Below are 56,607 nucleotides of genomic sequence, written 5' to 3'. Positions count from 1 at the left end.
ATGCGCGTGGTCAATCATAATGCCCCGGCCAATTTTGGCCCCGGGATGAATATCAACGCCAAAGATTTCGGAGATCCGCATCTGGAAAAAGAAGGCGAGGTCAAAATCGCCCTGCCGCCACAACCAGTTGGCCACGCGATAAGCTTGCACTGCCTGATAGCCCTTGAAGTACAGGATCGGCTGCAACAGCCGGTGGCAGGCGGGATCGCGGTCATAAACCGCCATCAGATCGGCACGGGCAGCGGCAATCAGGTCAGGGTCGGACGCATAGGCGGTATCGACGATTTCACGCAGGATCACCATCGACATCTCATTCGAGCAGAGCTTTGCGGCGATCCGGTACGACAGCGCCTTCTCCAGTGTTGGGTGGTGCAGGATACAGGCGTGGATCAATCCACCCATAAGCGGCTGTTTGGCAACGGCCTCCTGAGCCTCGATGGTGATTTGTTCCCAGACCGGGTCCAGGGGCGAAACGGCTGTGCGCGTCTTGATCATGGCATGGCGTCCTCTTCTTGCCCTTAGGTTTGCATTTAGGGGAGAAAAACCCAAGCGCAAACCCTTGATGGAGAAGATTTCTAAATAGAATGAGTCAGGTCTCTGCCCCAGGCCTATTGCCCCAGGCCCTCACCAGAGGATCTAACTGGTCTGAGTTTTGCCGCCGGATCGCTCCCGGTTTTTTGCGCCTCATTCACCGGGCCAGGCGGTGCTCCAGTTCCGCAAGAGCTATGCGCAAGCATCTGATATAGTTCAGATCATCCCAAAATGGCTCAGCGCCAAGCGGGCCGCAACACTGGCGCACCGCCGCATCCAACGTGCCATTTCCCCACTGGGGATGCAGCTGACCTGTGCGCGCCACATGGCCTGCTGCCTGCTCTGCCAGATCAAACAGGTGCTGACATAAATTTGATCGCTGCGGATCAGGCTCCGCCAGCAAAGCCCGTGCAAGACTGCTCAGATCTTGCGGCAAAACTGGCCGGAGGCGACCAGGAGGCCTGCCACTATTTGCGGCCAAGCGGTCGCGCGGCGCTGTCACGCAATTGGCATCCTGGCTGCAAAGCCTGCTCCGTAGCGGTCTGACAGCTGGGCCACCTCGATAATATCCCCCGACAGGGCCGCATCTGTGCTTTGCTCGCCCAAGGAATAGGTCCAGACCGGGGCGCTCACCTCCTGTTCGCGCAGCAGGGTGGTGCCCCGCAGGATGCGAATTCTGTAGGCTTCCCGCGCCTCACCTAGGGGGATCTCGGCAAGGTCCCAACTGTCGCCTTCTACTCGGCTGCGGCGGATCCAGCGGACAGAAATGTCACTGCCAAGCCCGCCACTGAGCCGCAGATGCACCGGAGCATAGGGGCGTAACCCATTGCCATCAAAAGCTTCAACCTGGTGGATATAGCTCGGATCGTCATAGCCCCGCCGTGCCGGCCCAATCCGGTAATGGCGCGCCATGCGGCGTTGAGCCAAAGACAGCTCCAGCTGTGAGAAACTGCCGTCCAGCAGCACCACGTTTGATCCCTCGGGCCAGAGCATCGGCATCAAGCCGTCGCTGCCCAATTGCCCCCGCAATCGGCCACGCAGCATATAGGTATTGTCGCCAACCAATTCGGCCTCGCGGAACTGGAAGATCTCCCAGTTGCCATTGCTGCCATCGCCGATGGCCACCGCATTGGCCCCATTCAGCACCGCAAGCGCCGAGCGGCTTTGCAAGGCGCCGGAAATCAGTTTCACCTGCAGATCAGCACCAAGATCCCAGCGCCCCGGCGCTGCCGCCGCCAGGTCCGTCTGCGTTACGCCAATGGTGCTGCGCGCCGCAATGATCTGCTCCAATGCATAATCGGAATCGCTCCCCGAACTATACACCGCGACGGTTCCGGGCCAGGGCACCGCTGTCACCGCCAGATGTGGCGCATGAGGTGTTTCCTCGCCTGTCAGCAGGGGCAGATCCAAAAACAGGGGCAAGACCGGCAGGGGCGGCTCAAATTCCTGACCGGTGGGCAGCGTTTCCGGAATATCCGTCGGCAGATAAACCTCCGGGTCGATCCGCACCGCATCGACGCTCTGTGCCGTGCCCAGCTCCATCCGGTCAAGACGATAGCGCGGCACCGGCTCTGTGTCCGTCTCCGGTTCTGTTGGGATCGCCAGGGCTGCGTTGTCTGGCAGTGCAATGACATCGCCCACCCCAAGGTGCAGCAAGGAGGGCGGCAGGACAAAGCGGGCAGTGTCACGGGACACCCGCGCCTCGGCCAGCCAGCGTTCCACCACCTGACGTGCCTCGCTTTGCGTCAGGACCAGGGCCAGCTCGCTGGTGTTCACCGCATGGGTTTCCTCATCCGGCAGGCTGGCCTCTACGGCGGCAATATCATAGCCCGCCCCCCATTCGATAAACCGCAGACGCACCCGCCCCGCCAGTTCGGCCTCAGCCTCGCGGGTGAGCTCTATTGTGCCGTCCAGATCTTCATCATCAACCAGGCTTTGCGCGGGCAGCAGAAAGGCGCTGTCGCCCTGACGCAGGCGGAACTGCAGCACCCCGTTGCGTTCAATCGTATCAAACCCATAGCGCAGGCTCAGCGGTTGCAGCGCGGCGCGCGCCTCGGCCACCTGGCTCACCCCGTAGCCGTGCACGATCCCGTGCAGCTGGCTGACGTCAATCTGCCTTTGCCCCGCCGCCCAGCAGATCTCGCGCACCACCGAGGCCAGGCTGCGCTGCCCTGCCCGCCCGTTGAGCCAATGGCCGCGTAGGTAATTCGCACCATCACTCCAGACCCTATCGAGGTTTGGAAAAGCAGGAAAGGGACGCGCATCCCAGGCCCAGACATAGGCGTTGCTCATATCCAGCATCCGCCCCTCATATTCGCTGGATTCCGGGTTGTTGGCCTCCTCGCCCCAATAGCCCAGCACAGCCCGCAGGTATTGCAGTTGCATCAGATCATCGCGCTGGCCGTTGGAATAGTTCGGCAGCTGCGATTCCGAGCTTTTGGGATCGAGGAATTTATTGGGCTGATTGGTCCCCTTGTCGATGGCAGCACAGCCCAGTTCAGTGAACCAGATCGGCTTTTTCTGCGGTTGCCAGGCGGTGGGCAATGCTTGGCGGATCCCGTCTATGCGCTCATAATGCTGGTTGCTCCACCAGTTTTTCAGATCTTTGTAACGCCAGATCCAAGGCTCATCATGGGCCCCATCGGTAATCGGCGTGCGGATCTGCGCCGCGGCCGCCTCGGGTGAGTGGTAATACCAGTCATAGCCCTCTCCGCCGGCAACATTGGCGCGCAGATAGTCCAGATCATAGATGCTGGGCGCCCCTGCTACGCGGTCCAGATGATCCACGCCGTCGCGCCAGTCTGACAGCGGCATATAGTTGTCGATGCCGATAAAATCTATATTGGCATCAGCCCAAAGCGGGTCCAGGTGAAAGTACCTGTTGCCCTCGGGGCTTTGGTAGCCCCAATATTCGGACCAATCCGCCGCATAGCTGATTTTGGCCCCGGGCAGCAACAGGCGCACCTCGGCTGCCAGATCCCGCAGCGCGGCAACCGCAGGAAAGCCGGACAGCCCGCGGATCTGGGTCAGCCCGCGCATCTCGGAGCCGATACAAAAGGCCGCGACCCCGCCCGCAGCCGCACACAGCGCCGCATTGTGCAAAATGAACCGTCGCAGTCCCCAATCCGCCGCACCGGTATAGCTCACCTGACCGCCGGCAACGGTGAAATCCGCTGCCGTGGCCGCCCCCATAAAGGCGGCGACCTCGGCTTCTGCTGCCAGGGTTTGATCCGGCGTTCCCGGCAGGCCCGGCGCCTTTGACAGGGTGATGCGTCCCCGCCAGGGCAGTGGCGGCTGAGTCGTGGCATCGCTCCAGGGATCGGGAAGACTGTTGCCTGCCACCTGATCCATCAGCACGAAGGGGTAAAACATCACCCGCTTGCCAGACAGTTGCAGGGCCTGGATCGCCTCGATCACCGCAGCGTCACTGGGGGTGCCGCCATAGACGCCGCGCCCCTCACCATCCACTGGCACCAGATCGGCACTGGTCCGAGTCTCCCCGCTGACCCGCCAGGCCATAGGGATCCCTTCAGCCTGCTTTTGCTCCACCTTGGGTTTGATCTGACACTGCCCACAGCGCAGATCATCACCAAACCACGACACAATCAGCGAGGTGGCTTGGCAGCTTGGCAGCTCGGAGCACAGCCCCGCCAGCGAGGTTGAAAAGTCGCTTTGCCCCGAGGCCGTGTGGCTGTTGGCCCCCGTGGCCTGGCCCGGACCAATACCGTAGTGAACCGCCGTGGTGGCCAAGGCATATTCGCCAGAGCCCGGCAACAAAGCCACCCCCTGAACCAATTGCCCAAGGTCTTGCGAATACTCCGGGCTACCGGGTTGCTCGGGGCGCACCACCTCAAAGGAAAACTGCGGCACCCGGTTGCCAAAGGACTCCAGCGCCAGATCTTCAAACACCACATAGGCGGTGCCACGATAGGCGGGCACCTCGCCGGTGCCCTCAATCGCCTCCATCAGCGGATCCGGCAGCTGATCCTGGGTGCCACGATAAAGCGTCATGTTCAGGTCCCTGGCAGAGACCTCTTCGCCGTCCGCCCAGATCCGCGGAACTGCGGCGATCTCCCCCTGACAGAGCGCAATCGCCAGTGAGACCGAATAGCTGTAGCTGGTTGTGCGGGGCTGGCTTGGCGCCCCTTTGCCGCCGCCGGATACGGTGGTGGTTTCGGCAAACTGGCTGGCCCAGATCACCTGGCCGCCAATGCGGGTGCGCCCATAGATCTGCGGGATTGGCGCGCCCTGTCCGGCTTCTGTCAGGCGGAACCGGTCCACCCGGCCCGTCTCGATCGCGTCAGAGCCCGCCCCCAGCAGCCGGTCATCAATGGCCCGCCCCAGAGTGGCGCCAACTGCACGACCAATGGCGACGCTGGACAGGCCAGCCACCGCGCCACCAATCGAGCCACCAATGGCGGCGCCCGCTGCAGAAAGAACAATAGTTGCCATCAGATGTGCTCCTCAGGAAAGCAAAACCGCGCCACCAAGCGGCGCTGCCAGGGGGCCGTCAGGGCACTTTCCACCACCCCGTGACCGTAATAGGCGTGAATAAACCCCGGCCCAAAACTGGCGCCAGAAGGAGAGCCAGTATTGGCGCGGGCCAGACCCGGCGGGTTCAGCCGGGACTGTACGCCGAGATGTTTTGCCACCGCCCCTGCCCGCATGCGAAACAGCAGCACATCCCCCAGCGCCGCCTGCGCCAGAGGTTTTGCCACAAGATGGGCCAGCGCCGCTTGCCACAGCCGCTCCTCGCCCTGCGGTTCCGACCAATCCATCGAATAGGGCGGCGGTGTTTCCGGCTCGGCGGCAAAAAGTCCGCGCCAAATCCCCCGGATCAACCCCAGACAGTCGCAGCCGGACCCACGGCAGCTGGCCTGGTGCAAATAGGGCGTTCCCATCCAGCGCCGGGCCTCTGCCACTGCTTGCAGGTTATCCCCTGCATCAGAGCTTCCTTGTCCCGTCATCTGCGGCTGCCCCCGGTTGTTCTACCTGTGGATTTTGGCACCGCCATCACCCAGTCTTCGCCGGGGATATCCGGGAAGCCCTGATAGTTGATCAGATTGTTGAACTTCAAACGACAGCTCTGCATGGATTTGTCACATCCCGGCACCAGCCGCAGCTGATCCCCAGCCCGCAGCCCGCCGCGCAGGACCTCCCAAAGTGTAATCCGCCGCATGCCTTCCAGCTGTTGATCCCGTTTGATACTACCCCAAAGCCCCGTGGCTGCGCCGCTGAGCACCGTCAAGCGCCCACCTGCAAACCAGCCTGGCTCAAAGCCATCCAGGCCAAGCCATTCAAAACTGCCGTCTTCGTTTAGCGTCTCAACCTGGCCCTCATAGGCATAGCCCGGTGTCGCGAGATTAAAGCGGCAGTGACTATCGCCCAAAACCGCCGTGCAGGGGTGCTGAAAGATCCGCCCCAATGGCTGGTTCAGCGCCTCGGTGAGGCCGCGCAGTTCCGCCTCAAAAGCGCCGCCCGCCCGGTGCAGCTCGCCGATGGAGCCGCTAAATTGCAGCCAGTGATCTGCGGTGTTTTGCCAGTTGACCAGCCAACACTTCAGGTCGGCTCCGTCAAAGCGCCCAGCCATAATATCGGCTTCCCGCAGAGCCACGTCACTCAGCGCCCCCTGGGCGGAGGAATTGTCAATCGACAGGCCGGTGCTCTGCACCAAAGCGCGCGCACTGAGCCCGGTTCCAGCGGTGAAATGCCAATCCTCAAACGCCAGATCCAGGTCGTGATCGGTAAAACCAAACCGGGTTCCGTCCTTGCGGGTCAGCCCCCAGCACCGTGCCAGAGTGGTGATGCCGCTCTGGGCATGGGCCCATACACCTTCCGCTGCTGTCGCCATCAGACCCGCACCTCCACCACTGGCACATTGGGCACATCCCCCGCCTGAAAGGAGGCAACACTGGTCAGGATCCTATCGGTGTCAAAACGCACCGGCACGTCAAATTCACAGCCCGCAACGATTTCAACCCCCTGTTCCGGGGGATAGCTCAGACGGATCAGGCCGGTGGTGGAATCCAGCGTGAAATCAACGTCTTCCTTCAGCTCTTCCTGCCCCAGCCCCAGGCGCACGGTGCCCGCAACAGGTTTGGCGATGGGGCGCTGGTAGATGCTGTCGCCAGAGCGGTAATTCTTGATCAATTGAAAATCGCTGCGGGCGCCATCCCCGAGCCCAATAACCTGATCGCGAAAATCCACCTCCGCCGAGGCACGGGCCGATTTGTAATCGGACCAGTCTTTCCAGCGAAAGCCGTAAATCTCCCCCTGGCGGGCTTCAAAAAATGCAATCAGCGCTTCGATATCATCCAGTGAGCGCAGCCCCAGCCCGGCATCATAGCGCCGTCGGGAATGGGCCCAGGGGGTGTTGCGCTCCTCAAACCCATTGGCCAGCGTCACCACATCACTGCGCCGCTCCGGCCCACCAACCGAGCCAAAGCTCAATGAGGCGGGAAATCTGATTTCGTGAAAACTCATGGGGTGCCCTCCTAACGGTTGCGATTGCCACGGCTCAGAGCGCGCGACAGCTGGGCGGCGATCTGGCCGCGACTGCGCGCAAAGCCCTGCACATCGGGGGTGCTGACATTCATCACCACGGTGGTGCCGCCGCCCTGTGAGCGCACGCCGAGGCTGCCATCGGTGCCGCGGCTCAGCGGCAGGATGGCTTCGGGGCCGGCCTCTCCCATCAGCCCGGTGCCGCCGCGCATGGGAAAACTGGTGGGAGCGCTGACGATGCCGCCGCGCGCAAAGGGCACCACCCGGCCCTGTGAAAATGCCGCGCCATCGGCAAAGGGCAAGAGCCCGCCAATGAGATCGCCAACCCCGGTGGAAATCAGCCCGCCAACGTGATCGGTGATCGGCCGCAGGGCGGCATTATAGGTGGTTTTGACCAGCGTGCGCGCCAGACCATCCAGGGCCGAGGACAGGCTGTCTCCATCAAAAACCACCTGTTCAAAGGACCGCCGCAGCCCGCGCGACAACCCGCGTTCCAGGGTTTCGACATCCTTTCCAGTGGCTTCAAAAGCATCACGCACCCGGCGCAGCTCTGCTTCAAAGCTGGCGGCCATCCCGGCAGCATCGCCCAGCGTATCGCCAAGTGCTCCGCTTTGGAGGTCCAACGCGGCAATGTCACGACTGTCAGCCATGGTGCGATCCTTTGTACTATCCGCCGTCAGCGTCTCACGACGCCAAAGCGGGGAAATTGAAACTTACTCAGAGTGTTCACTCTGCTGGGGAGGAAGGTCCGGCTGATCAGGAAAACGCTGCATCAGCGCCTGCAGCCCACTTCGGGTCAGGCTTGGGGCCTGCACCGCAGGGCCCAGCAACAGCTGCAATTCCAGCGGGGTGAGTTCCCAGAACTCTGCCGGCCGCAGCCGCAGCCCGCCCAGACCAGCCCGCATCAGGCCAGGCCAATCCAACCCCGGCCCATCCAAACCGGTCATAACGCGGCCTCCTGGCCCTGTGCCTCCGTCGGGAGTGAAAAGCTGCGGGCCAAAAGTTGCGCCGCCACCCTTGCCGCTTCTACAGCGCCGCCGGCGATCTCGGCCCCGGCCAAATCCAAACTGTCCAGATCATGGCCGCCGCCCTCCAGACCGGCCGTCAGCAGCGCCAGAATATCAGCTGCCGAAAATCGTCCCGTTTCAAAGCGCTGTACCAGCGCCACAAGCGATCCCTCCTGCAGCTGCTGCTCCAGCCGCGCCAATGCGCCGAGGGTGAGACGCAGCACATGGGGGCTGTCATTGATGACCAGCGTCACCTCACCGCGCCAGGGATTTTCAGGCTGTTGTTGCATGGCTCACGCCGCCGTAAAGCTGAGCGCGCCAGCGCTGGCCAGGGAGAGCTCATAGGTGGCTTCGCCATTATGGCTGCCCACATAGTCCAGTGCCGTCACCTGAAACGGCCCCTCAACGGTGCCAAAGTCCGGCACCACCACTTGGCAATCCGGCGTCACCCCGTCAAAGAACAGCTGGCGTGCCCGCTCATCCGTCGTTTCATCGCGAAACACCCCCGACCCCGAGATTGAGGCAGAGCGCACCCCAGCCCCCGCCAGCAGCTCGCGCCAGCCACCCTGGCTTTCGAGACTGGTGACATCGACAGTTTCAGCATTAAAGCTGATCCGCGTGGCCCGCAGCCCCGCCAGTGTTTCAAACTGACCATCACCGGTCATATCCACCTTGATCAACAGATCCTTGCCATTTTGGGTAGCCATGACAGCGCCCCCTTTCTAACTGAGTAAGTGTGTATGGATTGGTGTTTGTATGCAAAAACTGAAGCTTAGACCTCAGTCATCTTCCACCCGCGCGGCAAAAAGCAGGGTAATGCTGCGACCGCCGTCTTTCAGGCGCTGGGCGCTGGCGCGTTCGAACCAGATCCCCACCAGACGCCCCCGGCTGAGGGTTAGCGGCGCATCGACCAGCGCATCACAGATTGCGGCGGCGGCCTCTTTGGCAACGATAAAGCCCGCGCTGCTGGTGAAAACACTGATGGTAAAACGATGCCGGGCGCCCGGACCGCTGGCGTCTGATCGGTCCAGCACCTCTTCAGAGCCCAGAACCGCGTAGATCTGCGGCAGGCTGCCCGTTGGCATGGCGTCAAACAGATCAGAGCCCAGGGCCGCCGTCACCCCGGCATCTGCCGTCAGGTGCTTAAACACCGACTGCTGCAAAGCACTGGCCAGCGCATAGGTCATGGCGCCACCTCCTCGATACACTGACACTCCAAGTAACGCCCGCCCGGGTCTGCCTCGCTGACCGCCTCGATACGGAACAGGCGCTGGCCCTGGCGAAACCGCTGCCCAGGGCGCGGACGCGACAGGCTGCCCTGAGGTGTGGCGCGCAGGGTGATCTTGTAGCGCTGCAGCGACAGGCTGCCGCCCTCTTGCCCGGCGGTACGCCCTGTTTGAGCGCTCAGCCCGGCCCAGACCACACCCAGCGGCGCCCAGCTTTCGCTATAGCCCCCGGCCCCATCGCTGAGCCGCTGTGGGTCTTCTAATACCAGCCGTCGGCGCAGCTGCGGTGCGCGGCTCTGGGTCATGATGCCCTCCCTGCGGAGATCCGCAATTGGCGGTAACGATCTATCAGGCTGACAACGCCAAAGGGCATGCAACCGCCATGGAGAGCAGTGTCATCGCGGTATTCGTAATAATGCGCCGCCAGCATCAAAACTGCCTGGGCCAAATCATGGGGCAGGTCCTGCCAGCTGGCGCCCATTCCTGCGCTCAGCGTGATCTCAAGCCGGGCGCCACTTTCCAGACGGGGCAGCGATCCTGCGCGGGGGTGCAGGCGGGGCTGCTGGCTGTCGGGTTCGACCCAGAAGGTCTCTGTGGCCAGGGTTGAGGGATCGCCCTCAGCATCAAACAGGGTTGCCGAGGTCAGAGCCACAACCGGGGCCAGCGGCAGCGCAGCCCAATCCTGCCGCCGCCAACCGGTAATCACCCAAAGGAAACCGCGCTGCAAAAGCGCCTTGCCGGTCCGGTTTTCAATCGCCGCCAGAGAGGCCCGCAAAAACCCGGTCAATACACTGTCCTGCAGGTCATCTTCGCCAAAGCCGGTGCCCAGTCGCAGGTGGGCCTTAAAGGCCTCCAGCGGCAGGGCCGTATCCGGCACCGGTGTCACTTCGCTCAACATCATCATCAACTCCGCGGGCTCAGGTCCCCAAGATGTCCCAATCTGGTTCAGCGGGCACGCAAGGCTCTCTGCCGCTCGGACGGAGGGGGAGCAGCTAGACGACAGAAAACCAGAAAATGCGTACCCGCCAGGGAACCGGGCTGCCGGTTCCCCATTCAGCCAAAGCAGTTAGCTGAGGCCGAATTTCAGCAGTTTGATTGCAGCAAAATCGCTGACATCACCGCCCACCCGTTTGGTGGCGTAAAACAGCACATGGGGTTTGGCGCTAAAGGGGTCGCGCAGTACCCGCAGATCGGGGCGTTCCGCAATGGTATAACCGGCGGCAAAGTCACCAAAGGCCAGCGACAGGCTGTCCGTGCTGGCATCTGGCATGTCCTCGGCAATCAATACCGGATACCCCAGCAGGCGCGCGGGCTCACCGGCGGCCAGACCGTCAGACCACAGGAAGCGGCCATCGGCGTCTTTCAGTTTGCGCACCAGGCCCGCGGTTTTGGAGTTCATCACAAAGCTGGCGTTGGCGCGATACTGCGCCCCCAGGGCGTAGACCAGATCAATGATGGCGTCACCGTCGCCAATGCCGCCATCTTCCCCAGAGGCGATATAGCCAAGGCTGCCCCAGCTCCAGCTGCCATTTTCCACCGTTGGATGGGTCAGAATACCTGTTGGCTTGTCGATACCATCGCCGGTCAGAAAGGCTGCGGCTTCGGCGCGTGAAAACTTGTCGGCGATCCGCCCGGCCAGCCAACCTTCGATGTCAAAGGCGCTATCATCCAACAGCCGCTGCGAGGCCTTGGGCAGCGCGCTCAGCTCATGCAGGGCAATGGTGATCCGGTCGATCACCGGCGTGCCGCTTTCCACGGTTGGATCGGTCTCGGTGGCCCAGCCCGCCCCGGTGTCGCTGTGATCAATCAGCACATCAAACGAGGTGGCCTCCACGCTCACCACCGTGGCCACAGCCCGGATCGACGCGGTGGATTGCAGCACAGATTTCACCGTCTCCGAGGTCTGCGGATCCACCAGGTAGCCGCCATCACTGTTGACAGTGGTCGACAGGGCCTTGCTTTCGGGCATCAGGCCGCGAAGCGCGCTATCGTCGCCGGTCCGGAGATAGCCGCAAAAGGCTTTCTGGTGGGGGGCTTGCTCGGCGCTTGCGGCTGCAAGATGCGGGCGCACAGCCCGGTTTGTCTTTCGATCCAGCATGGTCATTCGCTCTTCCGTCTGTTTGAATTTCACTTTCACAACGTCCTGAAACCCTTTGAACTCCCGCAGAAACCCTGACATCGCCTGGGTGACTTCCTGGGTCAAAGGAACTGCCTGGTTGGCCAAGTCCGGGGTATCCCTCTTCGTCATTGTTTTTGTCCTGTTCTGTTCAAGGTTGGGGAAAGAGTCATACGGCTCAGGTCGCGGCTGGCACGGCGCAGATCAGCCGCCAGTTGCCGCAGCTTGCGCTCTTCGGCATCAGATTTTTGGCCCATCACCCGCGCGGTTGGCAGCATCGGAAAGGTCACCAAAGAGACCTCCCAAAGCTCAACCTCGGTGAGCACGCGCCCGCCGTCCTCGCCCCTGCGCGCGCGCTTGGTGCGGTAGCCAATCGACAAGCCCTCAATGGCGCCTGCGGCAATCAGGGCTGCCGCTTCGGCCCCCCGAGCGATTTCCGTCAGCAGGCGGCCCTTGACCCAAAGCCCGCGATTGTCTTCGCGCAGCTCTTCCCAGACCCCAATCGGCTGGGCCGGATCGTGCTGCCACAACATCTTTACCCGACAGCCTGAGGCATGGAGGCGCTGCAGCGAGGCCCCATAGGCCCCCGGTGCGACCCGGTCTCCGCCCTGATCGGCCTCGCCAAACAGGCTGGCATAGCCCTGGATCACACTGTCATCCTGAACCGTCAGCATCTCCCCAAAGCGAGAAAACTTATGTTCAAACCCTGCTTCAATACCCATTGAAGAACCTCACATAACAGATTGAAACCACGTCAATTCATCGCCAAAAAAGACTGAAAGACCCGTGTCAGTATCACAGCGGCCACGCCATAGAGTGTCAGCCAGAGGCGCCGCTCCAGCCGCTCCAACAGTTGCTCCAGCTGCTGTTGTCGCCGTTCAACTGCCTGCAATTGAATCTCGATGACCTTTTCATGTGCCGACAGCCTCAGCCCCGGCGCACAGTCAAATGGCGGCATTGGGTACTCAGCCATCCAACTCACCCTCGGGCAATGGCGGCAGGCCAAGCAATCTTCGCTTCTCGGTCTGGCTGAGGAAATCCGCAGCTGCGACCCGCTGCCATTGCCGCTCGCGCTCTTCTGACAAAGCTGAAACCTGATCAAGATCCGGCTTCAACTCGATGATTTCGTTGCCATAGCCAGAGATCCACTCTGACAGCCCCGCCGCGATCCGGGTCACCAGAGGCACCACTGTCAGGCGGTAAAAGGCCCGGTTTGCCTCTTGGTAATTGGAATAGGCCGTGTCTCCTGGCAGGCCCAACAGCATCGGCGGCACCCCAAAGGCCAGGGCAATCTCCCGCGCGGCAGCCTCTTTGGTCTTTTGAAACTCCATGTCCGAGGGCGAAAACCCCATGGGTTTCCAGTCCAACCCGCCCTCCAGCACCATGGGTCGCCCGGCATTGCGCGCACCCTGAAAATTGGCCTCCACCTCTTCACTGAGGCGGCGAAACTGGTCGTCTGACAGGCTGCCCTGGCCATCGGTCCCGGCCCAAACCAGCGCGCCTGACGGGCGAGCTGCATTGTCCAACAGCCCCTTTGACCAGTGCGAAGCTGCCGAATGCACATCCAACGACAGCGCTGCCGCCTGCAGCGGTGCCAGCCCGTAGTGATCATCCTGCGGGTGGAAGTTTTTCAGATGCAGCACCGCAGCGCACCCGTCTTCGCAGGCAAAGCGGTGTTTGCGCCCCCCCACAGTATAGTCATAGGCCTGGGGCCAGCCGTCAGGGCCGGGTACAATTGTCATGCGATCAGGGCGCAGCAGATGCAGCTCCGCAGGCCAGCCTTCTGTCGCGCTCACCGCCTCGACATAGGCGTTTCCCGACAGCATCAGATGGCCAAACAGGCTCTCGAAAAAGTCCTGCCGCGTCTGCGCCGCGTTCGGGCGGCTGATAAGCGTCAGCAGCGGATGGCTTTCATAGCGCTGCGCCGCGTCCTGAACCACCAGCGGCAGGGCTGCTGCCGCCTCGATCACCATACGAACAGCGCGAAACCCAACCGGATTTCCCAGATAGCCAAGCCGCGTCAAAGAGCTTGTATCGCGGGCAGCCAGCGAGAAGGCGCCGCTGCCCTGCCAGGCAATGCCACGCGCCGCAGCGCTGGCCTTGGTCTGGTTCACCATGGCCGGTGAGGCCAGGGGCTCGCTGGACTGTTTCTTGCGCCAGGGTAGGTCAAACCTCATGGGCGGCTCCTTTGATCCATCATCCGGGCATCGTGCCCTTTGCTGGAGAAAAGATATGACCTGTTGACCTGAACATTCCCCAAGGCAACCGTTCCGCACAGAGGAAACAAAGGGCCTAACACTTAGTATTAACTACACAAATACAGATGGTGAGGTGTTGCATTCCCCGTTTGAGCGTCAGACCATTCGGGCGCGTGGCAGGCGCTTTTGGCTGGCGGGATCCAAAATCAGCTGATGAATGGCCCAGACCAGCGCATCGACCCGGTCAGGTGAGCCCTGCCCCTGAAACCCTTGCGCAGCCATTTGGCACATCTGCTCTTCCAGTTCGGCCAGCCCTGGCAGATGGTGCACCCGACGTTGTTCATAGAGTGCGGCGACGGGCTCGGCGCGCACCACCTTGCCGCGGCTGGCATGAACCGCCTGAAAGCCGATCAGCGGATCAATTTGCCGCAGCAGGTTTTCAACCAGCGCGCCGCCCTGGTTGACCTCCGCCACCACCCGATCAGCGCCGAACTCCTGATGGGCGGCAATCACCGCTTTGGCCCAGGTCAGCGGCCCCACCCCCTGCACCGTTCGATCCGCCAGAACATAGGCCTGCCAGTTTTGCACCGGTCCCTGCAGGCAGGCGCCGGCGACAATGATCCCGCAGGCATCCGACGCCTTGCCCGAGCTCACAGCCGGATCCACCGCCACCACGATGCGATCCAGCACCGGCGCCGCAGCCACCTGTAGCTCAGCCAGCTGAGCCGCCCGCCAGATGGCGCCCTCGACATCACTCAGCAGCACGCCGTCCAGTTCCTGCCGTCCCAGACGCGAGCCTGCATAGCGGGCGCGCACTTCAGTCAGGAAAGAGCCGGCAAGATTGGCGCGGTTGGCCTCTGTTGCGGCGTGGCTTTGCACCGTAGAGGGCGTTTGCAGCAGTTGACGCAGCACCGCCACGTTGCGCGGTGTTGTGGTGACACAAACCCGTGGGTCCTCTCCCAGTCGCAAGGAAAACTGCAACATGTCCCAGGCCTCGCGCGCGCGGCGCCATTTGGCCAGTTCATCCGCCCAGGCAGTATCAAACTGCGGCCCCCGCAGCGCTTCGGGGTCGTGGGCAGAAAACGCCTGGGCCATGGCGCCATTGGCCCAGATCAGCTTACGTTCCCCTGATTTCCACTGGGGCCTGCGATCCGGCGGCGTGCAGGCCAGGATGCCACTGTCCCCCTGGATCATCACATCCCGGACCTGATCGTAGGTTTCGCCAATCAGCGCCAAGCGGCGGGCGCGACCGGGCGCCAGGGGCGTGGGGCCTTCGACCTGGTTGCGGATCCATTCCGCCCCGGCGCGGGTCTTGCCTGCGCCGCGCCCCCCCAAGATAACCCAGCTCCGCCAGTCTCCCGTGGGCGCCAGCTGGTGCGGATGGGCCCAGACTTCAAACAGATAGGGCAAGCAGCGGGTGGCATTGTCACTCATCTCCTGCATCAGGGTTTCCCGAACCATGGGCGCGGCGCAGGCGATCCAGGCGGCAGCTGATTTCAGCCCGGGCTGCGGCAAGATCAAGCCCCTGTTGATCACAGGTCTCTTGGGGGTTTTGCTCGACAAGGGTCTTCTCCACTTTCTGGCAATCTCTGATAAGCCCCTCAAGTTTTGCGATCCGGGGAAGCGCGGCGTCCAAGGCCTCCTCCTCCGAAGAGGCAAGCCGCTCCTGGAGGTCTTCGGCCTCCTGACGCAGGCGCAGGATCGAACGCTGAAGCGACTGAAACAGATCCTGCGTGGTTTGAGTTTTTGGGGGTTGCTCTGTCTGTGACATCTGGGCCTGGGCCTTTCATCCAAAGGGCCCCCGACACGACTAAAGACTGAGAGGATCAAACGCTGGCGCCAAACACCTGGCGCGACGGGCAAGAAAGTGATCTTCGATCTTTTACCAGCTGCGCGACAAATTAGGCGAAGCCCTGGGCAAAAGTCAAATGTGCCTGGGTTGCCAAGCGTCCGAGAATAAAAGGAAACATTAACAAACCGACGCGGATCACTGCCCCTGAGCAAAGCAAACCCGCCCCCATCAGATGATGAGGGCGGGGTCAAAGATCATTCAGACCTTGGCGCGGTGGTCAATCAGTTGTTGTTACGCTGCGCTTCGATCTCGCGCCATTTCACAACGTTGCGATTGTGCTGTTGCAGCGTCTCAGCAAAGGCATGGCCACCAGAACCATCGGCCACAAAGAACAGGAAATCGGTCTCGGTCGGGTTCACCGCCGCCAACAGGCTCGCGCGGCCAGGGTTGGCGATAGGTGTTGGGGGCAACCCTTCAATGACGTAAGTATTCCAAGGCGTTACCTTGCGCAGTTCGCTTTGACGCAAGCCCCGGCCCAGCACGCCTTCGCCCTTGGTGACGCCATAGATCACGGTGGGATCCGTTTGCAGGCGCATGCCCCGGTTCAAACGATTGGTAAAGACGCTGGCCACCTGGCCGCGCTCTTCTGCGATGCCGGTTTCTTTTTCGATGATCGAGGCAAGGATCAGCATTTCCTCAGGGGTTTCAACCGCCGCATCCTCGCTGCGGTTTTCCCAGGCGGCCGCGATCAGCAGCTCCTGGCGGTCCTGCATCTGTGCCAGGATCTCGTCGCGGGGCTGCCCTTTGACAATTTCATAGCTGTCAGGTGCCAACATGCCTTCTGCGGGACGCTCGCCTGGGTCACCACTAAGAATGTCGATGTTTTGCAGGGCATTCACCACCTGCCAACTGGTCACACCCTCGGCCAAGGCAACCCGGAAACGAGTATCTGTGGCGGATTTCAACTCGGTAAAGATTGCCGGCACATCGTCCGCGCCGAGCTCAAAATCAGCCCGTTCGACAAATTTCCCGGAGGCCGGGTCCAGTTCACGCACCTCGGCCCGCAGGCGGGTCACGCCTACACGGTACACCACCTCCGTGCCGCAAGTGCTGGCGCCGCCAATGGTGATCTGATCGAGAATACGCTCCATCGAGGTCCCCGGACGGACAAGAAAGCTACCAGCTTTGAGTTGGTTCGACTTCTCGGTGTATTTGGCGCTGACCCGGAACAACACGCCAGAGCTTACCGCCCCCTGCTGTTCCAGCTCGGCGCTGACCCGGGTCATGTTTGACCCAGGGCGCACCTGCAGACAGATCGCTGTCTCCAGCGGCCCTTGCGCGGTGTATTGCGACTTACCCCAGAGGATGACACCGCCCAAAAGGAACAGCAGCACCACCAGGACGGTCAGCATATTCGAAGCCAGGCTGCGCCACATTTATTTAGGCTTCCCAAAGACAACCGAGGCATTGGTTCCGCCAAAGCCAAAGGAATTGGACAGGGCCACGTCAATCTTGCGTGCGCGCTTGGCATTTGGTGCCAAATCAATAGGGGTTTCAACCGCCTGATTGTCCAGGTTGATGGTGGGCGGTGCAACCTGATCGCGAATCGCCAGGATCGAGAAGATCGCCTCAATTGCGCCAGCCGCGCCCAAAAGGTGGCCGGTGGAGGATTTGGTCGAGGACATGGTGACATTGCCCGCGTGATCCCCCAGCATCCGCTCAACCGCGCCCAGCTCAATCGTGTCGGCCATGGTCGAGGTGCCGTGAGCGTTGATGTAATCAACGTCTTTGGGCTCAAGCCCGGCATTTTTCAACGCCGCGCGCATGGAGCGCTCGCCGCCCTCGCCGGTTTCGGAGGGGGCAGTGATATGGTAGGCATCGCCCGACAGGCCATAGCCCAGGACCTCGGCATAGATTTTGGCGCCTCGGGCCACGGCATGGTCGTAGTCTTCCAGCACCACAACACCGGCACCTTCGCCCATGACAAACCCGTCACGATCGGCGTCATAGGGGCGCGACGCCGATTTGGGGTCATCTGCCCGTTTGGTCGACAAGGCCTTACAGGCGTTAAAGCCAGCAATGCCAATTTCGCAAATGGCGGCTTCGGCGCCGCCTGCAATCATCACATCGGCATCGCCAGATTTGATCAGCCGGGCCGCATCGCCAATGGCATGGGCCCCGGTTGAGCAGGCCGTCACAACCGAATGGTTGGGACCTTTGAAGCCAAAGCGAATTGAGACCTGGCCAGAAATCAGGTTGATCAGCGCGCCTGGAATAAAGAAAGGAGAGACCCGGCGCGGACCCTTTTCCTTGATCATCACCGCAGTATCCGCGATCGAGCTCAACCCGCCGATGCCAGAGCCGATCATCACGCCAGTGCGTTCCAGGCTTTCGGTGTCTTCCGGTGTCCAATCCGCATCGCGCACCGCCATCTCAGCAGCAGCGATACCATAGAGGATAAAGTCATCGATCTTTTTCTGATCTTTCTTGATCACCCAGTCATCCGGATTAAAGGTGCCGTTTGTGCCGTCACCGCGAGAGACTTCGCAGGCATAGGTGGTGGCGACACCACTGGCCTCTGCGTCAAACAGAGTGATCGGTCCGGCGCCAGATTGGCCGTCCAACAGGCTCGACCAGGTCTCTTCAACTCCGGTTGCCAATGGTGTCACCAATCCCAACCCAGTTACAACGACTCGACGCATTCCTTGATCTCCTCTGCCTCGGCAATTCGCAACCAGATAGCTTGGATTGCCCTAGGGGTGCAAGTGCGCCAATAGCACCCTCAGGCAGGGGAAACCAAAAAGTGGTGAAAGCTCGCCACTCAGCCCGCCCCAAATCGCAGGGTTTCCGGCTGCCACCACAATCGGGGCCGACTGCCCTTGAGCCAAATGTATCCGGCTCAGGACAGCCCTCTGTGCTGGTCGCCCCTTGTTCGACCCCCCGGGGAGGGGACGACAGGGGCCTCCATTTTAGGTCAAATGAATTCAGCGACTTGCTCGCCCTGAGGCTGCGCCATCGCAAGGGCGTCCTCCAAGCTCAGGGATTTGCGGAACAGGGCCCGCCCGACCAGGGCACCGGCAATATTGGGGATGTAGTTCAGACGGGAAATATCGTCCGCACTGCGCACAACGCCACTTGCGATCACTGGAGAGTGAGCCACAGACGCCAAGCCTGAGATCAATCCCAATTGCGCCTCGATATCAGACATATCGCTGTCGATATCGGTGACAATGATTCCAGCAAAGGGGGCGGTGCCAAAGGCAGCAATATAGGTTTCCGGCTCAAAAGCGCCGGCTTTCAGCCAGCCTTCGGTCATAACCTGCCCCTGCCAGATATCGACTGCCAGAACAATTTGATCGGGATGTTGTTTGGCCAACTCGCACACCAAAGTAGGATCCAGCGCCGCCAGCGTTCCAACCACAACACGACCAGCGCCTTGGTCGATCCAGGCTTCGACGCTGTCCCGGCTGCGCATGCCGCCGCCCAATTGCACCGGAATACCCGCGGTGCGGATAATTTCCTTAACCAGGTCGCTGTTTTGATCGTCGCCTTTGACAGCGTTGAAATCAGTCAGATGCATCCACTCCGCCCCGGAGGCGGCGAATTCCCTGGCTTTTTCAATAGGATCCACGTGCCAGATTTGGGGCTCGTCCAGGCGCCCCTTTTCCAAGGTCACACAGTGCCCGTCCAGCAGCTCCATTGTTGGATAAATTTGCATCCTCAATCCCCTCCTCGTTGCTCAGCCTTTGCATGATAACACATATCATAGCGGTGTAGGGGCAACCTTCCTCAGAACGGTAAGGGCTGCGAGACGCAAAACGGCGCTTCCCAGGTGGAAAACGCCGTTTCGATAATCACATTACTGTGAGCGGGACTTAGGAAGCTTCGGTGATGAACTTCACAGCGTCGCCAAATGTCTGGATGGTTTCGGCCGCATCATCAGGGATCTCGATGCCAAACTCTTCTTCAAATGCCATGACCAGCTCAACGGTGTCGAGGCTGTCAGCACCCAAATCGTCGATGAAGGACGCGTTTTCGGTCACTTTTTCTTCTTCAACACCCAGGTGCTCTACAACGATCTTTTTTACGCGGTCTGCGACGTCGCTCATGTCATTTCCTCGTTCTTCAGGGCAGTCTGCCCGGTTTTTGCCCTTACCCGCTTGGGGTGGCATGGTTTTGCCCAATGCGGGCGGTTCTGCTCTCACAAACGAGAGCTGCCTGATCGCTTTCCCTTGCGAGGAAAACGTCAGGACGAATATGGGCCGCCTATAGCACAGACCAGCGCAGAGGCAAATGGTTTCGCTGCATCTGCGGTTCCAGTCTATGCACGGTTTTGGCCGCCCAAGTCGAGCAGATGGCGCCGCCCTGCCCCAAGGACAAGGGGCGGCACCGAAGATTTCTAAAACCCTGTTGAAATCAATACGATATTTACAAAGTTCTAGTGTGTTTTGTGCTTCGATTACCTCGATTCTGCAATGTTTTTTGCAGCAAGCCGAGGAATTATCAAAGCCAAACCCGCCTACAGCATCGCCATGCCGCCGTTCACATGCAGGGTGGTTCCGGTGACATAGGCAGCCTCGGGGCTGGCCAGATACAGCACCGCTGCGGCGATTTCTTTCGAATCTCCCATCCGCGCGGCAGGAATCTGTGTCAGGATGGCGTCTTTCTGCGCATCCGTCAGTTTTTCGGTCATCGCAGTGGCAATAAACCCAGGTGCTACCGCATTCACCGTGATGCCGCGATTGGCGACCTCATAAGCGATGGATTTCGACATGCCGATCATCCCGGCCTTGGAGGCAGCATAATTGCCTTGCCCAGGGTTACCGGTGGCGCCCACAATCGAAGAGATGTTGATGATCCGGCCCCAGCGGGCTTTCATCATACCGCGCATCACCCCACGACACAGGCGCATGGTCGAGGTCAGGTTCACGTCCAACACGCTTTGCCACTCCTCATCTTTCATCCGCATAAACAGATTGTCTTTGGTGATCCCGGCGTTATTCACCAAAATATCAACGCTGCCCATGGCGGCGGCAGCCTGTTTGGGCAGTGCCTCCACCGCCTCTGGATCGCTCAGGTTGCAGGTCAGCACATGGGCGCGCTCGCCAAGCTCAGCTGCCAGTTCCTGCAGCGGGGCCTCGCGGGTGCCAGACAGCGCAACGGTCGCACCCGCTGCATGCAGGCTACGGGCGATGTCGCCACCAATACCACCCGATGCCCCGGTGATCAGGGCCGTCTTACCAGTCAAATCAAACATAACTCTTCCTTTATTTCCGTGTGCAGGACCATCAGAGCCGCGCTCGGCCCCGGTTGCACCGCATTTACGCGCGTGGGGATCAGGCCTCTGTGACGGCTGCAACCGCCTCAGGCGTGCCAAACTGGCGGCAGGTCAGGCTGCGGTCGATCTTGCGGATCATGCCGGACAGGGCCTTGCCAGAGCCAATTTCCCAAAATTCTGTCACGCCTTTGGCGGCCATGGCCTGAACGCTTTCACGCCAGCGCACCGAACCGGTGACCTGTTCCACCAACAGCTGGCGGATTTCAGCCGGGTCGCTCACTTCATCTGCGCGCACATTGGCGATCAGCGGCACGGCGGGGGCTTTGATTTCAACCGCTGCCAGGGCCTCTGCCATCACATCCGCGGCGGGCTGCATCAGCGCACAGTGAAACGGCGCCGAGACCGGCAGCATCACTGCGCGTTTGGCACCACGGGTCTTGGCAATTTCTGCGGCCCGTTCCACGGCGGCCTTGTGACCGGAGACAACCACCTGAGTGGGGTCATTGTCATTGGCCGCCTGGACCACTTCGCCCTCGGCTGCAGCCTCGGCAGCCACCTCTTTTACGGTGGCAAAATCCAGCCCCAGAAGGGCAGCCATGGCACCAATGCCTACCGGAACGGCGCTTTGCATGGCTTCGCCCCGGGTCCGTAGCAGGCGCGCGGTATCTGCGATGGAAATCGCTCCGGCTGCGGCCAGCGCCGAATATTCCCCCAGCGAATGCCCGGCGACAAAACCCGCATGATCAATTGCAATACCTTCGGCCTGCAGCGCCCGCATGGCCGCCAAAGAGGTCGCCATCAGGGCTGGTTGGGCGTTCTGGGTCAGGGTCAGGGTCTCGATGTCGCCCTCCCAGATCAACTTGCTGAGATTTTCACCAAGCGCCGCATCGACCTCATCAAAGACAGCCTTTGCGGCCGGATAAGTCTCTGCCAATGCCTGGCCCATTCCAATGGCCTGGGCGCCCTGCCCCGGAAATACAAATGCGATCGTCATTAAGGGTCACTTCCTTCGCTATCGTTTTCCCCGGTTTAGACGCAGCCGACCCAACGCACAAGAGAACTGACCCCAGTTCCCAGTTCCGCCGCGATCCCACCCCACCGAAACTGGCCCCTTGGTGGCGGCCAGATTGGCACTCGGCGCCGCAGGATCCTGCGCCAGCGGTCCCTATGCACAGACTCTGTTGCACAAACTCTGTTCGCAGGTGGACAGAGCCCCCCATTGCATGGATCTGATGCAAGACTAAAGTAACAGCAACGCACCTGTTCAAGGAACCAACCCAGTGCCAGCCCAAAACACCACCTCCAGCTATGGCAGCGTCACCAAGAGCTTCCATTGGCTCACAGCGCTCCTGCTGATTTCCGCCTTTCTGATGGGCCTGATTGCCAACGATCTGGCCCATGACATTCAAAGCCCCAGCTTTGATGGCTCTGCCGAGACCCTGTCGCGTGCCGTGCTGCTGTTCTCCATCCACAAGACCATCGGCGTTGCTGCCTTCTTTACCGGGCTGGCCCGCATAGTCTGGGCGCTGTCCCAGCCCAAACCGGGGCTGTTGCACCCTGAAAACAAACCCGAAGCCCTGGCCGCAGAGGTCGTGCACTGGGTTCTTTACGGCGCCATGGTGGCGACCCCTCTGACCGGCTGGATCCACCATGCCGCCAGCACCGGGTTTGCCCCTATCTGGTGGCCCTTTGGCCAGGAGCTGCCTTTTGTGGCCAAGTCTGATGCCAGCGCAGCTCTGTTTGGCGCGCTGCATTGGATTTCAACCAAGACGCTGATGGTCACCTTTGGCCTGCATGTAGCGGGCGCGCTGAAGCATGTGGTGATCGACCGCGACGCAACCCTGCGCCGCATGTTGCCCAACTCCGGCGACCTGCCAACACCACCGGCGCAGAAGCACAGTCTAGTTCCTGCAGCTATCGCAGCAGTGATCTGGGCGGCGGTCCTGACCGGTGGCGTCATGCTGGCGCAGAGCACACCGCATGATCACGATGGCCACAGCCACGCCGAGGCAAGCCCTGCGGCTCAGGCCGGGGCGCAAAGTGAAAACCAGGCCAGCAACGGCACAGGCAACTGGACCGTGCAGGACGGAAAACTCGCCCTGACCATTCAACAAATGGGCAGCAGCGTCAGCGGCTCCTTTGCCAACTGGCAGGCAGATATCACCTTTGACAATCCGGATGCCCCAGGCCCCGCAGGCCAGGTCGCGGTTGAAATCGACATTACCTCACTCACCCTGGGCACCGTCACAGATCAGGCCATGGGCGCGGACTATTTTGACAGCGCCACATACCCAAAGGCCCGGTTTGAGGCTCAGCTGGAAAAGCTGGAGACCGGATACCAAGCGGTTGGAGAGCTGACGATCCGTGACAAGACACAACCCCTAACCCTGCCCTTCACCCTGCAAATCGATGGCGACACGGCTCAGATGCAGGGCCAGACTGTGGTGAACCGGCTTGATTTTGACATCGGAGCGGGCACCCAGGACGAGGGCACTCTGGGCTTTGAGGTTGTTCTGGATATTTCCCTCACAGCCCAACAGACCAACTAACGCCGCGCCCCACTCTTAAACCACCACTCACACCACGCAGCAAACCTCTCCGGGGAAACCTGGGGAGGTTTTCCGTTTTACGGATCGTGGCCTGGCCCATCGGTACTGTTTTATGGATTGGGGGCTTGGCACGCCTCGACCGCCTGCCATGTCGGCGCCATCCTGACGGGATGTTGGCCTGCATCTCCTATGATATTAACCACACGAGCAAATGGACTGGCCCGCTCTGACTTGTTTACTCAGTCGCAAACGCCATGTGGTTCGCGCAGCAAAGCACCCTCGCGCAAGGAAGCGCCGTCTTTTATCTGAAGAACGACGAGCGCCCCGAAGACAGCCTGTTGCGGGTGCTGTGGGATATCGAAGATCACCACCCAAAGGTTGCGGACATCCAGATACAGGGCCTCGCACTCTCAACCGCCGAATTCAACGCACTCTCTCCTGGTCTGCAGGATCAGGGGTTTGACATCACAGAACGACCCGCTGGCTTTATCGTCAATCGACGCCACAGCAGCCTTTGAGTGCCACCAGGGTTTCTCACATAAAAAACGCCGCCTCCCTCGGGGAAGCGGCGCCTTCATGTCATTGCTTTCAGCAGGGAAACAGCTGTTACTCAGCTTTCATCGCTTCAACAGAGATCTGCACAGAGACTTCATCGCCTACATATGGCGCAAATTTGCCGAGGCCATAGTCAGACCGCACCAGCGTGGTGGTGGCATCAAAACCAGCCCAGGGCTTACCTGCCATTGGGTGATCGCCAACCTGGTTCAGGGTTGCGTCCAGAACCACGGATTTGGTGACGCCATTCAGGGTCAGATCGCCGGTGATGTGAGCTGTGGTGTCGCCTGTCACTTCAATCTTGCTGGAGGTGAAGGTGATCTGCTCGTCGCCCTCGGCGCCAAAGAAATCGGCGGACATGAAGTGATCAAACCGCGCCTGCCAGCCGGTCAACATGGAGTTCAGCGGCATGGAAACGGAAACACTGGAGTTTGCAGGGTCTTCCTGATCAAACATGATCTCGCCTTCAAAGCCCGAGAACATCCCAACGCCGGTCGAGAACCCGAGGTGGTTGTAGCTGAACACGATCTGGCTGTGGCTGGAGTCCAGGACATATTTCTCGGGGGCAGCAAAGGCTGCGGTTGTGCTCAGGCCGACAAGTGCTGCAGCAGCAAGGATCTTTTTCATTAGTTTTCGCTCCGTTGGTGAAGAGTAGTGTTTCAGTGTGGTCAAAACTTGTGAGCTTAACCTGTGGTCTGGGCAGCCAAATTGAAACCGGCATTTTCCAACATCATCTGTTGAGAAAAGAACAAAGGCCCTGCGCGGTGACGCAGAGCCCCATATTTATCAAGGTTTCCCGGAGGAAGATATCATATCTGCTCACGCAGGCGTGAACAAATCAATTGAACAATTGCACCGCGCCGCTCAGCTGGTCGCGCAATTGACTGCGCGCCGCCGTGCTGCCAAGGGGAATCTCGATCAGTAGGCTGCCGTCATTTTCAAACAATTGCACTGCTCCGTCATTCAACCGGGCACCGCCAATGGTATCGTAGCTGCGGCGCAGAACCGTTTTGGGCTGCCCATGGGCGTCGCAGCGCAGCACCCGCAACTCACGGCGCACCGGATCAAAACAGGCCTCTGGCGGCTGGTTCTGGTTACGGGTGGTCATCAACACCAGGCCGAGCACACAAAACAATACCGAAACACCAACCTTCAGCAGGCTCAGTTCAGGATCGGCAACATTGCTTGGAAACAGCCACAGCCCGCTGGCACTGACCAGTGTGGCAAGTCCCAGACCACGCAGCATAAAGATACGCACTCCCCAATTTGCCTCAAAGCTCAAAACCAGTGGCATCGCCGTCGCCAGGTTTCCAGCGGTGCGCGCGTTGCCCATAAATCTGGAACGGTACTGGTGCCCATAGGGGAGCGGGGCCTGGCTGGAAATGCTCATTATATGCCTCAATCTGCTGAACCGTCACCAACTCGGTGCGGATTAACGTTTTATTAACCAAGCTTGACGCGAGGAATGGGGCGACAATGGGGCGAGAGATGGGAATTGTTGATTTCCCTTATCTTTTGGTCGACGTATTCGGTAAAACAGCATCTCACCCAGCCCTGCAATTGCCGCAGCAGCTGATGTTGCCCGCCTGAGATGTCTTTGTGACCTATTTCACCTTGCTCTTTGCGTCAAAGCAGCTATATGAGGCCATCCTTCCGCGACACATTCGATCCGCGCAGACTCTCGTGACAGGGCAGCGGAAGGCTCAACCGCCCGGTCTATGAAATGCGCCTTGAAACAAACTGGAGTTCGCATGCCCCTCTATGAGCATGTTATGATTGCGCGTCAGGATCTGTCCAACTCGCAAGCTGAAGGTCTCGTCGAACATTTTGGTGCCGTATTGGCTGACAACGAAGGTAAGCTCGTTGACAGTGAATACTGGGGCGTCAAAACGATGGCCTACAAGATCAACAAAAACCGCAAGGGCCACTATGCCTTCCTGCGCACCGATGCACCTGCAGCGGCTGTTCAGGAAATGGAACGCCTGATGCGCCTGCATGATGACGTGATGCGCGTTCTGACCATCAAGGTCGACGAGCACGCCGAAGGACCTTCGGTCCAGATGCAGAAACGTGACGAACGCGACACCCGTCGCGAGCGCCGCTGATCTAGCTTGAGAAAAGGACGCTAAACCATGGCAGCCAAACCATTTTTCCGCCGTCGTAAAGTCTGCCCCTTCTCGGGCGACAACGCGCCAAAGATCGATTACAAAGACACCCGTCTTCTGCAGCGCTACATCTCTGAGCGTGGCAAGATCGTACCTTCGCGTATCACCGCCGTTTCGGCAAAGAAGCAGCGTGAACTGGCCCGTGCTATCAAGCGCGCCCGCTTCCTCGCCCTGCTGCCCTATGCTGTTAAGTAAGGAGACCTGAGCAATGCAAGTTATCCTTCTTGAACGTGTGGCCAAGCTGGGCCAGATGGGCGACGTTGTAGACGTCAAACCCGGGTTTGCCCGCAACTTCCTGCTGCCCCAGGCGAAAGCCAAGGTCGCATCGGAAGCCAACCTGGCCGCCTTTGAAGAACAGAAAGCGCAGCTGGAAGCACGCAATCTGGAAACCAAAGCAGAAGCCGCCGCTCTGGCTGAAAAGCTGGACGGTCAGCAGTTCGTCGTGATTCGCTCCGCTTCGGATGCCGGTTCGCTTTACGGTTCTGTCACCACTCGCGACGCCGCCGATGCCGCCAGCGAAGCCGGGTTCTCGGTCGACAAAAAGCAGGTTGTTCTGATCGATCCGATCAAAGACCTCGGCCTGCACACCGTTTTGGTCAAACTGCACCCAGAAGTCGAAGCTCAGATCAAACTGAACGTAGCCCGTTCGGCCGAAGAAGCTGAGCTGCAGGCCTCTGGTAAATCGATCCAGGAGCTCGCTGCCGAAGAGGAAGCTGCTGCTGAATTCGAAATCTCTGAACTGTTTGACGATATCGGTTCTGCCGCATCTGACGACGATGACGAGGGCGATGCCCCCGCAGCGGCCGCTGACGAAGAGTCTGCAACCTGATCAACTCTTTGATCAGACATCAATTAGAAAAGGCCATGCCCCTGCGGTATGGCCTTTTTTCTTTTGGGCTGGCTCAATCCACTGCTGCGCCCTACGCTGGGGCGGTGTCACCTTTGGATTTTGGGGAGCAAAGCAGATGAATAGCCGAATTTTGACGGGTCTTTGTGGTGGTTTACTTGTCCTGGCAGTCTCCGCCTGCGACACCGTTCCGCTGGAGGCACCGCTGCAGGTCAGTGGCGCTCTGCCAAGTGGGTATGCCAATGATGAGGCCCAGTGCCGCGCCGAGGCCCGCCGTGTTGGCCAGGGCCATATCGGCAAGACCGCAGCCATCGTCGGAACAGGTGGCGCTCTGGGCGGTGCGCTTGAAGGCCACGACAAGGCACTGGCAGGGGCCGTCGTCGGGGCGGCCGTTGGAGCTGCGATTGGCGATGCCGAGGTCAAGCAGGCGCAGCGCAACTACCTGGTCCAATGTATGCAGCAGCGCGGTCACCCCGTAACGGGCTAGGGGATCAGAGCAGTTGATCGGCGCCTGCCGCAGAAGCACGCCATTCCCAGCCCCTCGCCCAGAGTGGCCGCTCTTCGAAGGCAGGTGGCCTAACTGTCCTCTTCCGGCAGATATTCCAGAATGTCGCCGGGCTGGCACTCCAGAAACTGGCAGATCGCATCCAGCGTTGCAAAGCGCACGCCCTTGACCTTGCCGGATTTGAGCAGGGACAGATTGGCCTCGGTGATGCCAACCGCGGCGGCCAGTTCCCGGGATTTCACTTTGCGACGGACCAGCATCATATCAAGGTTCACACGGATCGGCATGCCTATCCCCTTATAGGAACTGGTTATTTTCGTCTTCAATCTCTGCGGCGCGTGTCAAGGTCTCTGACAAGGCAACCATCACCGCGGCAAGAACCAGAAACACTGTTTCGATCTCAAACGGGGACCATTCAATGTCCATAAGATCAGGTGCGACACGTCCCATCGACAGGGTCAGCGGCACCAGGTTCATAAAGGCATAGAGCCCCACCCACATCAGGGTCAGACCAACACCGCAAAGACGCAGCCGGTGCGCCAAGGCGCGAAACAGATGCGTACGCCCCAGTTTCAGCAACAGATGTGATTGCCAAAAGGTCATCAGCAGTCCGCCAACCACAACGACAGCAAAAAACAATCCAAGAGCGATGCCAATCGACGACGGGGCAAAATCCTGCGGCGGGAAATCTGCCAGCTCCCAGATCTCGTCATAGTTTCCGATCATCACCAGGCTACAGATCAGCACCATATAGGCCACCATCAGAGCGCTGGTCACCCCCATCAGTATTCGTGCGACCAAGGCCATCGGCTTTCCCTTCCTATCTCCGTCCTGTCTTGCGGTCATCGCAGCCGACACCGTCGATGGCAAGAGTTTTTTGTTTAACTAGTACTTTTTATTGTTTTACAGAAATTTATTGTTGCAGATTAAAAATTCCCTCCTATGTTCCAGGCCGATCGCAACAGCAGGCAACCTGCTGCTGAATTTCAAACAAGGACTCTGGTAATGACCGACAAATTTGTAACCCCAAAACTGATCCTGACCGCCGCCGTCACGGCGCTGGGCCTAGGCGTGAGCGCCTGCGGCCTGTCGCCGGCCGCGCAACCGCTGCGCACCAGTGGCCCGATCTCAGCCAGCTACAACAGTGATCTGGTGGATTGCCGCCAAATCGCGATGCGATACGACAATGAGCTGACATCAGAAGGGGCCATGATCGGCGCTTTGATTGGTGCCGCAACCGGCGCCGGGGAATCCCACGAGGATGCCATTGCCGGAGCCGCCATTGGCGGGCTGATCGGCGCCGCAGAAGGCACAATGGACAAGGAAGAAAAGCAACGCGAGATGATCATTCGCTGCATGCAGAACCGGGACCATCCCGTAATCGGCTAACCCCGCCCCGCGTCTGAATGAGTAAGTTCCCGCCGATCCAGGCGGGGCTTTCTTTCCTTTCCCAAAGGAATGCCTAGGATGCCCCGATGCCCCGACACTATAATTCAACTGGTGGATTTCTCTGCATGATGACATTCAGAAACAGCGGCAAGACTATGGTTCTTTTGCTGAGCTTGGCCGTGCCGCTGGCATCCACAGCCTGCAGCCCGGTCAAACCAGGTGGGGCACAAACCCAAATCACCCCGCCGCTTTACCCCAATGAAACACCGCAACTGCGGCAAAGCATCAACCATTGGGCAGACCACTATGAGGTTCCGCGCGCCCTGGTACATCGCCTGGCAATCCGCGAAAGCACCCATCGCCCCAAGGCCATCAACCGCCCCTACTATGGCCTGTTGCAGATCCTGCCGGCCACCGCACGTTCCATGGGGTTTTCCGGCGCGCCGAAGGACTTGCTGGATGCGGATACAAACCTTGAGTATTCGGTGAAATACCTGCGCGGCGCCTGGCTCTTGTCGGATGGCAGTTTTGATACTGCGGTCAAACACTATTCGCGCGGCTACTACTACGAGGCGAAACGGCGCGGCATGTTGAAAGAGACCGGATTGGTGAAATAACCCGCCTCCCAGTTCAACAAGCTGTGGTCGGTGCTGTGGCTCAAATTCGCCGGGACTCCTGTCATTTTGCTGTTATCGTTACCGGATAGCTACGCTGCAAACTGACACTGGGAGTTTCTTCATGCCGATCTCACTTGACCGCCGGTCTTTTCTCGCTGGCAGCGCCGGCTTCATCGCGCTGCACCCGTTTTCTCTGCAGGCCGCCTCGAACCAGGTGCATCTGCGATTGATGGAAACCACCGACCTGCATGTGCATGTCTTTCCGTATGATTATTACGCCGACAAACCCCGCGATACGGTAGGTCTGGCCCGCACCGCCTCGATCGTCAATGACATCCGGGCAGAGGCCACCAATGCGCTGTTGCTGGACAATGGCGATTTCTTGCAGGGCAACCCGATGGGGGACTACATCGCCTATGAACGCGGAATGCGCGAAGGCGATCTGCATCCAGTGATTGCCGCGATGAATACCGTGGGCTTTGACGCCTCGACACTAGGCAATCACGAGTTCAACTATGGCCTTGATTTCCTAATGAAATCCCTTGCCGGAGCGCAGTTCCCGGTGGTCTGCGCCAATATTGCCAAAGAAACCGGGGCTGGCCCGCGTGACGATAAAACCCTACTGCCCCCCTATGTGCTGATGGACCGCGAACTGACCGATGGCGCGGGCGCTAAACATGCGATCAAAATTGGCCTCATTGGCTTTGTGCCGCCGCAGGTGATGAACTGGGATCGCCGCCATCTGGAAGGCAATGTCCAGGCCCGTGATATCCTGCAGGCCGCCCGTGCCTATGTGCCGGAAATGAAGGAGAAAGGCGCCGATATCATCATTGCGCTGTCCCACTCTGGCATTGGCGCGGGGCAGGAACGTGACGGCATGGAGAATGCCTCATTGGTGCTGGCTGGTGTGGACGGCATTGACGCCATCATGACCGGCCATAGCCATCTGGTGTTTCCCTCCTCCAAATATGACGGGCTGGATGGTATCGACGTGGCCAAAGGCACCCTGCAGGGCAAACCCGCCACCATGGGCGGCTATTGGGGCAGCCACCTGGGGCTGATTGATTTGATGCTGGAACGCGACGCAGGTGGCTGGCGCGTCGTCGGCCATGCCGCTGAGGCCCGCCCTATTTCCAAACGGAATGAGGATCGCTCGATCACCGCGCTGGCGGAAAGCGACGCACAGGTGCTGGCCTCTGTCGCCCAGCAGCACGAGGAAACCCTGGCCTATGTGCGCCGCGCGGTGGGGAAAACCGATGCGCCGCTGCATAGCTATTTTGCCCTGGTTGCTGATGACCCTTCGGTGCAGATCGTGTCGATTGCACAAAGCTGGTACATCGCCCAGATGCTAAGGGGCACCAAATACGAAGGCCTGCCAATTCTATCAGCCGCAGCCCCGTTCAAGGCCGGTGGCCGTGGCGGGCCTGAGTATTTCACCGATGTGCCAAAAGGCGATGTGGCGATCAAGAATGTCTCGGACCTATATCTTTACCCCAACACCGCCCGCGCGGTTCTGGTGACCGGCGCCCAGGTCAAGGACTGGCTGGAGCGTTCGGCCGGCATGTTCAATCAGGTAGAGCCGGGCAAGGCAGACCAGATCCTGCTCAACCCTGACTTCCCAAGCTACAATTTTGATGTGATGGACGGGGTGCGCTACCAGATCGACCTGAGCCAGCCGTCAAAATTCAGCAGCAAGGGCGTTCTGCAGAACCCGGAAGCCAATCGTATCGTCAACCTGACCTTCAACGGCGCGCCAATCGATCCAGCGGCCAAGTTCATCATTGCCACCAACAACTACCGTGCCGGCGGCGGCGGCGATTTCCCCGGCGCTATGGGGGACACCATCGTCTTTGAAGGGCCTGACACCAACCGCGATGTGATTGTGCGCTACATTGTGGAGAAGGGCACCATTAGCCCCCGCGCCGATGCCAACTGGAGCTTTGCGCCCCTGCCCGGCACCAGTGTTCTGTTCGATACCGGCCCCAAAGCAAGCGACTATGCCAAGGATGTTCAGGGTGTCACGCTGTCAGCCGCAGGCGACGGTCCCGATGGTTTTGCCCGCTTCCGCATTGACCTCTAGTAGGGTCGACCGTCCGGGCGGCTGACCCCGCCAGTAAACAAAATAGAAAAGGGCCCGCAGATCTGGCGGGCCCTTATTATTTATCAGGTGCAATCCTGGATATCAGCAACCGCCCTACGCCCGGATGCCATCCGTCCCGGTTGCAGCCATCATCGGCGCGACCTCGGCGACACTGTCCCAGCTCTCTGTCGGCTCAACATCCCGCAGCGCAGTTGCCACTGCACCCGCAGGGCTGGCGTCCGCACCCAAGGAGCGGGGTTGATGCGAGATCTGAAAATTCCCCATCAAATCAGCGAGTTTTCCCGCATCGGTTTTGAGCAGAATACTGGCCGCTGTGGCCTCTTCCACCATCGCGGCATTTTGCTGCGTCACCTGATCAAGCTGAATCATGCCAGTATTGATCTCGTTAAGCCCTGTGGACTGTTCGACGGCACCTTCGGCAATATCGGAAAGCTGTGTCGAGATCCGGCTCACCTGTTCAACGATGGTTTGCAGCGCGTCGCCCGCCTGCCCCACCAGATCCACGCCCTCACCGACCTGTTTGCCGCTGTCTTCTATAAGCGTTTTGATTTCCATCGCTGCAGCCGAAGACCGCTGAGCCAAGGCACGTACTTCGCTCGCCACCACGGCAAACCCACGCCCCGCCTCACCAGCACGTGCGGCTTCCACCCCGGCATTCAGCGCCAGCAGATTGGTCTGAAAGGCGATGTCATCAATCACAGAAATAATCTGCGCAATGCTTTGAGAGGAGCTTTCGATTTTGGTCATCGCCGCGACCGCTTTTTGAACCACAACATCGCTGCTTTCAGCCTCGACGCGGGCCGCCTCCATGGTCTGTTCGACCGCTTTTGCCCCTTCGGCGGCGGATTTCACCGACTGTGTCAGCTCATCCAAGGCAGCCGCGGTTTCTTCCAGGGTTGCCGCCTGACTCTCGGTGCGATGGGACAGGTCCGTCGAGGCCTGGCTGATCTCAACGGCGCCATTACCGATACTGCTGGAGGTGGCCATAACGTCTCCAACGATGCTCTTTAGGGTAATGACAGTCTGATTGAAATCACCGCGCAGCTTTTCATATCCCTCTGGGAACTGCTCCTCAATCTGTACCATAAGATTGCCATCCGACAGCTGCGACAACACCCGGCTCAGGTGCTCTACCATCTGGTTCAGCTCTGCATCACGGCCTTCGGCCTTTTTCTTCTCCAGAGCCTGCATTTCGACCAGCGCATCGCGGAAAACATCCAGCGCCCGGGCCATCTGGCCAATCTCGTCACCGCGATCCTGCCCCTGGATCTCGACCGTGTTGTTCCCATCGGCCAGACCTTTCATCGACACCGTAATGCGATTGACCGCGCGGGCCAGGCTGCCGCCCACGATCAAGGCAAAGGCACCGCCCAGCAGAATGGCCACAAAAATCGCTGCAGGAATCATGGTTTGGGTCAGCGCTGAAATTTCAGCATTTTCAGCCTGTCGCGCCCGCATCGTGGTAAGTACCTCTGCTTCGAAAGAAGCCATGATTTCGGAAAACTCTGCAAAATAGGCAGCACCGCGCCCCTCGGCTACAAAATCAGCCATATCATCCATGGTCTTGGCATCGCCAATTTCACGGCGCAGCGCCAGCAGGGGCTCAACCGCCTGTTGACGCCAATCCGCTATGATCTTTGCCAATTTGGTGATGCGGATCTCCTGCATCAGGCTCTCACTGGATTTCTCAGTCAGGCTGGCGACCAAGCGATCAAAAGTCTCGATGCCGATGTTATACGGCTCCAGAGAAGCCTTTTCTCCGGTCAACAGATAGCCGCGCATGCTGGATTCCATATCCACAGCAACCGCCAAGAGATCCTTGGCCTCACTGATGATTGAATGGGCCTGTTCAACGGCAATCAGCGAACTGTTCATGAAATCTGGGCTGGCAATGCCAGTTTTAACCATGGTCATAAAAACCTGACGGCGATCAGCCAGACGAACCTCTTCCTCTTCGATGAATTGTTCGATTTCAGAGCGAAACGCCTCGAAGAACACTGTCCCCTTGGCCGTCTTAACCTCTGAGGCCATGTCATTCATGGTCATGGCATCGCCAATGTCACGTCGCAGGTTGATGGCCTGTTCAGCAACATCGGACTGCCAGGCGCGCAGTGTGTTTTCAGCCTCGCTTAAACGCTCTGCCATCGCGGGATCGTCACGGACGGATACAGACAGTTCCTCAAGGGCGGCAAAGGTCTCGGCCGAACCTTTTTCATAGGGTTCCAGATAGCGTTCTTGACCCGCCAACTCATAACCGCGCAGGCCTGCCTCCATCTCAAACGCCGCTGCGTTGAGGGTCGCAACCTGGTCCATAATTTGCTGCGAATGATCGACCTTATGAGAGGTCTCTTCCATGCGTTGCAGATCATAAACCGCCAATGCGCCTACTGCAGCAATGAGAGCCAAAGGAAACAATGCCACAGACATGACCTTTGTTTTGGTCTTCGCATTGGCAGGAGAAAATCTCCGCAATCTCTTCGCAGAACTAGCAACCATCGTTTCATCCCGTGTGAATCAATATGGGATTCACGATCGGATAAAAGAATTACGATAGTCTTATTTACCGCAAGGGTTGTGAAGATATTTTTCTATTACGAAATTAGCATGAGCCCAAAATCCGAAACATCAAACAGTTCCATTATTTTAAAACAAAAAAGGGCCGCCCAAAAGGCGACCCCGTAATACTCAAAAGGATTGAGTTTATTCTTCTTCCAGCGCCTCGACAGCTTTTTGAAGTTCCTCTTTGGAGACTTCTTTTTCAGCAACGGTGGCCTGATCAAACAGGTGGTCGATGACTTTGTCTTCAAACAAAGGCGCGCGCAGCTGCTGCTGCATCTGAGCGTTCTGCTGGATGAATTCAAAGAACTGACGTTCCTGACCAGGGTACTGACGGGCCTGTGCCATGATGGCCTGGGTCATTTCCGCATCGGTCACTTCGACCTCGGCTTTTTGGCCCAGCTCTGCCAGCAGCAGGCCGAGACGAACGCGACGCTCAGCCAGGGTGGTGTGCTCTTCGGTGGTTTCGATTTCGCCGTGATCGTGGCCCTCGACCTCTGGGTGATCCTCGTGCCACAGCTGATGCGAGATCTGCTTGGCTTCGGCTTCGACCAGCGACGGAGGCAGATCAAAGGTGACCAGCTCGTCCAGTTTGTCCAGGGTGGCGCGTTTCATCACAGCACGGGCTGCACCGGCATATTCAGATTCGAGACGCTCGCGGATCTGACCCTTCAGAGCCTCCAGATCTTCGGCGCCGAATTTCTTGGCCATCTCGTCGTTGATCTCGGCCGCTTTAGGCGCCTTGACCTCTTTGATGGTGCAAGAGAACACGGCTTCTTTGCCCGCCAGGTGCTCGGCCTGATACTCTTCGGGGAAGGTCACGGAGACGTCTTTTTCGTCGCCAGCCTTGACGCCAACCAGCTGCTCTTCAAAGCCAGGGATGAAGGAATTGGAGCCCAGAACCAGTGGGTAATCGTCAGCCGCACCGCCTTCAAAGGCTTCGCCGTCAACCTTGCCCAGGAAGTCGATGACAACCTGGTCGCCGTCCTCAGAAGCCGCTGCTTCATCGCGGGCTTCGAATTCCTGGGCGTTTTCAGCCAGGTTTTCCAGCGCTTCGGTGACAGCTTCGTCTTCGGCTTTCACAACCAGCTTTTCAAGGGTCACACCAGACAGGTCGACCTCAGGAATTTCTGGCAGCGCTTCATAGGACATATCAACGGCAACGTCGTCGCCTTCTTTCCAATCTTCATTGGTCATCTTGACGTCGGGCTGCATCGCGGGACGGTCACCGGTTTTTTCGAAGTGCTCGTTCATGGCACCATCGATGGTTTCCTGCATGGCTTCGCCGATCATGCGCTGGCCAAACTGCTTTTTCAGCAGCGCCATAGGCACCTTGCCTTTGCGGAAACCTTTCATTTCGATTTCCGGCTGGGCTTCGACCAGCTTTTCATTGACCTTGGCGTCCAGCTCGGCCGCCGTAACCGTGATGGCGTAGCCGCGTTTCAGACCTTCGTTCAGCGTCTCGGTGACCTGCATGTTATACCCCATAGAGATTCGGAGCGCGTGCGCAGGCACCGCCCCCAGACAATTTGTGGCCTTCTATTGTTACTGGCGGCGCGGTGCAAGAGCCATTGCCGGTTTCCCCCTCTCAAAGGCGCAATTCGTTAGGAATTTTTTTATCTTCCCACAAAAAAACACGCCCCCAGCAAGGGGACGTGCGTGTTGTTTTGAAAACCGAGCTGAAGACCCGAGGGGAAAATCTGTCTTCAGAACTTCCAGCGAGCGCCGGCCAGGATCACATTTGCATCCTGATAGGCGGTGGCTGAAGTATCCGCGTAGGAGTAATCGCGGTAGGCAATGTAGGTTTCCACGTTGAAACGGTCGATTTTTTGAACCGCAGCAATCCCCCAGGATTCAGAAGAATCGCCTGCTGTTACCTGATCGGAGCCATCATAGTAATCCACCGAGAAGGAGGTTTTGCCTGCTGCGATCAGATCAGCGGAATAGCCCAGCTTGGCATAGGTGTAGGTGCCAGCGATATCGCGTTCACCCGCAGCCAACGCCAGGGAGATACCTGTGTCTTTGTGCAAAAGCGCAACAGAGCCAGAGATGTCACGGCTGTCCTGCTTGCCGGTTTCCTCGGTCCAGGCCGCAGCAAGCCCTGCGTCCAGAGCAAAGGCGCCCAGCTCATCATTGCTGTAGCGAACCGCAACGTCGTAGGTTTCGCGGTCGTTGTTGGTTTTCAAAATATCGGTCCCGTAGGAAGCCGAGAAGGTGAAACCGCCATAGTTGGTGCTGTCATAGCGCACACGACCCAGACGCGGACCGTCGTATGTCGCAGTAACATCGCCCACGGACACGCCGGTCAGGTTACCGGCACCATCGCGGAACAGGTAACCACCGCCGATGTCAGCGATCGACGCGTTGGCGCCAAGACCGGTTCCAGAGTAGTCTGCGCCGGTGATGCCGTCAGAGGCCATCGAACCCTGACCAGCCGAGAAGGTACCGTATTTTGCGGTTTCAAACTGCAGATCAACGTGACGCAGGTTGGTGCGGCTCCAGCTGGTAACATCCCCTTTGGAGGTCTGGTCAGTGCCATCGGAGGCGCGGAAACCAAAGGCCGTTTCGAAACGGAACTTCAGGGTGTTCTCGCCAAAGGCTTGTTCAACCCAGAAACCGATCCGCGAGTTCGACGAGGAGTTGTCAGACAGGCGGTTGTACTCTTCGACGCCATCGTCGAAAGACTGGAAGGATGGGTTAAACTGACCATACTAGCGGAAGCTGCCGCCGTTGTCATTGGTGTAGGTGGGGCCCGCAAATGCCGGGGCTGCGAGCAAAGCTGCGGCGACAGCCGCGCTGCTGCGCAATACGAATTTGGTGCTCATGGATCTAGAGTCTCCTGGTTGAACGTATGTGGCCCGTACTCCCCCCATCCCAGGGATCCGTTCCTCGCCTGACATATAACAATCAGTTTTTTTGGCGCGCAGTCTTGAAATTAATTGCGCTTTGCCAGGGAGCAGAAATTGGCAATATTTTGCTTTCCTGCCAATGTATTCGGTCACTTTTTTCAAATACCAAACACAGTTAAGTGAACTACGTCACTTAGCGCCTGCACTCAAATCAAAGCAGCATTGCACCCAGCGAGACGCACTATGAATTGATCAGTTTTTTTCGCCGATCACGGAATCGTTTTGTTTTCCCACAACGGTAAGTGCCCCGTTTCTTTGGCCCTGCGCTGCGCTTTATTTCAGCCGGTTCAGGCAAAAAAACATCAACCGTCCTTTGGATCCGGTTTCGACAGGATCTCTGCCACCGCCACCAGCCTGGCATTTGCACAGGCCCGCCCCTGGGCTTCGGCAATGATCGCTTTGGCAAGGCCGCCTTCGGTGCGTGGCAGCGGGCCTTGATATCCGGCGCAGGGGCGCAACAGGTCGGGCGGTACCGGATGCGGGGCGAGAATGACCCTAGGGGCGGGTTTGGTACAGGCGCTCAGCAGTATAGCCAAGCAGAGGTGACAAAGGCGCATCCTGGCCCTCCATCCGTTGCAGATCATTGGCAATTCCAGACCAGCGCCGCGCCGCGTCTTCGGCACGGGCCAAATGGGCGCGGTGAATGCGCGCCGCCTCTTGTGCGCGGTCCAGCTCAATCAGGGCCGTGGACAACTGTCTTTGCAGCTGTCCCAGTTCAGCACTCAGCCGGGTTCGTTCCTGCATTAGCCGCCCGCCCCACAGGACCAGTACCGCGCCCCCCAGTGCCACCGCCAGAACAGGCAGATTGCGCAGCAGCCAGACCAGGGTCATCTGGCGTCTTTCAGAGCTGCATGGCACATTTCCATTTCCGAAAACCGGCGCCGGGTCAGGCCACGCCAGACCTTGCCGCCTGCCCGGTTCCAGCGCGGCAACTCATTGCAGGCCCCCTCCAGGTCCCCTGCATTTGCAAGCCGGAGCAAGGTTGATTGGCAAGCCGCCCTGGCCCCCACATTGTAGGTCCAGGACACCAGGGCAATCTTCATACCCAGCGGCACTGTCACCTTAAGACATTGATCAAGCGCGGCCTCATAGGCCAGAATTTCAGCCGCCAGCAACTGGTCGCATTCCGCCTTGCTATAGCGATCGCCTGGCGCTACCTCCTGGGTTTTGCCGTAACAGACGGTCCAGACACCAACCACATCGCGGTAGGCCTCCTGGCGCAGCCCTTCCCAACCGCCAATAAAGGCAAGGGCAGTGGAGAGCGCAATACCGCTGCCCGCGATGATCCCCAAACTGCGGTTCCGCATCGCCCCCGCCTGACTGCGGCGAAACTCTCCCAGATCCGCAAGCCCCGCCTGAAGCACAATCCGCGCCGGAATCGCCAAGGTTTGAAACACCGCCGAGGCCACCGCAAAGTAGACCGGCGACCAACGGGTCATGTCCGGGCTGAGTGTGGCAAAGAAAAACCCAATGAGCGCCACCAGACCAGCCAGAATAAACCAGACGCTCGCAGCTCTGGTGAGCACAGCTCGCCAATTGAAAATGAGCTTCATCCGTTTCCTCCAAGAAAAATCTAGGTCAGTGACAGGACACTTTAGGGAGCGGGGTTTGAGAGGAGGTAAGCCCTGCGTACGCTGCAAGACAAGCCAAGACCGGGCCCAAACGGGGCCATGACGGGGCGCATAAGCCGCAAGACCAACAGGCACCCAAGGCAAGAGGCCCGGCCCCAATTCCTGCCGCACGCCCCCAGGCCCAAGTCCAAGCAACCCGTGCAGAACAAATCCAGCTCTGGAAAGGGTGCTCAAAAAATCGGCAAACAGATTTTTGTTTCGGTATCCCCAGTGGGTCATTTCAGGCTATGGTGCGTAAAGACAACATAAAAGCAGCTCCCCATGACAGACGACATGAGCACTGAAATCCCTGTCACCTATCGCCAAGGCGTTCGCAAAACACTACGGGCGGTTATTGACCTACTGGCGATCATTGCCGGCCTGGTGGCGGTGGTGAACCTCTTTCGCCTAGGCCAATTTAGCCCCGCCTTTATTGTTACCACCCTACTTCTTGTCTCTCTCAGTATTCTTCCGGCTATTTTCCTGCGTAAGAGCAAATACCTGGCTCTGAGTGGGGGCCTGACCGTTGCAGGGCTTGTCCTCACCAACTTTTTCAGCATGACACACCTTGGGTTGGGTGCGGCAGCCATCTTGGCCTTCCCCTTTTACATGGCTCTCTGTGCGGCCATGTTCAGCCGAAAATTGTCACTCTTGCTCCTAGGGGCCCTCGGCTGCGCAATTGCGCTTATTGCCTATCTGTTTGTCACAGGGGTCCTGGTCTCCCCCGATCCCAAGGTCGCGGAATGGAATCGGGGGGCAGGAAACTGGGTGGTCCTGCTCGTCGCGCTCATGGCCACCAACCTGTTGATCATTACGCTGGTGTCCAATCTCAGTCGCTACTGGAAAGAGACCCAAAATGAGGCGACCGATAAGTCGCAGCAGTTTGAAACCTTGGTCGACTATGCCCCGGACGCCATTGTGATTTATGACATCGAGAAAAACCATTTCATCTTGGCCAATGCCCGGGCGGCAGAGTTCTTTGGTTACGACAGAGACAAATTGGTGCGCGGACTTACCCTGGTGGAACTTAGTCCAGAAAAGCAACCTTCAGGCGAGAAAAGCGCGACACAAGCCCAGCAACACCTACAGGCTGCCCTTAACGGCGAGAGCCCCATTTTCCATTGGCGTCACCTCAAGGCTTCCGGGGAGGAAATCGACTGTGAAATTTCTCTTACCCGCATGCCGCCCTTTCGGCAAAAACTCATCCGGGCCAATATCGCCGATATTTCCAAACGGCTGGCGGATCAAAAGCAACGTGAAGATTTGCAATCACAGCTGGCCGCCTCGCAACGGCTTGAAACCATTGGCCAACTGACAGGAGGGGTGGCGCATGATTTCAACAATCTTCTCGCCGTCATCCTGGGCAACCTTGAGTTGCTGCAAGAGGAACCAGACCCCCAAAAGCAGGCAGATTACATAGCCTCCTGTATCGGTGCCACCATGCGCGGTGCAGACCTGACAAGAAGCATGTTGAGCTACGCCCGGCGCACGCCCCTACAGCCGGAGGTGTTGGACCTCAACAAGCTGGTACTGGAAACAAAAAACTGGGCCGGGCGCACCCTGCCCTCGCATATTGAGGTTGAAACCTCACTTTTGGCACGGCTTTGGAATGTCGAAGTGGACCCCGGCCTTGCCGAAAGCGCCCTGCTGAACCTGATCCTGAACGCCCGCGATGCAATGACGAACAGTGGCAAACTGACCATCGAGACCTCAAATGTCAGGATTGACCACACCTATCAGGACAGTCGCAACGAAGTCCTGAAGCCAGGGCGCTATGTGATGATTGCCGTATCCGACACCGGAGACGGCATAGACGCCGAGATCCTGGACAATATCTTTGACCCGTTTTTCACCACAAAATCTTCCGGCGAGGGCTCAGGCCTGGGGCTTTCCATGGTTCTCGGCTTTATGCGCCAATCAGAAGGCACCGCCCAAGTCTATTCAGAGCCTGGCGTTGGCACCACTTTCAAGCTCTATTTCCCTGCCATGGCCCCCGACCCGCGCAAAGCCCCAGCCCATAGCGCAACTGCCGAGGCCGCGACACTCCAGGGCAAACGCATTTTGCTCGCCGAGGATGAGGAAGAAGTGCTGCAGGTTCTGAAATCCATTCTGGAAAAGGCCGGGTATTCTGTGACCACCGCCGCCAGCGGGGATGAGGCCAAAGAGATCTTTGAAGTCGATCAGGAATTTGATCTGTTGCTCACGGATATTGTCATGCCGGGTCAGCTGAAAGGAACCGCCCTGGCGACTGCGCTGCGTACCATCAATCCCGACCTCCCGGTTGTTTTTATGTCTGGCTACGCGGCCGAGGCCACTGTGCATGGAAACGGCCTGCGCCCAGAAGACATCCGGCTGATGAAACCCATCATGCGCAGTGACTTACTGGCAGCAATTTCAAAAGCCCTTGGGACAGTTCAGCCAGAACCGTAAAATTGCTGCAAAATTCTGGGGCGCGTCTCTAGGCCCCTGAACAATCCGCCAAGGCATCCTGCAACACCGCAAGCACCGCCGGTTCGGGCACTTCGGCGGTCACAAAAGCATCGCCAATGCTGCGCGCCAGAATAAAGCGCAGCTGACCATCCACCACCTTTTTGTCCTGCCCCATCAGATCCAGCAGTGTCTGCGCATCCGGCAGAGTACCTGCAATATCCGACAGATCCGTTTTCATCCCCATGGCTTTCAGATGCGCGCGCACCCGGCTTGGGTCTTCCTGGCTACACAGGCCCAACCGGGCAGAGAGCTCAAACGCCAGCGCGCAGCCAATGGCAACACCTTCCCCATGCAGCAGCCGGTCAGAATAGCCGGTGGCCGCTTCCAGCGCGTGGCCAAAGGTGTGGCCCAGGTTCAACAGAGCGCGATCGCCCTGTTCGGTTTCGTCACGCACCACGATATCGGCCTTCATCTGCACCGAACGGGCGACAGCCTCTACCCGAGCAGCCATATCGCCGGAGGCCAGTTTGGGCCCCATGTCTTCGAGCCAGGCAAAGAACTCGGCATCGCCCAACATGCCGTATTTGACCACTTCACCGTAACCCGCAAGGAAATCCCGCGGCGTAAGGCTGCCCAGAACCTCGGTATCTGCCAGCACCAGAGTGGGCTGGTGAAAGGCGCCAATCAGGTTTTTGCCCTGCGGTGCATTGATACCGGTTTTGCCCCCAACAGAGCTGTCAACCTGCGCCAAAAGCGAGGTGGGAATTTGTACAAACCGCACGCCCCGGCGCAGCACCGATGCCGCAAACCCGGCCAGATCGCCAATCACACCGCCGCCAAAAGCCACCACAACATCGTTGCGCTCCACCTTTTGCTCCAGCAGCCATTCCACTGCGCGGGTGAACTGCGGCCAGCCCTTGGTGCTTTCCCCCGCAGGCAAAGCCAACGATACCATGTCGATCCCGGCGCTGCGCAGCCCCTGCCGCAGGGTTTCAAGGTGCAGATCCGCAACTGTCTCATCTGTCAGAACCGCAACGCGGGGCCGTGTAAGGAAGGGCGCGATCCGCGTTCCAACAGTCTGCAACAATCCAGGCCCAATCACCACATCATAGGATCGCCCCTCCAGGGGGACATGCACGATCTGTTCCATCCTCAGCTCTCCAATACATCGGGGCGAGACCGCAAGGCCTCCAACACCCGGTCCACCATTTCTTCAATTGAGGCCTTGCCGTCCGAGACCACCGCCAAATCCGCCTTGGCATAGAGCGGCACTCTGGCCTCATAAAGCTGCGCCAGGGTGGCGCGGGGATCTGCGGTTTGCAGCAAGGGGCGAGTGTCGCGGTATCGCACCCGATTCCACAACACATCCAGATCCGCCTGCAACCAGATCGACGCCCCATTGCGGGTAATGGTCTCGCGATTCTCCGCTGCCAGAAAAGCGCCGCCCCCGGTGGACAGCACGCCACATTCCTCAGTCAGCAGCCGCGCAATCACCTGACGCTCTTTCAATCGAAAGAAGGCCTCTCCATCGCGGGCAAAAATCTCAGGTATTGTCCTATTGGCGGCCGCTTCGATCTCGTGGTCACTATCTAAAAACGGCACCTGCAGTCGCGCCGCCAAAGCGCGCCCCACGGCCGTCTTGCCAGCCCCCATCATGCCCACCATAACAACGGTCTTTTTCAGTCGCCCAGGCTTAGAAGCTGCGACATCCACTTCGGCTATTTGCTCTTTTTCGCTCATTCTTCCGTGAATGACGTGATATTGCAAAAAAGGCCATATATAACTTGAGCAAAATACAAAGAAGCAGGCAACAGGTGCGCAATGGTGCGATTGATCAAATATCTAGTAATCTTCGGTGTTCTGGCAGTGCTGGGACTGGTGGCCTATGCCTATATCGGCCCCTGGTTCGGAGCAGATTTTAGCGTTCCGGTGCAGGAGATTCGCAAACCGGTGTTGCTAGATGCAGAATAGGCAGCGCCATAAAATCAGACAAAAGGCGGCCCTTTCGGCATTCCTTATCAGCACCTTTTGTGGCGGCCCTGCACTGACGCAGGCCCCACTGACGGTGATTGATTGGCTCGGCCAGCCCGACAGCGCGGCGCCGCTTCCAAGCACGGTCTTGCTGGAGCCTCCGGTCACCGGCAGTGCGGCCCGGCCCGCGATCACCGTAACGCCGCTTCAGGCGCTGTTGCCCTCTATTGGACTGGTGGCGCCCTCTGCCACTGGCCTGCCGATTGATCTGTGGCACGGCAGTGATCCCAGCGATATTGCTGCGCTCATCCGCACCGTTTCCGTGCAGGGCAACCCGGCGATGCAGTCGCTATTGTTTACCCTGCTGCTTTCTGAAAGCCGCCCGCTAAAGCCTCAGGGCGATGTCATATTGCTGGCGCGCCTGGATCGGCTGATCTCGCTGGGCGCCTCTGATCCGGCGCAGGCACTGGTGGAACAGGCAGGCCCGTCCGCCACGACAGCGCGGTTTCGGCGTTGGTTCTTCACCACCCTTCTCAGCGGCGACGAGGACCGGGCCTGCGCCGCTTTGGTTGCAGCCCCGTTTCTGGCGCCGGATTACCGAACCAGCATTTTTTGCGCGGCCCGTCGCAGCGATTGGCCAACCGCAGCTTTGATGTTTGAATCGGCTCACGCGCTTGAGCTGTTGCCAAAGGCGCAGCTGGATCTGCTTGACCGGTTCCTGAACCCGGATGTTTTTGATCTTGCCCCGCCCCTGCCCTTGCCCGACAACCCCGACCCTTTGACCTTCCGGCTCTATGAGGCGATCGGAGAACGGCTCCCGACTGCGCCGCTGCCACGGGCCTTTTCGGCGGCAGATTTGCGGGATGTGGCTGGCTGGAAAGCCCAGTTGGAAGCCGCCGAGCGGCTGACCCGTGCCGGGGCTTTGAACCCCAACCAGCTATTGGGTCTCTACACAGATCGCACCCCGGCAGCCTCTGGTGGGATTTGGGACCGGGTCGCGGCCCTGCAACGCTTTGAGGCGGCGCTCAACAGCGCCAACAGCGCCGAGGTGGCCAATGCGCTGCCTGCCGTCTGGCAGGCCATGCAACAGGCAGGGCTTGAAGTGGGATTTGCCGATCTGTTTTCCACCCAATTGGCGCGTTTCAACCTTAGTGGCGAAGCGGCAAAGCTATCCTGGCGCATTCGCCTACTGGCACCGACCTATGAAATAGCCTCCCATAGCCCGCCCGATGACAGCCTGGAAAACAGCTTTCTCGCAGCGCTGGCACAGGGAACACCGGGGCAGCCCGGATCCGACCTAAGCGCCCCAGCTGATCCAGCGGGGGAGCCATCGCAGAAGCCACAAGCAGAAAGCGCGCAGCCCGCAGCCGCAGCGCGCAGTGGTCATAGCCCGCTGATGCTGTCGATCATGAAAGGTTTTGACGATGACGCAGAGGTCCCCGTCAAAATCCGCAGACTGTTGGACAATGGTCAATTGGGCGAGGCCATTTTGCGCACCATGGATCTCTTTGCACGCGGCGCCCAGGGCAATCTTGGCGATCTCAGCAATTCCCTGGCGGCGCTGCGCGCTGTTGGGCTTGAGGACACCGCAAGGCGGGCAACCCTGCAGCTGATGCTGCTGGAACGCGGTTGAATGGCCGCGCCGCGCGATGATCTGCAGTGGATTTCCACCTTTCTCGAAGCCCAGGCGGCTGAGGCCGGGGCCGCGCGCAACACGCTGCTGGCCTATGGCCGGGATCTGAAGGATGCAGCCGGTTGGCTGGCCCACCGTGACAATAGCTTTGGGCAGGCTGCACGGGATGACATCGAGGCCTATCTTATCGCCTGCGACGCAGAGGGGCTGTCCCGCGCCACCCGTGCGCGGCGGTTGTCGGCCATTCGTCAGCTTTACCATTTTGCCTTTGAGGAAGGCTGGCGTACCGACAACCCCGCCATTCAGATCAAGGGACCGGGCCGCGCCAAAAAGCTGCCCCAAACGCTGGAGGTGATCGAGGTTGACCGCCTGCTGGAGGCCGCCCGCCAGACTGGTCGCAAACCGGCGGACCGGCTGCGCAACACCTGCCTGATGGAGCTGCTCTATGCCACTGGCATGCGGGTAAGCGAGCTGGTGTCGCTGCCTGTGGCCTCGGCCCGTGGGGATCCCAATATGCTGCTGGTGCTGGGCAAGGGTGGCAAAGAGCGCATGGTGCCGCTGTCTCCGCCCGCCCGAGAGGCGTTGCGGGTCTGGCTGCAAGTCCGCGATGAGGGCGAGGAAAAAGCCCAAGCCACGGGAGCGCCGGGATCAAAATTCCTGTTCCCGTCGCGCGGCAAAGAGGGTCATCTGACCCGCCACTGGTTTTATCTGCTGATCAAGGACCTGGCGGTGACCGGTGGCATTGATCCGCAGAAGGTGACGCCCCATACGCTCCGCCATGCCTTTGCCACCCATCTATTGGCCAATGGCGCCGACCTGCGCGCCATTCAGGCGTTGCTGGGCCACGCGGATATCGCCACCACCGAGATCTACACCCATGTGCTGGATGCCCGGCTTAGCGAGTTGGTTCTGCAACACCACCCGCTGTCCCGCCCTGGCGAGGCCAGCCAAAGCCCAACCAGGGGTAAGGCGCACAAAGATGACTAAGACAGCGCCAGTCGCTGCGCAGATCCCAGCCCTCTTGGTTGATTTCTGACCTGCCTTTCCCGGTGCAACGGGACTTGTCTGGCGCGCCATCGCACCCCATAACCTATAGAAACACAAACTGAACTTGGACCCATCATGGACACTGCTCAAACTGTTCTGGACAGCGCCTTCTGGATCTCCGCAGGGGCAATTGCGCTGCTGTTGGTGCTCTCAGCCTTCTTCTCCGGCTCGGAAACCGCGCTGACCGCGGCCTCCCGCGGCAAGCTGCGCACCCAGGCAGACAAAGGATCCCGCGGCGCGCAGCGCGCGCTTGACGTCACCGAAGACAACGAGCGACTGATCGGTTCGGTCTTGCTGGGCAATAACCTGGTGAACATCCTGGCCACCTCATTGGCCACCGCGCTTTTGACCCGCACCTTTGGCGAAAGCGGCGTTGCCTTTGCCACCCTGGTCATGACCCTGCTGGTGCTGATCTTTGCCGAAGTTCTGCCCAAGACCTATGCCATCTCTAATGCGGAAAAAGCCGCCTCTGCCGTGGCGCCGATCATTGGCGTGTTGGTGACCATCCTCGCCCCGATCGTAGCCGCCGTGCGGTTTTTGGTACGCGGGATTTTGCGCCTCTTTGGGGTACAGATCGACCCGGACAGCCAGATCATGGCAATGCGGGAAGAAATCGCCGGCGCCCTGCATCTGGGCCATTCCGAGGGCGTGGTGGAAAAAGAAGACCGCGACCGCATTTTGGGCGCGCTGGATCTGTCAGACCGGTTTGTCGAAGAAATCATGCTGCATCGCTCGCATATCCAGATGATCGATGCAGCAGCAGAACCGGCGGATATTCTGGAGCAATGTCTGACCTCCCCCCATACCCGGCTGCCCGTCTTTAAGGATGAGCCGGAAAACATCATCGGCATTGTCCATGCCAAGGATCTGCTGCGCGAGATGTATGCCCAGATTGGTGGCCCCGAGGGCGATGCCAGTGCGCTGCGCAAATTTGAGATCACCACGGTGGCCAAGCCCCCGTATTTTGTCCCTGAAACCACCACATTGGACGACCAGATGCGGCAGTTCCTGCGGATGCGGAGCCATTTTGCCCTGGTGGTGGATGAATATGGCGCCCTGCAGGGGCTGATCACTCTGGAAGACATCCTGGAGGAAATTGTCGGCGAAATCACCGATGAGTTTGACCCGGCAGAACAGTCCTTGGTAAAAAAGGACAGCGATGGCAACTACACCGTCGAAGGCGCCACCACCATTCGAGACCTGAACAGGGCAATGGATTGGAACCTGCCGGATGAAGAGGCCAATACCATCGCCGGGCTGGTCATCCATGAGGCCCAGATGATCCCGACCACCGGTCAGGTGTTCTCCTTTCACGGCTTCCGCTTTGAGGTCACCGGACGCGAGGGCAACCGGATCACTGCATTTAAGGTGCGTCCTCTGTCATGAACCGGGCCTATGCATGGTTTGATCAGATTTTTCTGGACCTGCTGCGTCAGCTCCGCTGGAGCTTCCTGCCGCCGCTGCTGATCTACTTTGCCTATGGTGTTCAGGGCATTACCTCGGTTGTGGCGACATTTTTTGTCAAGGAATACCTGGATCTGGAGGCCGCCTTTTTGGCCGGTCTTGCCTTTTGGGTGGGCCTGCCCTGGGCGCTGAAGATGCCGCTGGGGCATCTGGTGGATCTGATTTGGCGCTGGAAATACCTGTTGATCCTGCTTGGTGCCACACTGATGGCCACCAGCTATGGTATCATCGCCAGTCTGTTGATCGCGCCTGATGCCATGGGGCAGATCATGCCCGCCAACAGCTGGTACGTGGCGGCGGCGCTGCTCGCCCCCTGTGGGTTTGTGCTGCAGGATGTGGTGGCCGATGCCATGTCGGTGGAGGCAATCCCGCACCGCAAACTCGACGGAAGCGCCTTCTCTGAGGCCGAGAACCGGGTCATGCATACCACCATGCAGACCCTGGGACGGATCACCCTGATTGGTGGTTTCAGCGCTGCGGCGGCGATGAATGTCTGGCTGTTTGACGGCGCCGATGCCCTGAACCAGGCGGAGAAGGGCGCGCTTTATGCCCAGGTCTATTTACTGGCCCTGATGGTGCCGCTGTTGTCGCTGACCGGCATTGCCGTGGCGCTGTTTCAGCGCAGGCATCTGGGCGCCAAGCTGCGCAAACTCGGCCTCGGCGCTGCCGAGATCCAGAACCGCCTGACGCTGCCGCGGGATCCGGTCTCAGTCAACTGGTGGTATTTTATCGGTGGTGGCGCCTTTGTAGCGCTGTCGCTCAGCGTGGGGCTCAGTGATGTCGCGCAGGCGCAGGAGCTGGTCTTTGGCGGCTCGATGCTTATCGTGCTGTTGCTGATGCGCCAGTTGATCAAGGCGCTGACACCGCAACAGGCGCGTGCCTTGATTGGCACCGCCATCATTATCTTCGTCTACCGCGCCACGCCCCTTAATGGCGCGGCAGCCACCTGGTTCGAAATCGACGCGCTTGGCTTTGACCAACAGTTCCTATCGGTTCTGTCGTTGATTTCCTCCCTGCTGACGCTGTTTGGCATGATCCTGCTGCGCCCCTTGATCGCCAATAACACCATCGCCTGGATCATCACCTTTCTGGCCCTGACCGAAGCCCTGCTCAGCCTGCCCAATATCGGGCTGTACTACGGCATCCACAACTGGACGGCTCCGCTCACGGGTGGTTTGGTGGATGCGCGCTTTATCGCCTTGGTGGATACGGCGGCGGAATCCCCGCTTGGGCAAATCGCAATGATCCCGATGTTGGCCTGGATTGCCCGCAACGCCCCCAGCAATCTCAAAGCGACCTTTTTTGCGGTGATGGCCTCCTTCACCAATCTGGCGCTCTCAGCCTCCAGCCTGGGCACCAAATACCTCAACCAGGTGTTTGTGGTCACCCGCGAAGTCAGCTCTGCTGAGGGTCAGATCATCACCCCTGCGGATTACAGTAGCCTTGGCGCACTGCTGATCACCGTGGCGCTATTGAAACTGGCAATCCCATTGCTCGCGATCCTGCTGGTACAGCTCAGCCCGCTGCGTAGCACCGATTAGCCCCCCCATAAAGGCTGCAATATCTGGGAAAAACCACGCTGCCTGTGTCACGTATTGGCTGGCAGCGACGGGTTTTGTCGCTTTTTTACTGGACTACTGTTCACTTCTGTCCAGAATAAGGAAAAGCCTCATTTAGGGAGAAGCCTCATGAAAACCACCACCCGCGTGGCCGTGATCGGCGGCGGTGTCGTCGGCTGTTCGGTCCTCTACCACCTGACCAAACTCGGCTGGTCTGATGTAATGCTGCTGGAGCGGTCCGAGCTCACCTCGGGCTCCACCTGGCATGCTGCAGGCGGTTTTCATACCCTCAACGGCGACACCAACATGGCGGCCCTGCAGGGCTATACGATCAATCTCTACCGCGAGCTGGAAGAAATCACTGGCATGTCCTGTGGGCTGCATCACGTCGGCGGCGTCACCCTGGCGGACAGCCAGGACCGCTTTGACATGATGAAGGCCGAACGGGCCAAACATCGCGTCATGGGGCTGGAGACAGAAATCGTTAGCCCTGAAGAGATCGCCAAGATCGCCCCGGCCACCAATACAGCGGGTCTGGTCGGCGGGCTGTATGATCCGCTGGATGGTCATCTGGATCCCTCCGGCACCACCCATGCCTATGCCAAAGCGGCCCGTATGGGCGGCGCCGACATTGAAACCCATTGCAAGGTGATCGAGACCAACCAGCGCTCCGATGGCAGCTGGGATGTGGTGACGGACAAGGGCACCATCCACGCCGAACATATCGTCAATGCCGGCGGGCTCTGGGCACGGGAAGTTGGCGCCATGGCCGGGATCTACTTCCCGCTGCACCCGATGGAACACCAGTATATCGTCACCGACGAGGTCCCACTGATTGCCGAAATCATCGACGCGGGCGGCGAACACCCCCATGTCATGGATCCCGCTGGCGAAAGCTACCTGCGCCAGGAGGGCCGTGGGTTGTGTATCGGCTTTTATGAACAGCCCTGCAAACCCTGGGCGGTCAATGGCACCCCTTGGGATTTCGGCCATGAGCTGCTGGGCGACGACTTTGACAAGATCGAAGATTCCATTGATTTTGCTTACAAACGCTTTCCCGCGCTGCAAGCCGCCGGGGTGAAATCCGTGATCCACGGCCCCTTCACCTTTGCCCCCGATGGCAACCCGCTGGTGGGGCCTGTACCAGGCGTGCGCAACTACTGGTCCGCCTGCGGTGTCATGGCCGGCTTTAGCCAGGGCGGCGGCGTTGGCTTGATGCTGGCGCAGTGGATGATCGAAGGCGAGCCAGAGCGCGACACCATGGCGCTGGACTGCGCCCGTTTTGGTGACTGGATCACCCCCGGCTATACCCTGCCCAAGGTCATCGAGAACTATCAAAAACGGTTCTCCATCTCTTACCCCAACGAAGAACTGCCCGCCGCACGCCCCTTTCGCACCACGCCAATGTATGATGTCTTTGACACCATGGGCGCGGTCTGGGGCCAGCAATACGGCCTGGAAGTCCCCAACTATTTTGCCACGGCGGATGAGCCCCGCTTTGAAACCCCATCCTTCCGGCGTTCCAACGCCTTTGACGCCACCGCCCGCGAGGTTAAAGCGGTGCGTGGCAGTGTGGGCATCAACGAGGTGCATAACTTTGGCAAGTACCGGATCACCGGAACGGGCGCACGCGCTTGGCTGGATCGCATCATGGCCGGCCGGATCCCCCAGCCAGGCCGGATCAGCCTCTCGCCGATGCTGTCGCCCAAGGGGCGTTTGATTGGCGATTTCACCATCTCCTGTCTCGGCGAAACAGACTATCAGCTCACCGCCTCCTATGGCGCGCAGGCCTATCATATGCGCTGGTTCCTCAAACATCAGGCGCCGGATGTGGCAATCGAAAACATCTCCGACAGTCTGAATGGCTTCCAAATTGCCGGTCCCAAGGCGGCACAGGTGCTGCAGGCCTGCACCCTGCAGGATGTTGCGCAGATGCGCTTCATGGATGTGGCCCACATGACGGTTGGCATGGTAGACTGTCTGGTGCAGCGGGTCAGCTACACCGGCGATCTCGGCTATGAGATCTACTGCGACCTCCCCAGCCAGCGCGCCCTGTGGCAGGCGCTGTGGCAGGCAGGCCAATCCCATGACATGGTGCCCTTTGGCATGCGCGCAATGATGTCCCTGCGGCTGGATAAGTTTTTTGGCTCCTGGATGCGGGAGTATTCCCCCGATTACACCGCAGCAGAAACCGGATTGGACCGCTTTATCTCCTTCAAGAAACCCGGTGACTTCATCGGCCGCGCCGCCGCCGAAGCAGAGCGCACCCAGGGGCCGCAGCGCAAACTCTGCGCCTTTGAGGTGGACGCAACAGATGCAGATATCAACGCCTACGAACCGATTTCGATCAAAGGAGAGGTCGTCGGGTTTTGCACCTCAGGCGGCTATTCCCACCACGGCCAGAAATCCATCGCCCTGGGCTTTGTCCCCACACCAATGGCCCAGCCCGGACTGGAGGTTGAGATCGAAATCCTTGGCAACATGCATCAGGCCCGGCTGATCACCGAACTGCTGTTTGACGCCGATGGCGCCCGCATGCGCGGCTAAGCCCACAGCTCTGCCAAAAACCACCCCGCCAAGGCTGCTATGGCCTTGGCACCTGCCGCCTTCCCCTTCTGCGCCCCCCTTTGTTTCGCGGGCTTATTGCTTTCATCTTTCCCCAAATACCTCCGCCGGAGGCATCCTGCCTCTCGCGCTCTCGACACCTAAGCCTGTTGGGGCGTAGGTTTGCAAAACATAGACTTTCATAAACACAGGATCATAAACACAGGATCATGAGCAAAATTGCCATCCTCCTTCTCGCAGCCGGCGCTTCCGCGCGAATGCAGGGGCGTGATAAGCTGATGGAAGACATTGAGGGAGCGCCGCTGCTGTCACTGATCTGCAGCCGTGCAGCACAAACCGAGCTGCCCTGCTTTGTGACCCTGCCCAGCCCGACGCATCCGCGCAGCTCTGCCACCGGCGGCGCCCAGGTGATCCCGGTCCCAAATGCGGCTGAAGGCATGGCCGCCTCGATCCGCACCGGGATTGCCGCCCTGCCGCCGACCATCGACGCCGTGATGATCCTGCCCTGCGACATGCCAGAACTGCAAACCCAGGATTTGTTAGATCTGGCCGGCCAGTTCCAAGGTCCTGACGGCCCGGTGCTGCGCGCCACCGCCAGTGACGGTACCCCGGGCCACCCGGTGCTGTTTCCCCGGCGCTGTTTTCAGGCGCTCAGTAAGATCAGCGGCGACCAGGGCGCTCGTGCTGTGCTGCAGGGCCAAAAGCTGCAGCTGGTCGCCCTGCCCGGCCAACGCGCAGTCACGGATCTGGACACTCCAGAGGCCTGGGCGCGTTGGCGCGCCGCACGATAGGTTTTGCCACAGCGTCTGGCATCCCCCCAAACAAACCTGGACCTCAACGATGGGCCGTCAAACAAAAACGGGCGGAACCCTGCGGTCCCGCCCGTATTCTTGTCTCGTCCTGCGCGCCGCAGATCACCACCACGGATCACCGCCAGAAATCACCACTGGCACCAAGGCACGTTTAAAATCAATGCACCAGCAGGCGCGCCTCGTGCCGTTTCAGCGAACGCCGGGCTGAGCTATAGGATTCGCGGCCTTCCTCGGACTTCAGCTCAGGGAAGATCTCATAGACTTCGTTGCGCTGCGCATTATCCAGGCCCCGCAGGGTCTGATCGCCAGGCTGGAAGCTTTCGGTCCAGGCACCATCCGACAGCACGACCTCGTGCTGGTCGAACATGAAGTGGATATAGGTGACCGAGCTGGTCTCCACCGCGTCCACCCCAGCCAGGCCGGTCAGATGTTTGGCGGCAACCAGGACTTCGCGATCTTCAAAATACAGCGCCGTTTTGTCGTTGGCCACCAAAACCCGGTGGTTGGGGCTGACCATCATATCGCGCTCGGGCAGACCATTGCCCAGGGCACCTTCGCGGATCAGGATCGGCTGCAGATGCTCTGCGGCTTTCAGCTCTGCTGTGGCAAGGCTGCGCTTACCCAGCCAGCGAATGGACTGGATGCCATTGTCCCGGGTGATGATCCGGTCCCCAACATCCAGGTCTTCGACCCGGCGCTCCCCTTCGGGGGTGGCAATCAGGGTGCCCGGCGTAAAGCAGGGAACAATGACGTTTTCGATCTCATAGAACTCGGCGGTGCCGGTGACCGCGCCACCTGCATCCAGGAAGGTGACAGTGCCGTTTTCCGGGTTGGTGCTGTCATACTCCACCTCAAGCGAGCCGCCTGGGTTCTGCTCTTCGGCAACACCGCGCAGATCAAGCACGTCGACATCGCTGTCATCGGCGTCTTCGCCGCCATAGACCGTGTCATTCTGGCTGATGCCTGAAATGGTATCCGATCCGGTGCCACCACGCGCAAAATCGGTGCCATCGCCAGCGCCCAGGTCAATGCTGTCCAAGCCGGCGCCGCCGTCCAGCTCATCATCGCCCTGACCGCCAAGGATGGTGTCATCCCCTGTGCCGCCAGTCACGGTGTCATCGTCGATGCCGGCGTCGATCATATCGTTGCCAGTGCCACCAGAGATCAGATCATCGTCATCCTGACCATAGATCACATCATCGCCTGCGCCGCCCTCAATGGTATCCATGCCATTGGTGGGATCAGGATCCACAGGACGTCCGTCGGAGCCATCATCGGTGATATTGAGCCCATCCGGGAAAGCCGGGTCCAGGCCACCATAGATGGTGTCAGAGCCGTCCCCCCCCATCAGACTGTCAGAGCCCTCACCGCCGGTGATCAGGTCATCCTCGCTGCCACCATCAATGGTATCATCGTCAATACCGCCATCAATGGTATCCGAGCCCGCACCGCCGGTGATCAGATCGTTATCGTCGCCGGTGAGGATCACATCATTACCAGCGCCACCATCCACGGTGTCGCGGTCATCCAGCGGATCAGCGTCGGCTGGCACCGCAGGGATGTTTGGCGTGGTGCCAGTATAGCCGTCAAAACCCCGGTCAGGCAGCGGCGTTGGGTCGTCCGAGGAGGTATCAATGACGTCATCTCCGTCACCGCCCTCAACGCTGTCAGAGCCATCGCCCCCCTCAATGGTGTCCGCGCCGTCACCGCCGTCGATGATATCGTCGCCATCGCCACCGATCAGCGAGTCATCGCCATCGTTGCCGTAAAGGATATCATCACCTTCGCCACCGTCGATGGTATCATCGCCGGGAATGCTGGTCACCGGCGTCCCCAAGGCATCAAAGAACACATCGCTGACAACAACGCTGCTGTTGATGGTGCCATCCTGAGTATGGGTAATGACAATCGACGACACCGGGCCGGGAATTGTCACCAACATCGAGGTGTCAGGGTTGTCGTCGCTGGTAAAGGTATCGTCTTCGCGCGTCGAAGCCGTATCATAGCCGGCAATCGCATCGGTATCTTCCATCGTCAGCGCCGGGCCACCGGCCAGGTTCACCACAATGGGGTTTCCGGCTGCGTCAAAGGCCGTGATCTGCACCTGGCTGTCTGCATCAATATCGCTGATACGGAAAGACACATCGCCAACCGGATCCGAGAAATCCAGCTGGTAGTCGGCGGTGCTACCATCAGAGCTGACATCCGCGTTCAGCCCGCTTTGCGGGTCAGCGGTGACGCCACCGGTGTTGATGTTACCAACAAACTGCGGCACGTCGGTAAATTCCGTCGCCGTATCACCCGAACTGCTGGAGACCGAGAAGTTAACAGTGACTGAGCCAGTGTCCTGCGAGAAACCGCCGCTCAGATCATCACCGCTGTCAACAGGATCGCCGCCGTCGGGATCCGGCGCAAGGTCCCACTGGAACACTTCCCGGGTACCGCCACCACCGACACCCGGAACATCACTATCCCCAGCCAGCACATCATTGCCAGTGCCACCACTCAGGCTGTCGGCACCGCCGCCGCCATGCACCGTATCGTCGCCTTCACCCGACAGCACGGTGTCGTCACCGGTTCCGGCATTCACCAGGTCGTCATCTGGCCCATCGGCCGGATTGATCGCGTCACCGTTGTCGATCCGATCGCCTTCGGGATCGCCAAGGTAGGAGGTGTCGATCAGGTCATCACCAGCAGTGCCTTCGACAATCCCGTCAAGGCCACCACCGTTGATTTCCACAACATTGTCATCAAGCACAGCAACATAGTCGATGCCGCCGCTAAAGGCGTTGCCACCGTCACCATCCGCGCCAATGACAAAGCTGTCTTCGCCATCTGCCGCCACATCCATGGTCATGCCGACAATATCGTCGCCAGTGGTGTAGCTGGTGCCATGTGTGGTGTTCTCAACAACCAGTGTGACGCCACCTGGGCTCCAGCCATAAGAAACCGTGACAACATCGCCGGTGGCAAAAAAGCCGGGGTCGGTTGCAAATTCCACCAGATTGCCATCATCGGCATGGGTCAGCTGAACGGTACCGTCCTCAGTGGCGCGGATCACAAAATTCTCACCGTCTGCGTCATCTTCTGAGGACAGCCCACGGCTGACAACCGTTTGGTCGCCAACCCCTGGATAGCCATTGGACTTAAAGGTGGTAATGACTGTGCCGGTCGTCAGATCAAAAGGATCGTCATTATCGCCCGCCACGGTGAACTGGCTGCCGCCGTCGCCCAACATCCAGCCGCCTGTATAGTTGGCGCCACCAGTTCCGACGCCGTCCTGGGCAATACCATCGCCAAGACCGCTATCGTCGTCGGTATATCCTGGACGGAAATCCCAAAGACCAATCAGATTCGCCGAATACGGGTTGTCAAAATTGTCAGCCATCTCGTTCTCCTAATCGGCCAAGGGCCGTTTTATCCGCCCCATAGACCAAAGCGCCCAAAACCGAATTGCAAAGTCACCGCCACTGCGTTCCCGCAAAAGCGCAACAAAAAATAAACAACCCGATATAAGGAGAAGCACAATCGCACAGGTCGCGACCCAAGGCGCACCCCAAACGCAACAGCGCAGGCTACGACAACAGTCGAACAGATCGAGTTCATCAAGGATCCGCAGAAAGCGTGAGAGCAGTTCACGCCGCGCTTTGCTTTGGCAGCTACGCTATACGGTCCCGAGACCAGAGATTATGTTACCCCCCAATGGGCAAGTTAATGAATAGCTGAAGCAGTTAGTTCAACAAAGAGAAAAAACTTAACGAAATTTTACAGACCCCCGATCCGCAGCTCTCTTTGGCGCTCTCCTTCGCTGCCCACTGGCAGCTGAAATGAGACCACTGTTGCCAAAGATACAGAAATCCACTCCAACCCCAGCAATAGAGGACCAACAGGAAACAATTACAGGTTCTGGCGCGCCCCCTTGTTTCCAATCACGCAACAACCGCTTGACTCGCCTCCCTTGACGCCGACCGCAAACAACCAGAAGTCTGTTTTGAAGCCCGCGTCACAATCGGCTTCAATGCGTGGAATTTCCAGAAACTGTTTCCAGTAGCGCAACGGCCAGCTGCAGAATCAACCTTACCTCAGGACAATTTCGCAGTAATCCCTATCCAAAAGACCTATCACGCCAGGGCAAACGGACAGCAGTGGGCGCAAACACAGGCGCGCCGCGCGAACCACGGATCCGGCCCCGGTCAGGTTGTACCTGTCCCCATTGCGCCAGACCGCCCGGAAGCCAGCCGCCGAAACCCTTCTACAGTATCCGCTTCTGGAAGTTGAGAGAGCACACGTCTTCGTTCGCGATATGAACCAACGCAGTATTGTTCTTTGCCGTCTGGTGACCTCAGCCCCTGCAGTCCCAGCACCCTAAAGGACACGCGCAGGGGGGCGCCACACTGCTTTGCCGATTATATCGAAAGTTTGGACAACACCGTACAACAGAACCCAATTCCGCGCGGACAGCACGCAAAGCGTAGATGTCGCGAAATCGCGATGCAGCTGGGTAGACTGTATTTCTATTGGGTGAATGGCGGAGGGGTTGTGTCTCGAATCTGGTGGAAATTCTCTGGCGGCGTTCTCCGAGCATGTGGATTTGGGCCTGATCAGGCCGCGAGGTCAAGTCTGATCGGGGCGATGGGCTGAGCCAAGGTTTCCCAGCCATCGACCTTTCGCATC

53 protein-coding genes and 1 pseudogene (1 of these 54 only partly in view) are annotated in these 56,607 nt (G+C 59.3%); 17 read left to right on the top strand and 37 right to left on the bottom strand.

Annotated features, from left to right (window positions below; all coding sequences use genetic code 11):
* The 24 genes from cysE to fabD all read right to left on the bottom strand — a co-directional run.
* Positions 1-495, bottom strand: the 5' portion of a protein-coding gene (gene cysE, locus QZ268_RS09445; RefSeq protein WP_295451471.1) for a serine O-acetyltransferase. The gene continues 330 nt to the left of window position 1, outside the view; the window shows 495 of its 825 coding nt (coding positions 1-495); its start codon is at positions 493-495; its stop codon lies beyond the left edge, outside the window.
* Between the two features lie 534 nt (positions 496-1,029).
* Positions 1,030-4,983 carry a glycoside hydrolase/phage tail family protein gene (locus QZ268_RS09440; RefSeq protein ID WP_295451469.1) on the bottom strand — a complete coding sequence of 1,318 codons (3,954 nt, stop codon included), beginning with the start codon at positions 4,981-4,983 and terminating at the stop codon, positions 1,030-1,032.
* Positions 4,983-5,498 (bottom strand): peptidase, encoded by a 516-nt coding sequence (locus tag QZ268_RS09435; protein ID WP_295451466.1) that lies wholly within the window; start codon positions 5,496-5,498, stop codon positions 4,983-4,985. Before QZ268_RS09435 ends, QZ268_RS09440 begins: the two co-directional genes overlap by 1 nt.
* Positions 5,495-6,382: a DUF2163 domain-containing protein gene (locus QZ268_RS09430; RefSeq protein WP_295451464.1), complete on the bottom strand. Its 888-nt coding sequence runs from the start codon at positions 6,380-6,382 to the stop codon at positions 5,495-5,497. The genes QZ268_RS09435 and QZ268_RS09430 overlap by 4 nt, the downstream gene beginning before the upstream one ends.
* A complete protein-coding gene (locus tag QZ268_RS09425; protein WP_295451462.1) occupies positions 6,382-7,014 on the bottom strand; it encodes a DUF2460 domain-containing protein in 633 nt (210 codons plus the stop codon). The genes QZ268_RS09430 and QZ268_RS09425 overlap by 1 nt, the downstream gene beginning before the upstream one ends.
* 11 nt (positions 7,015-7,025) lie before the next feature.
* Entirely contained in the window at positions 7,026-7,682 is a 657-nt protein-coding gene (locus QZ268_RS09420) for a phage tail tape measure protein (protein ID WP_295451460.1), read from the bottom strand.
* Positions 7,683-7,745: 63 nt separating this feature from the next.
* The gene (locus QZ268_RS09415) at positions 7,746-7,979 is read right to left on the bottom strand and encodes a rcc01693 family protein (protein ID WP_295451458.1); all 234 of its coding nucleotides are present in this window, start codon (positions 7,977-7,979) and stop codon (positions 7,746-7,748) included.
* Positions 7,976-8,329, bottom strand: coding sequence for a gene transfer agent family protein (locus tag QZ268_RS09410; protein WP_295451455.1), 354 nt, complete (start codon positions 8,327-8,329; stop codon positions 7,976-7,978). The genes QZ268_RS09415 and QZ268_RS09410 overlap by 4 nt, the downstream gene beginning before the upstream one ends.
* Before the next feature lie 3 nt (positions 8,330-8,332).
* A complete protein-coding gene (locus QZ268_RS09405; RefSeq protein WP_295451453.1) occupies positions 8,333-8,746 on the bottom strand; it encodes a phage major tail protein, TP901-1 family in 414 nt (137 codons plus the stop codon).
* A 72-nt stretch (positions 8,747-8,818) separates the two neighbouring features.
* The gene (locus tag QZ268_RS09400) at positions 8,819-9,226 is read right to left on the bottom strand and encodes a DUF3168 domain-containing protein (RefSeq protein ID WP_295451450.1); all 408 of its coding nucleotides are present in this window, start codon (positions 9,224-9,226) and stop codon (positions 8,819-8,821) included.
* Positions 9,223-9,570 carry a head-tail adaptor protein gene (locus tag QZ268_RS09395; RefSeq protein ID WP_295451448.1) on the bottom strand — a complete coding sequence of 116 codons (348 nt, stop codon included), beginning with the start codon at positions 9,568-9,570 and terminating at the stop codon, positions 9,223-9,225. Before QZ268_RS09395 ends, QZ268_RS09400 begins: the two co-directional genes overlap by 4 nt.
* On the bottom strand, positions 9,567-10,166 hold the full coding sequence (locus tag QZ268_RS09390) for a head-tail connector protein (RefSeq protein WP_295451446.1): 600 nt from the start codon (positions 10,164-10,166) through the stop codon (positions 9,567-9,569). Before QZ268_RS09390 ends, QZ268_RS09395 begins: the two co-directional genes overlap by 4 nt.
* A gap of 165 nt (positions 10,167-10,331) precedes the next feature.
* Entirely contained in the window at positions 10,332-11,513 is a 1,182-nt protein-coding gene (locus tag QZ268_RS09385; protein ID WP_295451443.1) for a phage major capsid protein, read from the bottom strand.
* Positions 11,510-12,103 carry an HK97 family phage prohead protease gene (locus QZ268_RS09380; protein WP_295451441.1) on the bottom strand — a complete coding sequence of 198 codons (594 nt, stop codon included), beginning with the start codon at positions 12,101-12,103 and terminating at the stop codon, positions 11,510-11,512. Before QZ268_RS09380 ends, QZ268_RS09385 begins: the two co-directional genes overlap by 4 nt.
* Before the next feature lie 32 nt (positions 12,104-12,135).
* Positions 12,136-12,354, bottom strand: a complete 219-nt coding sequence (locus tag QZ268_RS09375) for a hypothetical protein (protein WP_295451438.1) — start codon at positions 12,352-12,354, stop codon at positions 12,136-12,138.
* Positions 12,347-13,558 carry a phage portal protein gene (locus QZ268_RS09370; protein WP_295451436.1) on the bottom strand — a complete coding sequence of 404 codons (1,212 nt, stop codon included), beginning with the start codon at positions 13,556-13,558 and terminating at the stop codon, positions 12,347-12,349. Before QZ268_RS09370 ends, QZ268_RS09375 begins: the two co-directional genes overlap by 8 nt.
* A 177-nt stretch (positions 13,559-13,735) precedes the next feature.
* Entirely contained in the window at positions 13,736-15,022 is a 1,287-nt protein-coding gene (locus QZ268_RS09365) for a terminase family protein (RefSeq protein WP_295451434.1), read from the bottom strand.
* The gene (locus QZ268_RS09360; protein WP_295451432.1) at positions 15,006-15,350 is read right to left on the bottom strand and encodes a recombinase; all 345 of its coding nucleotides are present in this window, start codon (positions 15,348-15,350) and stop codon (positions 15,006-15,008) included. Before QZ268_RS09360 ends, QZ268_RS09365 begins: the two co-directional genes overlap by 17 nt.
* Positions 15,351-15,652: 302 nt before the next feature.
* Positions 15,653-16,807 (bottom strand): endolytic transglycosylase MltG, encoded by a 1,155-nt coding sequence (gene mltG, locus QZ268_RS09355; protein WP_295451430.1) that lies wholly within the window; start codon positions 16,805-16,807, stop codon positions 15,653-15,655.
* The gene (gene fabF, locus QZ268_RS09350; RefSeq protein WP_295451428.1) at positions 16,808-18,073 is read right to left on the bottom strand and encodes a beta-ketoacyl-ACP synthase II; all 1,266 of its coding nucleotides are present in this window, start codon (positions 18,071-18,073) and stop codon (positions 16,808-16,810) included.
* 272 nt (positions 18,074-18,345) lie between these two features.
* A complete protein-coding gene (locus QZ268_RS09345; RefSeq protein ID WP_295451426.1) occupies positions 18,346-19,089 on the bottom strand; it encodes a 1-(5-phosphoribosyl)-5-[(5-phosphoribosylamino)methylideneamino] imidazole-4-carboxamide isomerase in 744 nt (247 codons plus the stop codon).
* Positions 19,090-19,246: 157 nt separating this feature from the next.
* The gene (locus QZ268_RS09340; protein ID WP_009808171.1) at positions 19,247-19,480 is read right to left on the bottom strand and encodes an acyl carrier protein; all 234 of its coding nucleotides are present in this window, start codon (positions 19,478-19,480) and stop codon (positions 19,247-19,249) included.
* Between the two features lie 410 nt (positions 19,481-19,890).
* The gene (fabG, locus tag QZ268_RS09335; RefSeq protein ID WP_295451423.1) at positions 19,891-20,628 is read right to left on the bottom strand and encodes a 3-oxoacyl-[acyl-carrier-protein] reductase; all 738 of its coding nucleotides are present in this window, start codon (positions 20,626-20,628) and stop codon (positions 19,891-19,893) included.
* 79 nt (positions 20,629-20,707) lie between these two features.
* Positions 20,708-21,643 (bottom strand): ACP S-malonyltransferase, encoded by a 936-nt coding sequence (gene fabD, locus QZ268_RS09330; protein WP_295451421.1) that lies wholly within the window; start codon positions 21,641-21,643, stop codon positions 20,708-20,710.
* 286 nt (positions 21,644-21,929) lie between these two features.
* Between fabD and QZ268_RS09325 the strand changes: the two genes are divergently transcribed.
* Positions 21,930-23,198, top strand: a complete 1,269-nt coding sequence (locus QZ268_RS09325) for a cytochrome b/b6 domain-containing protein (protein ID WP_295451419.1) — start codon at positions 21,930-21,932, stop codon at positions 23,196-23,198.
* 254 nt (positions 23,199-23,452) lie between these two features.
* Positions 23,453-23,716: a hypothetical protein gene (locus QZ268_RS09320; RefSeq protein ID WP_295451417.1), complete on the top strand. Its 264-nt coding sequence runs from the start codon at positions 23,453-23,455 to the stop codon at positions 23,714-23,716.
* Between the two features lie 88 nt (positions 23,717-23,804).
* Here the strand turns inward: QZ268_RS09320 and QZ268_RS09315 are convergent, their stop codons facing one another.
* Positions 23,805-24,380, bottom strand: a complete 576-nt coding sequence (locus tag QZ268_RS09315) for a YceI family protein (RefSeq protein WP_295451415.1) — start codon at positions 24,378-24,380, stop codon at positions 23,805-23,807.
* 211 nt (positions 24,381-24,591) lie between these two features.
* Positions 24,592-25,143, bottom strand: coding sequence for a DUF5708 family protein (locus QZ268_RS09310; RefSeq protein WP_295451413.1), 552 nt, complete (start codon positions 25,141-25,143; stop codon positions 24,592-24,594).
* Positions 25,144-25,504: 361 nt separating this feature from the next.
* On the opposite strand from QZ268_RS09310, the gene rpsF reads away from it, so the two are divergent.
* The 4 genes from rpsF to QZ268_RS09290 all read left to right on the top strand — a co-directional run bounded on the left by rpsF (position 25,505) and on the right by QZ268_RS09290 (position 27,252).
* Entirely contained in the window at positions 25,505-25,858 is a 354-nt protein-coding gene (gene rpsF / locus QZ268_RS09305; protein WP_295451411.1) for a 30S ribosomal protein S6, read from the top strand.
* Positions 25,859-25,885: 27 nt separating this feature from the next.
* Positions 25,886-26,113: a 30S ribosomal protein S18 gene (rpsR, locus tag QZ268_RS09300; RefSeq protein WP_005982441.1), complete on the top strand. Its 228-nt coding sequence runs from the start codon at positions 25,886-25,888 to the stop codon at positions 26,111-26,113.
* Between the two features lie 13 nt (positions 26,114-26,126).
* Positions 26,127-26,747 (top strand): 50S ribosomal protein L9, encoded by a 621-nt coding sequence (rplI, locus tag QZ268_RS09295; RefSeq protein ID WP_295451407.1) that lies wholly within the window; start codon positions 26,127-26,129, stop codon positions 26,745-26,747.
* A 136-nt stretch (positions 26,748-26,883) separates the two neighbouring features.
* Positions 26,884-27,252 carry a hypothetical protein gene (locus QZ268_RS09290; RefSeq protein ID WP_295451405.1) on the top strand — a complete coding sequence of 123 codons (369 nt, stop codon included), beginning with the start codon at positions 26,884-26,886 and terminating at the stop codon, positions 27,250-27,252.
* 89 nt (positions 27,253-27,341) lie between these two features.
* Here QZ268_RS09290 and QZ268_RS09285 read toward each other — a convergent pair whose 3' ends face one another.
* Both QZ268_RS09285 and QZ268_RS09280 read right to left on the bottom strand, forming a co-directional pair.
* Positions 27,342-27,557: a helix-turn-helix transcriptional regulator gene (locus tag QZ268_RS09285; RefSeq protein WP_295451402.1), complete on the bottom strand. Its 216-nt coding sequence runs from the start codon at positions 27,555-27,557 to the stop codon at positions 27,342-27,344.
* A gap of 10 nt (positions 27,558-27,567) precedes the next feature.
* Positions 27,568-28,077, bottom strand: a complete 510-nt coding sequence (locus QZ268_RS09280) for a hypothetical protein (RefSeq protein WP_295451399.1) — start codon at positions 28,075-28,077, stop codon at positions 27,568-27,570.
* Between the two features lie 198 nt (positions 28,078-28,275).
* Between QZ268_RS09280 and QZ268_RS09275 the strand changes: the two genes are divergently transcribed.
* The 3 genes from QZ268_RS09275 to QZ268_RS09265 all read left to right on the top strand — a co-directional run bounded on the left by QZ268_RS09275 (position 28,276) and on the right by QZ268_RS09265 (position 31,356).
* The gene (locus QZ268_RS09275; RefSeq protein WP_295451396.1) at positions 28,276-28,659 is read left to right on the top strand and encodes a glycine zipper domain-containing protein; all 384 of its coding nucleotides are present in this window, start codon (positions 28,276-28,278) and stop codon (positions 28,657-28,659) included.
* Positions 28,660-28,787: 128 nt separating this feature from the next.
* Positions 28,788-29,276 carry a lytic transglycosylase domain-containing protein gene (locus QZ268_RS09270; protein WP_295451525.1) on the top strand — a complete coding sequence of 163 codons (489 nt, stop codon included), beginning with the start codon at positions 28,788-28,790 and terminating at the stop codon, positions 29,274-29,276.
* Between the two features lie 121 nt (positions 29,277-29,397).
* The gene (locus tag QZ268_RS09265) at positions 29,398-31,356 is read left to right on the top strand and encodes a bifunctional 2',3'-cyclic-nucleotide 2'-phosphodiesterase/3'-nucleotidase (RefSeq protein WP_295451394.1); all 1,959 of its coding nucleotides are present in this window, start codon (positions 29,398-29,400) and stop codon (positions 31,354-31,356) included.
* 114 nt (positions 31,357-31,470) lie between these two features.
* On the opposite strand, the gene QZ268_RS09260 is transcribed toward QZ268_RS09265, so the two are convergent.
* From QZ268_RS09260 to QZ268_RS09235, 6 genes and pseudogenes are all read right to left on the bottom strand, one after another.
* A complete protein-coding gene (locus QZ268_RS09260) occupies positions 31,471-33,804 on the bottom strand; it encodes a CHASE3 domain-containing protein (protein WP_295451390.1) in 2,334 nt (777 codons plus the stop codon).
* 273 nt (positions 33,805-34,077) lie between these two features.
* Complete coding sequence (tig, locus tag QZ268_RS09255) at positions 34,078-35,409, bottom strand: trigger factor (RefSeq protein WP_295451387.1); 1,332 nt, start codon at positions 35,407-35,409, stop codon at positions 34,078-34,080.
* Between the two features lie 230 nt (positions 35,410-35,639).
* A pseudogene (locus QZ268_RS09250) lies at positions 35,640-36,758 on the bottom strand (porin).
* A gap of 386 nt (positions 36,759-37,144) precedes the next feature.
* Positions 37,145-37,378: a hypothetical protein gene (locus tag QZ268_RS09245; RefSeq protein ID WP_295451384.1), complete on the bottom strand. Its 234-nt coding sequence runs from the start codon at positions 37,376-37,378 to the stop codon at positions 37,145-37,147.
* Positions 37,338-37,673 carry a hypothetical protein gene (locus QZ268_RS09240; protein WP_295451381.1) on the bottom strand — a complete coding sequence of 112 codons (336 nt, stop codon included), beginning with the start codon at positions 37,671-37,673 and terminating at the stop codon, positions 37,338-37,340. Before QZ268_RS09240 ends, QZ268_RS09245 begins: the two co-directional genes overlap by 41 nt.
* Positions 37,670-38,395, bottom strand: a complete 726-nt coding sequence (locus QZ268_RS09235; protein WP_295451378.1) for a lysozyme — start codon at positions 38,393-38,395, stop codon at positions 37,670-37,672. The genes QZ268_RS09240 and QZ268_RS09235 overlap by 4 nt, the downstream gene beginning before the upstream one ends.
* A 351-nt stretch (positions 38,396-38,746) precedes the next feature.
* Between QZ268_RS09235 and QZ268_RS09230 the strand changes: the two genes are divergently transcribed.
* Entirely contained in the window at positions 38,747-40,882 is a 2,136-nt protein-coding gene (locus QZ268_RS09230) for an ATP-binding protein (protein ID WP_295451375.1), read from the top strand.
* A 28-nt stretch (positions 40,883-40,910) separates the two neighbouring features.
* Here the strand turns inward: QZ268_RS09230 and aroB are convergent, their stop codons facing one another.
* Both aroB and QZ268_RS09220 read right to left on the bottom strand, forming a co-directional pair.
* A complete protein-coding gene (gene aroB, locus QZ268_RS09225; protein ID WP_295451371.1) occupies positions 40,911-42,032 on the bottom strand; it encodes a 3-dehydroquinate synthase in 1,122 nt (373 codons plus the stop codon).
* A 2-nt stretch (positions 42,033-42,034) separates the two neighbouring features.
* Positions 42,035-42,622, bottom strand: coding sequence for a shikimate kinase (locus QZ268_RS09220; RefSeq protein ID WP_295451369.1), 588 nt, complete (start codon positions 42,620-42,622; stop codon positions 42,035-42,037).
* Between the two features lie 81 nt (positions 42,623-42,703).
* Here QZ268_RS09220 and QZ268_RS09215 point away from each other — a divergent pair, with 81 nt between their 5' ends.
* The 7 genes from QZ268_RS09215 (at position 42,704) to QZ268_RS09185 (ending at position 51,912) form a co-directional block, all read left to right on the top strand.
* A complete protein-coding gene (locus tag QZ268_RS09215) occupies positions 42,704-42,853 on the top strand; it encodes a hypothetical protein (RefSeq protein WP_295451367.1) in 150 nt (49 codons plus the stop codon).
* Positions 42,843-44,486 (top strand): hypothetical protein, encoded by a 1,644-nt coding sequence (locus QZ268_RS09210; RefSeq protein ID WP_295451365.1) that lies wholly within the window; start codon positions 42,843-42,845, stop codon positions 44,484-44,486. The genes QZ268_RS09215 and QZ268_RS09210 overlap by 11 nt, the downstream gene beginning before the upstream one ends.
* Complete coding sequence (locus QZ268_RS09205) at positions 44,487-45,473, top strand: tyrosine recombinase (protein WP_295451363.1); 987 nt, start codon at positions 44,487-44,489, stop codon at positions 45,471-45,473.
* 135 nt (positions 45,474-45,608) lie between these two features.
* A complete protein-coding gene (locus QZ268_RS09200; protein WP_295451360.1) occupies positions 45,609-46,919 on the top strand; it encodes an HlyC/CorC family transporter in 1,311 nt (436 codons plus the stop codon).
* Positions 46,916-48,538 carry a hypothetical protein gene (locus QZ268_RS09195; protein WP_295451357.1) on the top strand — a complete coding sequence of 541 codons (1,623 nt, stop codon included), beginning with the start codon at positions 46,916-46,918 and terminating at the stop codon, positions 48,536-48,538. Before QZ268_RS09200 ends, QZ268_RS09195 begins: the two co-directional genes overlap by 4 nt.
* 147 nt (positions 48,539-48,685) lie before the next feature.
* Positions 48,686-51,103 carry an FAD-dependent oxidoreductase gene (locus QZ268_RS09190; RefSeq protein ID WP_295451354.1) on the top strand — a complete coding sequence of 806 codons (2,418 nt, stop codon included), beginning with the start codon at positions 48,686-48,688 and terminating at the stop codon, positions 51,101-51,103.
* A gap of 227 nt (positions 51,104-51,330) precedes the next feature.
* Positions 51,331-51,912 carry a nucleotidyltransferase family protein gene (locus QZ268_RS09185; protein ID WP_295451352.1) on the top strand — a complete coding sequence of 194 codons (582 nt, stop codon included), beginning with the start codon at positions 51,331-51,333 and terminating at the stop codon, positions 51,910-51,912.
* A gap of 178 nt (positions 51,913-52,090) precedes the next feature.
* Here QZ268_RS09185 and QZ268_RS09180 read toward each other — a convergent pair whose 3' ends face one another.
* Positions 52,091-55,321, bottom strand: coding sequence for a Hint domain-containing protein (locus tag QZ268_RS09180; RefSeq protein ID WP_295451348.1), 3,231 nt, complete (start codon positions 55,319-55,321; stop codon positions 52,091-52,093).
* Between the last annotated feature and the right edge of the window lie 1,286 nt (positions 55,322-56,607).

Source organism: uncultured Pseudophaeobacter sp. (genome assembly GCA_905479575.1).
Lineage (GTDB): Bacteria > Pseudomonadota > Alphaproteobacteria > Rhodobacterales > Rhodobacteraceae > Pseudophaeobacter.
The sequence above is the reverse complement of the archived record's forward strand: the minus strand, read 5'-3'. Positions and strand labels throughout refer to the sequence as shown.

Excerpts from the sequence above, each read along its gene's own strand:
- QZ268_RS09230 (WP_295451375.1), top strand. The coding sequence starts at position 38,747 with ATGAGCACTGAAATCCCTGTCACCTATCGCCAAGGCGTTCGCAAAACA.
- QZ268_RS09360 (WP_295451432.1), bottom strand. The coding sequence starts at position 15,350 with ATGTCACAGACAGAGCAACCCCCAAAAACTCAAACCACGCAGGATCTG.
- aroB (WP_295451371.1), bottom strand. The coding sequence starts at position 42,032 with ATGGAACAGATCGTGCATGTCCCCCTGGAGGGGCGATCCTATGATGTG.
- QZ268_RS09380 (WP_295451441.1), bottom strand. The coding sequence starts at position 12,103 with ATGGGTATTGAAGCAGGGTTTGAACATAAGTTTTCTCGCTTTGGGGAG.
- rplI (WP_295451407.1), top strand. The coding sequence starts at position 26,127 with ATGCAAGTTATCCTTCTTGAACGTGTGGCCAAGCTGGGCCAGATGGGC.
- QZ268_RS09395 (WP_295451448.1), bottom strand. The coding sequence starts at position 9,570 with ATGACCCAGAGCCGCGCACCGCAGCTGCGCCGACGGCTGGTATTAGAA.
- QZ268_RS09430 (WP_295451464.1), bottom strand. The coding sequence starts at position 6,382 with ATGGCGACAGCAGCGGAAGGTGTATGGGCCCATGCCCAGAGCGGCATC.
- QZ268_RS09260 (WP_295451390.1), bottom strand. The coding sequence starts at position 33,804 with ATGTCTGTGGCATTGTTTCCTTTGGCTCTCATTGCTGCAGTAGGCGCA.
- QZ268_RS09420 (WP_295451460.1), bottom strand. The coding sequence starts at position 7,682 with ATGGCTGACAGTCGTGACATTGCCGCGTTGGACCTCCAAAGCGGAGCA.
- QZ268_RS09240 (WP_295451381.1), bottom strand. The coding sequence starts at position 37,673 with ATGACCCTGGTCTGGCTGCTGCGCAATCTGCCTGTTCTGGCGGTGGCA.
- QZ268_RS09265 (WP_295451394.1), top strand. The coding sequence starts at position 29,398 with ATGCCGATCTCACTTGACCGCCGGTCTTTTCTCGCTGGCAGCGCCGGC.
- QZ268_RS09210 (WP_295451365.1), top strand. The coding sequence starts at position 42,843 with ATGCAGAATAGGCAGCGCCATAAAATCAGACAAAAGGCGGCCCTTTCG.
- QZ268_RS09440 (WP_295451469.1), bottom strand. The coding sequence starts at position 4,983 with ATGGCAACTATTGTTCTTTCTGCAGCGGGCGCCGCCATTGGTGGCTCG.
- QZ268_RS09195 (WP_295451357.1), top strand. The coding sequence starts at position 46,916 with ATGAACCGGGCCTATGCATGGTTTGATCAGATTTTTCTGGACCTGCTG.
- QZ268_RS09320 (WP_295451417.1), top strand. The coding sequence starts at position 23,453 with ATGTGGTTCGCGCAGCAAAGCACCCTCGCGCAAGGAAGCGCCGTCTTT.
- QZ268_RS09425 (WP_295451462.1), bottom strand. The coding sequence starts at position 7,014 with ATGAGTTTTCACGAAATCAGATTTCCCGCCTCATTGAGCTTTGGCTCG.
- rpsF (WP_295451411.1), top strand. The coding sequence starts at position 25,505 with ATGCCCCTCTATGAGCATGTTATGATTGCGCGTCAGGATCTGTCCAAC.
- QZ268_RS09235 (WP_295451378.1), bottom strand. The coding sequence starts at position 38,395 with ATGAAGCTCATTTTCAATTGGCGAGCTGTGCTCACCAGAGCTGCGAGC.
- QZ268_RS09345 (WP_295451426.1), bottom strand. The coding sequence starts at position 19,089 with ATGCAAATTTATCCAACAATGGAGCTGCTGGACGGGCACTGTGTGACC.
- QZ268_RS09385 (WP_295451443.1), bottom strand. The coding sequence starts at position 11,513 with ATGACGAAGAGGGATACCCCGGACTTGGCCAACCAGGCAGTTCCTTTG.
- QZ268_RS09200 (WP_295451360.1), top strand. The coding sequence starts at position 45,609 with ATGGACACTGCTCAAACTGTTCTGGACAGCGCCTTCTGGATCTCCGCA.
- QZ268_RS09185 (WP_295451352.1), top strand. The coding sequence starts at position 51,331 with ATGAGCAAAATTGCCATCCTCCTTCTCGCAGCCGGCGCTTCCGCGCGA.
- QZ268_RS09280 (WP_295451399.1), bottom strand. The coding sequence starts at position 28,077 with ATGGCCTTGGTCGCACGAATACTGATGGGGGTGACCAGCGCTCTGATG.
- mltG (WP_295451430.1), bottom strand. The coding sequence starts at position 16,807 with ATGTGGCGCAGCCTGGCTTCGAATATGCTGACCGTCCTGGTGGTGCTG.
- QZ268_RS09275 (WP_295451396.1), top strand. The coding sequence starts at position 28,276 with ATGACCGACAAATTTGTAACCCCAAAACTGATCCTGACCGCCGCCGTC.
- QZ268_RS09410 (WP_295451455.1), bottom strand. The coding sequence starts at position 8,329 with ATGCAACAACAGCCTGAAAATCCCTGGCGCGGTGAGGTGACGCTGGTC.
- QZ268_RS09205 (WP_295451363.1), top strand. The coding sequence starts at position 44,487 with ATGGCCGCGCCGCGCGATGATCTGCAGTGGATTTCCACCTTTCTCGAA.
- QZ268_RS09400 (WP_295451450.1), bottom strand. The coding sequence starts at position 9,226 with ATGACCTATGCGCTGGCCAGTGCTTTGCAGCAGTCGGTGTTTAAGCAC.
- fabG (WP_295451423.1), bottom strand. The coding sequence starts at position 20,628 with ATGTTTGATTTGACTGGTAAGACGGCCCTGATCACCGGGGCATCGGGT.
- fabD (WP_295451421.1), bottom strand. The coding sequence starts at position 21,643 with ATGACGATCGCATTTGTATTTCCGGGGCAGGGCGCCCAGGCCATTGGA.
- QZ268_RS09370 (WP_295451436.1), bottom strand. The coding sequence starts at position 13,558 with ATGAGGTTTGACCTACCCTGGCGCAAGAAACAGTCCAGCGAGCCCCTG.
- QZ268_RS09180 (WP_295451348.1), bottom strand. The coding sequence starts at position 55,321 with ATGGCTGACAATTTTGACAACCCGTATTCGGCGAATCTGATTGGTCTT.
- QZ268_RS09220 (WP_295451369.1), bottom strand. The coding sequence starts at position 42,622 with ATGAGCGAAAAAGAGCAAATAGCCGAAGTGGATGTCGCAGCTTCTAAG.
- QZ268_RS09415 (WP_295451458.1), bottom strand. The coding sequence starts at position 7,979 with ATGACCGGTTTGGATGGGCCGGGGTTGGATTGGCCTGGCCTGATGCGG.
- QZ268_RS09290 (WP_295451405.1), top strand. The coding sequence starts at position 26,884 with ATGAATAGCCGAATTTTGACGGGTCTTTGTGGTGGTTTACTTGTCCTG.
- QZ268_RS09405 (WP_295451453.1), bottom strand. The coding sequence starts at position 8,746 with ATGGCTACCCAAAATGGCAAGGATCTGTTGATCAAGGTGGATATGACC.
- QZ268_RS09340 (WP_009808171.1), bottom strand. The coding sequence starts at position 19,480 with ATGAGCGACGTCGCAGACCGCGTAAAAAAGATCGTTGTAGAGCACCTG.
- QZ268_RS09375 (WP_295451438.1), bottom strand. The coding sequence starts at position 12,354 with ATGGCTGAGTACCCAATGCCGCCATTTGACTGTGCGCCGGGGCTGAGG.
- QZ268_RS09285 (WP_295451402.1), bottom strand. The coding sequence starts at position 27,557 with ATGCCGATCCGTGTGAACCTTGATATGATGCTGGTCCGTCGCAAAGTG.
- QZ268_RS09310 (WP_295451413.1), bottom strand. The coding sequence starts at position 25,143 with ATGAGCATTTCCAGCCAGGCCCCGCTCCCCTATGGGCACCAGTACCGT.
- QZ268_RS09315 (WP_295451415.1), bottom strand. The coding sequence starts at position 24,380 with ATGAAAAAGATCCTTGCTGCTGCAGCACTTGTCGGCCTGAGCACAACC.
- QZ268_RS09365 (WP_295451434.1), bottom strand. The coding sequence starts at position 15,022 with ATGCAGGAGATGAGTGACAATGCCACCCGCTGCTTGCCCTATCTGTTT.
- rpsR (WP_005982441.1), top strand. The coding sequence starts at position 25,886 with ATGGCAGCCAAACCATTTTTCCGCCGTCGTAAAGTCTGCCCCTTCTCG.
- tig (WP_295451387.1), bottom strand. The coding sequence starts at position 35,409 with ATGCAGGTCACCGAGACGCTGAACGAAGGTCTGAAACGCGGCTACGCC.
- QZ268_RS09270 (WP_295451525.1), top strand. The coding sequence starts at position 28,788 with ATGACATTCAGAAACAGCGGCAAGACTATGGTTCTTTTGCTGAGCTTG.
- QZ268_RS09390 (WP_295451446.1), bottom strand. The coding sequence starts at position 10,166 with ATGATGTTGAGCGAAGTGACACCGGTGCCGGATACGGCCCTGCCGCTG.
- QZ268_RS09215 (WP_295451367.1), top strand. The coding sequence starts at position 42,704 with ATGGTGCGATTGATCAAATATCTAGTAATCTTCGGTGTTCTGGCAGTG.
- fabF (WP_295451428.1), bottom strand. The coding sequence starts at position 18,073 with ATGCGTCGAGTCGTTGTAACTGGGTTGGGATTGGTGACACCATTGGCA.
- QZ268_RS09190 (WP_295451354.1), top strand. The coding sequence starts at position 48,686 with ATGAAAACCACCACCCGCGTGGCCGTGATCGGCGGCGGTGTCGTCGGC.
- QZ268_RS09435 (WP_295451466.1), bottom strand. The coding sequence starts at position 5,498 with ATGACGGGACAAGGAAGCTCTGATGCAGGGGATAACCTGCAAGCAGTG.